Origin of the sequence: Streptomyces sp. H27-H5 (genome assembly GCF_026627505.1) — a bacterium.
In the GTDB taxonomy this organism is placed as follows: domain Bacteria; phylum Actinomycetota; class Actinomycetes; order Streptomycetales; family Streptomycetaceae; genus Streptomyces.
Genome location: NZ_JAPNLK010000017.1, coordinates 1 through 54,105, shown reverse-complemented (window position 1 = coordinate 54,105; position 54,105 = coordinate 1). Strand labels below are relative to the sequence as shown.

General features: G+C 70.0%; 64 protein-coding genes and 1 tRNA gene (1 of these 65 only partly in view). 16 read left to right on the top strand and 49 right to left on the bottom strand.

Annotation, left to right across the window (positions count from 1 at the left end):
* Positions 1-449 carry the 3' portion of a pirin family protein gene (locus OTB19_RS11090; protein ID WP_267797889.1) on the top strand. The gene continues 208 nt to the left of window position 1, outside the view, so the window shows 449 of its 657 coding nt (coding positions 209-657); the start codon falls outside the window, past its left edge; the stop codon is at positions 447-449.
* Between the two features lie 24 nt (positions 450-473).
* Here OTB19_RS11090 and OTB19_RS11085 read toward each other — a convergent pair whose 3' ends face one another.
* A complete protein-coding gene (locus tag OTB19_RS11085) occupies positions 474-1,289 on the bottom strand; it encodes a serine hydrolase domain-containing protein (protein ID WP_267797947.1) in 816 nt (271 codons plus the stop codon).
* A 63-nt stretch (positions 1,290-1,352) separates the two neighbouring features.
* On the opposite strand from OTB19_RS11085, the gene OTB19_RS11080 reads away from it, so the two are divergent.
* Both OTB19_RS11080 and OTB19_RS11075 read left to right on the top strand, forming a co-directional pair.
* The gene (locus OTB19_RS11080; protein ID WP_267797888.1) at positions 1,353-1,745 is read left to right on the top strand and encodes a MerR family transcriptional regulator; all 393 of its coding nucleotides are present in this window, start codon (positions 1,353-1,355) and stop codon (positions 1,743-1,745) included.
* Positions 1,742-2,806 carry an aldo/keto reductase gene (locus OTB19_RS11075; protein WP_267797887.1) on the top strand — a complete coding sequence of 355 codons (1,065 nt, stop codon included), beginning with the start codon at positions 1,742-1,744 and terminating at the stop codon, positions 2,804-2,806. Before OTB19_RS11080 ends, OTB19_RS11075 begins: the two co-directional genes overlap by 4 nt.
* A 32-nt stretch (positions 2,807-2,838) precedes the next feature.
* Here the strand turns inward: OTB19_RS11075 and OTB19_RS11070 are convergent, their stop codons facing one another.
* The 3 genes from OTB19_RS11070 to OTB19_RS11060 all read right to left on the bottom strand — a co-directional run bounded on the left by OTB19_RS11070 (position 2,839) and on the right by OTB19_RS11060 (position 5,822).
* Positions 2,839-3,669 carry a DUF4429 domain-containing protein gene (locus tag OTB19_RS11070; RefSeq protein ID WP_267797886.1) on the bottom strand — a complete coding sequence of 277 codons (831 nt, stop codon included), beginning with the start codon at positions 3,667-3,669 and terminating at the stop codon, positions 2,839-2,841.
* Positions 3,670-3,753: 84 nt separating this feature from the next.
* Entirely contained in the window at positions 3,754-4,902 is a 1,149-nt protein-coding gene (locus OTB19_RS11065; protein WP_267797946.1) for an alpha/beta hydrolase, read from the bottom strand.
* 257 nt (positions 4,903-5,159) lie between these two features.
* On the bottom strand, positions 5,160-5,822 hold the full coding sequence (locus tag OTB19_RS11060; RefSeq protein ID WP_267797885.1) for a TetR/AcrR family transcriptional regulator: 663 nt from the start codon (positions 5,820-5,822) through the stop codon (positions 5,160-5,162).
* A 238-nt stretch (positions 5,823-6,060) separates the two neighbouring features.
* Here OTB19_RS11060 and OTB19_RS11055 point away from each other — a divergent pair, with 238 nt between their 5' ends.
* Complete coding sequence (locus tag OTB19_RS11055; protein WP_420716828.1) at positions 6,061-7,548, top strand: MFS transporter; 1,488 nt, start codon at positions 6,061-6,063, stop codon at positions 7,546-7,548.
* Positions 7,549-7,744: 196 nt separating this feature from the next.
* Positions 7,745-8,140 (top strand): peptidase inhibitor family I36 protein, encoded by a 396-nt coding sequence (locus OTB19_RS11050; protein ID WP_267797883.1) that lies wholly within the window; start codon positions 7,745-7,747, stop codon positions 8,138-8,140.
* On the opposite strand, the gene OTB19_RS11045 is transcribed toward OTB19_RS11050, so the two are convergent.
* Together OTB19_RS11045 and aceE are read right to left on the bottom strand one after the other, a co-directional pair.
* Positions 8,121-8,951 (bottom strand): potassium channel family protein, encoded by an 831-nt coding sequence (locus OTB19_RS11045; RefSeq protein ID WP_267797882.1) that lies wholly within the window; start codon positions 8,949-8,951, stop codon positions 8,121-8,123. The genes OTB19_RS11050 and OTB19_RS11045 overlap by 20 nt on opposite strands.
* A 104-nt stretch (positions 8,952-9,055) precedes the next feature.
* Entirely contained in the window at positions 9,056-11,788 is a 2,733-nt protein-coding gene (gene aceE / locus OTB19_RS11040) for a pyruvate dehydrogenase (acetyl-transferring), homodimeric type (protein ID WP_267797881.1), read from the bottom strand.
* 461 nt (positions 11,789-12,249) lie between these two features.
* Between aceE and OTB19_RS11035 the strand changes: the two genes are divergently transcribed.
* From OTB19_RS11035 to OTB19_RS11010, 6 genes are all read left to right on the top strand, one after another.
* Positions 12,250-12,684, top strand: coding sequence for a DUF3052 domain-containing protein (locus OTB19_RS11035; protein WP_053677871.1), 435 nt, complete (start codon positions 12,250-12,252; stop codon positions 12,682-12,684).
* A gap of 140 nt (positions 12,685-12,824) precedes the next feature.
* Positions 12,825-13,283 carry a peroxiredoxin gene (locus OTB19_RS11030; RefSeq protein WP_053677873.1) on the top strand — a complete coding sequence of 153 codons (459 nt, stop codon included), beginning with the start codon at positions 12,825-12,827 and terminating at the stop codon, positions 13,281-13,283.
* Positions 13,284-13,447: 164 nt separating this feature from the next.
* On the top strand, positions 13,448-14,023 hold the full coding sequence (locus OTB19_RS11025; protein ID WP_053677874.1) for a TerD family protein: 576 nt from the start codon (positions 13,448-13,450) through the stop codon (positions 14,021-14,023).
* 125 nt (positions 14,024-14,148) lie between these two features.
* Positions 14,149-14,724, top strand: coding sequence for a TerD family protein (locus OTB19_RS11020; RefSeq protein WP_053677921.1), 576 nt, complete (start codon positions 14,149-14,151; stop codon positions 14,722-14,724).
* Positions 14,725-14,749: 25 nt separating this feature from the next.
* A complete protein-coding gene (locus tag OTB19_RS11015; protein WP_053677876.1) occupies positions 14,750-15,865 on the top strand; it encodes a DUF475 domain-containing protein in 1,116 nt (371 codons plus the stop codon).
* Between the two features lie 143 nt (positions 15,866-16,008).
* Positions 16,009-16,761 carry a TerD family protein gene (locus tag OTB19_RS11010; protein WP_267797880.1) on the top strand — a complete coding sequence of 251 codons (753 nt, stop codon included), beginning with the start codon at positions 16,009-16,011 and terminating at the stop codon, positions 16,759-16,761.
* Between the two features lie 106 nt (positions 16,762-16,867).
* On the opposite strand, the gene OTB19_RS11005 is transcribed toward OTB19_RS11010, so the two are convergent.
* Positions 16,868-17,632 (bottom strand): TerD family protein, encoded by a 765-nt coding sequence (locus OTB19_RS11005; protein ID WP_267797879.1) that lies wholly within the window; start codon positions 17,630-17,632, stop codon positions 16,868-16,870.
* Between the two features lie 194 nt (positions 17,633-17,826).
* On the opposite strand from OTB19_RS11005, the gene OTB19_RS11000 reads away from it, so the two are divergent.
* The 4 genes from OTB19_RS11000 to OTB19_RS10985 all read left to right on the top strand — a co-directional run bounded on the left by OTB19_RS11000 (position 17,827) and on the right by OTB19_RS10985 (position 23,167).
* Entirely contained in the window at positions 17,827-18,993 is a 1,167-nt protein-coding gene (locus tag OTB19_RS11000; RefSeq protein WP_267797878.1) for an HpcH/HpaI aldolase/citrate lyase family protein, read from the top strand.
* Between the two features lie 83 nt (positions 18,994-19,076).
* The gene (locus OTB19_RS10995) at positions 19,077-21,671 is read left to right on the top strand and encodes a phosphoribosyltransferase (protein ID WP_420716827.1); all 2,595 of its coding nucleotides are present in this window, start codon (positions 19,077-19,079) and stop codon (positions 21,669-21,671) included.
* Complete coding sequence (locus tag OTB19_RS10990; protein ID WP_267797877.1) at positions 21,668-22,489, top strand: HAD family hydrolase; 822 nt, start codon at positions 21,668-21,670, stop codon at positions 22,487-22,489. Before OTB19_RS10995 ends, OTB19_RS10990 begins: the two co-directional genes overlap by 4 nt.
* Before the next feature lie 18 nt (positions 22,490-22,507).
* Positions 22,508-23,167, top strand: coding sequence for an O-methyltransferase (locus OTB19_RS10985; protein WP_267797876.1), 660 nt, complete (start codon positions 22,508-22,510; stop codon positions 23,165-23,167).
* Positions 23,168-23,243: 76 nt separating this feature from the next.
* Here OTB19_RS10985 and OTB19_RS10980 read toward each other — a convergent pair whose 3' ends face one another.
* The 3 genes from OTB19_RS10980 to OTB19_RS10970 all read right to left on the bottom strand — a co-directional run bounded on the left by OTB19_RS10980 (position 23,244) and on the right by OTB19_RS10970 (position 25,616).
* Positions 23,244-23,465, bottom strand: coding sequence for an FmdB family zinc ribbon protein (locus OTB19_RS10980; RefSeq protein ID WP_267797875.1), 222 nt, complete (start codon positions 23,463-23,465; stop codon positions 23,244-23,246).
* Positions 23,466-23,577: 112 nt separating this feature from the next.
* Complete coding sequence (locus OTB19_RS10975; RefSeq protein WP_267797874.1) at positions 23,578-24,132, bottom strand: DUF4383 domain-containing protein; 555 nt, start codon at positions 24,130-24,132, stop codon at positions 23,578-23,580.
* A gap of 239 nt (positions 24,133-24,371) precedes the next feature.
* Positions 24,372-25,616 carry a hypothetical protein gene (locus OTB19_RS10970; protein WP_267797873.1) on the bottom strand — a complete coding sequence of 415 codons (1,245 nt, stop codon included), beginning with the start codon at positions 25,614-25,616 and terminating at the stop codon, positions 24,372-24,374.
* Between the two features lie 105 nt (positions 25,617-25,721).
* Here OTB19_RS10970 and OTB19_RS10965 point away from each other — a divergent pair.
* Positions 25,722-25,793 (top strand) — tRNA-Val (locus tag OTB19_RS10965).
* A gap of 291 nt (positions 25,794-26,084) precedes the next feature.
* On the opposite strand, the gene OTB19_RS10960 is transcribed toward OTB19_RS10965, so the two are convergent.
* From OTB19_RS10960 to OTB19_RS10770, 39 genes are all read right to left on the bottom strand, one after another.
* Positions 26,085-27,125, bottom strand: coding sequence for a YgjP-like metallopeptidase domain-containing protein (locus OTB19_RS10960; protein ID WP_267797872.1), 1,041 nt, complete (start codon positions 27,123-27,125; stop codon positions 26,085-26,087).
* Between the two features lie 80 nt (positions 27,126-27,205).
* A complete protein-coding gene (locus OTB19_RS10955) occupies positions 27,206-27,667 on the bottom strand; it encodes a hypothetical protein (protein ID WP_267797871.1) in 462 nt (153 codons plus the stop codon).
* A gap of 59 nt (positions 27,668-27,726) precedes the next feature.
* On the bottom strand, positions 27,727-29,274 hold the full coding sequence (locus OTB19_RS10950) for a ParB/RepB/Spo0J family partition protein (protein ID WP_267797870.1): 1,548 nt from the start codon (positions 29,272-29,274) through the stop codon (positions 27,727-27,729).
* Between the two features lie 61 nt (positions 29,275-29,335).
* Positions 29,336-29,893, bottom strand: coding sequence for a hypothetical protein (locus OTB19_RS10945; protein WP_267797869.1), 558 nt, complete (start codon positions 29,891-29,893; stop codon positions 29,336-29,338).
* A 37-nt stretch (positions 29,894-29,930) separates the two neighbouring features.
* A complete protein-coding gene (locus tag OTB19_RS10940; RefSeq protein ID WP_267797868.1) occupies positions 29,931-30,290 on the bottom strand; it encodes a hypothetical protein in 360 nt (119 codons plus the stop codon).
* 110 nt (positions 30,291-30,400) lie between these two features.
* Positions 30,401-31,189, bottom strand: a complete 789-nt coding sequence (locus tag OTB19_RS10935; protein ID WP_267797867.1) for a phosphoadenosine phosphosulfate reductase — start codon at positions 31,187-31,189, stop codon at positions 30,401-30,403.
* A complete protein-coding gene (locus OTB19_RS10930; protein ID WP_267797866.1) occupies positions 31,186-32,244 on the bottom strand; it encodes an N-6 DNA methylase in 1,059 nt (352 codons plus the stop codon). The genes OTB19_RS10935 and OTB19_RS10930 overlap by 4 nt, the downstream gene beginning before the upstream one ends.
* A gap of 158 nt (positions 32,245-32,402) precedes the next feature.
* Complete coding sequence (locus OTB19_RS10925; protein WP_267797865.1) at positions 32,403-32,984, bottom strand: hypothetical protein; 582 nt, start codon at positions 32,982-32,984, stop codon at positions 32,403-32,405.
* Complete coding sequence (locus OTB19_RS10920; protein ID WP_267797864.1) at positions 32,981-33,454, bottom strand: hypothetical protein; 474 nt, start codon at positions 33,452-33,454, stop codon at positions 32,981-32,983. Before OTB19_RS10920 ends, OTB19_RS10925 begins: the two co-directional genes overlap by 4 nt.
* The gene (locus OTB19_RS10915) at positions 33,451-34,584 is read right to left on the bottom strand and encodes a DUF3560 domain-containing protein (RefSeq protein ID WP_267797863.1); all 1,134 of its coding nucleotides are present in this window, start codon (positions 34,582-34,584) and stop codon (positions 33,451-33,453) included. Before OTB19_RS10915 ends, OTB19_RS10920 begins: the two co-directional genes overlap by 4 nt.
* Positions 34,585-34,600: 16 nt before the next feature.
* Positions 34,601-34,801 (bottom strand): hypothetical protein, encoded by a 201-nt coding sequence (locus OTB19_RS10910; protein ID WP_267797862.1) that lies wholly within the window; start codon positions 34,799-34,801, stop codon positions 34,601-34,603.
* Positions 34,798-35,211: a hypothetical protein gene (locus tag OTB19_RS10905; protein ID WP_267797861.1), complete on the bottom strand. Its 414-nt coding sequence runs from the start codon at positions 35,209-35,211 to the stop codon at positions 34,798-34,800. Before OTB19_RS10905 ends, OTB19_RS10910 begins: the two co-directional genes overlap by 4 nt.
* A 67-nt stretch (positions 35,212-35,278) precedes the next feature.
* Positions 35,279-35,701, bottom strand: coding sequence for a hypothetical protein (locus OTB19_RS10900; protein WP_267797860.1), 423 nt, complete (start codon positions 35,699-35,701; stop codon positions 35,279-35,281).
* A gap of 164 nt (positions 35,702-35,865) precedes the next feature.
* On the bottom strand, positions 35,866-36,159 hold the full coding sequence (locus OTB19_RS10895) for a hypothetical protein (protein ID WP_267797859.1): 294 nt from the start codon (positions 36,157-36,159) through the stop codon (positions 35,866-35,868).
* A gap of 62 nt (positions 36,160-36,221) precedes the next feature.
* Complete coding sequence (locus tag OTB19_RS10890; RefSeq protein ID WP_267797858.1) at positions 36,222-36,530, bottom strand: hypothetical protein; 309 nt, start codon at positions 36,528-36,530, stop codon at positions 36,222-36,224.
* Positions 36,531-36,606: 76 nt separating this feature from the next.
* Positions 36,607-36,984 carry a hypothetical protein gene (locus tag OTB19_RS10885; RefSeq protein ID WP_267797857.1) on the bottom strand — a complete coding sequence of 126 codons (378 nt, stop codon included), beginning with the start codon at positions 36,982-36,984 and terminating at the stop codon, positions 36,607-36,609.
* Between the two features lie 113 nt (positions 36,985-37,097).
* Positions 37,098-37,565, bottom strand: a complete 468-nt coding sequence (locus OTB19_RS10880; RefSeq protein WP_267797856.1) for a hypothetical protein — start codon at positions 37,563-37,565, stop codon at positions 37,098-37,100.
* Positions 37,566-37,591: 26 nt separating this feature from the next.
* Entirely contained in the window at positions 37,592-38,119 is a 528-nt protein-coding gene (locus OTB19_RS10875; RefSeq protein ID WP_267797855.1) for a hypothetical protein, read from the bottom strand.
* Positions 38,120-38,176: 57 nt separating this feature from the next.
* Positions 38,177-38,509 (bottom strand): hypothetical protein, encoded by a 333-nt coding sequence (locus tag OTB19_RS10870; protein WP_267797854.1) that lies wholly within the window; start codon positions 38,507-38,509, stop codon positions 38,177-38,179.
* 110 nt (positions 38,510-38,619) lie between these two features.
* Positions 38,620-39,501, bottom strand: coding sequence for a hypothetical protein (locus OTB19_RS10865; protein WP_267797853.1), 882 nt, complete (start codon positions 39,499-39,501; stop codon positions 38,620-38,622).
* An 83-nt stretch (positions 39,502-39,584) separates the two neighbouring features.
* A complete protein-coding gene (locus OTB19_RS10860) occupies positions 39,585-40,733 on the bottom strand; it encodes a hypothetical protein (RefSeq protein WP_267797852.1) in 1,149 nt (382 codons plus the stop codon).
* A 70-nt stretch (positions 40,734-40,803) separates the two neighbouring features.
* The gene (locus OTB19_RS10855; protein WP_267797851.1) at positions 40,804-41,892 is read right to left on the bottom strand and encodes an AAA family ATPase; all 1,089 of its coding nucleotides are present in this window, start codon (positions 41,890-41,892) and stop codon (positions 40,804-40,806) included.
* 39 nt (positions 41,893-41,931) lie between these two features.
* The gene (locus tag OTB19_RS10850) at positions 41,932-42,273 is read right to left on the bottom strand and encodes a hypothetical protein (RefSeq protein ID WP_267797850.1); all 342 of its coding nucleotides are present in this window, start codon (positions 42,271-42,273) and stop codon (positions 41,932-41,934) included.
* Between the two features lie 220 nt (positions 42,274-42,493).
* Entirely contained in the window at positions 42,494-43,084 is a 591-nt protein-coding gene (locus OTB19_RS10845) for a hypothetical protein (protein ID WP_267797849.1), read from the bottom strand.
* 247 nt (positions 43,085-43,331) lie between these two features.
* Entirely contained in the window at positions 43,332-43,703 is a 372-nt protein-coding gene (locus tag OTB19_RS10840; RefSeq protein ID WP_267797848.1) for a MazG-like family protein, read from the bottom strand.
* 29 nt (positions 43,704-43,732) lie between these two features.
* The gene (locus OTB19_RS10835; protein WP_267797847.1) at positions 43,733-44,053 is read right to left on the bottom strand and encodes a DUF6087 family protein; all 321 of its coding nucleotides are present in this window, start codon (positions 44,051-44,053) and stop codon (positions 43,733-43,735) included.
* Between the two features lie 15 nt (positions 44,054-44,068).
* Positions 44,069-45,970 carry an ATP-binding cassette domain-containing protein gene (locus OTB19_RS10830; protein WP_267797846.1) on the bottom strand — a complete coding sequence of 634 codons (1,902 nt, stop codon included), beginning with the start codon at positions 45,968-45,970 and terminating at the stop codon, positions 44,069-44,071.
* A gap of 103 nt (positions 45,971-46,073) precedes the next feature.
* Complete coding sequence (locus OTB19_RS10825; RefSeq protein ID WP_267797845.1) at positions 46,074-47,252, bottom strand: methyltransferase domain-containing protein; 1,179 nt, start codon at positions 47,250-47,252, stop codon at positions 46,074-46,076.
* Between the two features lie 8 nt (positions 47,253-47,260).
* Positions 47,261-47,392, bottom strand: a complete 132-nt coding sequence (locus tag OTB19_RS10820; protein WP_267797844.1) for a hypothetical protein — start codon at positions 47,390-47,392, stop codon at positions 47,261-47,263.
* A gap of 60 nt (positions 47,393-47,452) precedes the next feature.
* A complete protein-coding gene (locus OTB19_RS10815; protein ID WP_267797843.1) occupies positions 47,453-47,665 on the bottom strand; it encodes a hypothetical protein in 213 nt (70 codons plus the stop codon).
* A 99-nt stretch (positions 47,666-47,764) separates the two neighbouring features.
* Positions 47,765-48,568: a helix-turn-helix domain-containing protein gene (locus OTB19_RS10810; RefSeq protein WP_267797842.1), complete on the bottom strand. Its 804-nt coding sequence runs from the start codon at positions 48,566-48,568 to the stop codon at positions 47,765-47,767.
* A gap of 62 nt (positions 48,569-48,630) precedes the next feature.
* A complete protein-coding gene (locus OTB19_RS10805) occupies positions 48,631-49,149 on the bottom strand; it encodes a DUF6879 family protein (protein ID WP_267797841.1) in 519 nt (172 codons plus the stop codon).
* The gene (locus OTB19_RS10800; RefSeq protein ID WP_267797840.1) at positions 49,130-49,354 is read right to left on the bottom strand and encodes a hypothetical protein; all 225 of its coding nucleotides are present in this window, start codon (positions 49,352-49,354) and stop codon (positions 49,130-49,132) included. Before OTB19_RS10800 ends, OTB19_RS10805 begins: the two co-directional genes overlap by 20 nt.
* 178 nt (positions 49,355-49,532) lie before the next feature.
* Positions 49,533-50,921, bottom strand: coding sequence for a UDP-N-acetylmuramoyl-tripeptide--D-alanyl-D-alanine ligase (locus OTB19_RS10795; RefSeq protein WP_267797839.1), 1,389 nt, complete (start codon positions 50,919-50,921; stop codon positions 49,533-49,535).
* 7 nt (positions 50,922-50,928) lie between these two features.
* Positions 50,929-51,552, bottom strand: coding sequence for a C39 family peptidase (locus OTB19_RS10790; protein ID WP_267797838.1), 624 nt, complete (start codon positions 51,550-51,552; stop codon positions 50,929-50,931).
* Between the two features lie 26 nt (positions 51,553-51,578).
* On the bottom strand, positions 51,579-52,544 hold the full coding sequence (locus OTB19_RS10785) for a D-alanine--D-alanine ligase family protein (RefSeq protein ID WP_267797837.1): 966 nt from the start codon (positions 52,542-52,544) through the stop codon (positions 51,579-51,581).
* Between the two features lie 137 nt (positions 52,545-52,681).
* Entirely contained in the window at positions 52,682-53,140 is a 459-nt protein-coding gene (locus OTB19_RS10780) for a helix-turn-helix domain-containing protein (protein ID WP_267797836.1), read from the bottom strand.
* A complete protein-coding gene (locus tag OTB19_RS10775) occupies positions 53,137-53,358 on the bottom strand; it encodes a DUF5999 family protein (protein WP_267797835.1) in 222 nt (73 codons plus the stop codon). The genes OTB19_RS10780 and OTB19_RS10775 overlap by 4 nt, the downstream gene beginning before the upstream one ends.
* Before the next feature lie 153 nt (positions 53,359-53,511).
* Positions 53,512-53,889: a hypothetical protein gene (locus tag OTB19_RS10770; RefSeq protein ID WP_267797834.1), complete on the bottom strand. Its 378-nt coding sequence runs from the start codon at positions 53,887-53,889 to the stop codon at positions 53,512-53,514.
* Between the last annotated feature and the right edge of the window lie 216 nt (positions 53,890-54,105).

Here is a 54,105-nt window from a genome sequence, read left to right as displayed (position 1 = left end):
TGGTGGAGGGCGAACTCACCCACAAGGACAGCGCCGGCGGACACAGCGGGCAGGTCCGCCCCGGCGACGTGCAGCACTTCGGCGCCGGATCCGGTGCGCGGCACGTCGAGCGCAACGACGGGCCCGAACGGCTGCGGTTCGTACAGACCTGGCTCGCGCCGCTCGTCGCGGGCGGCGAACCCTCGTACACGCTCGTCCGGGACCTCGCCGACGACACCGCGTACGAGATCCCCGCGGCCGGCGCCGTCCTGCGCGTGCGGCGGCCCGGCGCGGGCGAGCGGATCCCCGTGCCGGCCGCCGAGCGGGTCTACCTGCACGTCGTGCGCGGGGACCTGCGGATCGACGGGGAGGAACTGGGCCCCGGCGACTCGGCGCGGATCACCCGCGAGAGCGGGCTGGAGATCACCGCCGGCTCCCCGGGCGAACTGCTGATCTGGGAGCTTTTGTAGCGGCTGCCCCTCTGCTCCGGCGGGTCAGGAACGCAGCTCGGCGAGGACCGCGTCCGTGAACGGGGTCCAGGCCTCCACGGCCCAGGGGCCGAAGGCGCGGTCGGTCAGCGCCACGCACGCGGCGCGCGCGTCCGGGTCCACCCACAGGAAGGTGCCCGACTGGCCGAAGTGCCCGAAGGTTCGGGGCGAGGACGTGTGACCCGTCCAGTGCGGGGACTTGCCGTCGCGGATCTCCAGGCCGAGCCCCCAGTCGTTGGGGGACTGGTGCCCGTAGCCCGGCAGGACGCCCTTGAGGCCCGGGTGCACGACGGCGGTGGCCTCGGCGACGGTGCGGACGTCGAGCAGCCGCGGTGCCTGGAGCTCGGCGGCGAACCGCGTCAGGTCCGAGACGGTGGACACGCCGTCCTTCGCGGGGGAGCCGTGCAGCACGCTCGACTCCATGCCCAGCGGTTCGAAGACGGCCTGGTGCAGGTACTCGGCGAAGGGGATCCCGGTGGCCTTCGCGATGTGGTCGCCGAGCACCTCGAAACCGGCGTTCGAGTACAGCCGGCGCTGCCCGGGAGGGCCCATCACCCGGTGCTCGTCGAAGGCCAGCCCACTGGTGTGCGCGAGCAGGTGACGGACCGTGGAACCCTCCGGTCCGGCCGGCTCGTCCAGTTCGATCGCCCCCTCCTCGTACGCGACGAGGGCGGCGTACGCGGCGAGCGGCTTGGTCACCGAGGCCAGCGGGAACGGGTGGTCGACGGGACCGTGGGAACCGGCCGTGGTCCCGTCGGCGCGGACGACGGCGGCGGCGGCCGTCGTCACCGGCCAGTTCTCGACGATGCGCAGGCTTTCCAGGCTGTTCTCCATGCGGCCGAGCCTACTTGCCTGGAGTGCACTCCAAGGTTTTAGCGTGGAGTCATGAGCCTGACGCAGCCGCGGTACACGATCAGCGAGGTCGAGGCCCGGACCGGTCTGACCCAGCACACACTGCGCTGGTACGAGCGGATCGGCCTGATGCCGCACGTGGACCGCTCCCACTCGGGCCAGCGACGGTTCACCGACAAGGACCTCGACTGGCTGGCCTTCGTGGGCAAGCTGCGCGCCACCGGGATGTCGGTGGCGGACATGGTCCGGTACGCGGAACTGGTGCGCGAGGGCGCGCACACCGTCGACCAGCGGCGCGAACTGCTGGAGCGGACCCGCCACGAGGTGCGTTCGCGGATCACGGAGCTGACCGACGCGCTCGGCGTACTGGACTACAAGATCGGGATGTACTCGATGGGCACGACGACGGGGAAGGCACGGCCATGACGGAGCACGACAAGGTCATCGAGCAGGTCGAGCTGGGCAAGGGCGGCCCGCTGGTGGGCGTCCAGGGCCTGGGCTGCATGGGCATGAGCGAGTTCTACGGGGACACCGACGAGACGGTCGCCCGGCAGACCCTGGAGGCGGCGCTGACGGCGGGCGTCACCCTCATCGACACCGCGGACGTCTACGGGCGCGGTGTCGATGAGGAGTTCATCGCGCCGTTCGTGGCCGCCCACCGGGACGAGATCACCCTGGCCACGAAGTTCGCCATCGAACGCAACGACGACCCCCACCACCGGGGCATCCGCAACGATCCCGCCTACGTCCGGCAGGCCGTCGAGGGCAGCCTGCGCCGGCTCGGGACCGACGTCATCGACCTCTACTACATGCACCGGCGCGACCCGGCCGTGCCGTTCGCCGAGTCGGTGGGAGCCATGGCGGAACTGGTCCGGGAGGGGAAGGTCCGGTACCTGGGGCTGAGCGAGGTCACCGGGGCCGAACTGCGCGAGGCGCACGCGGTGCACCCGATCACCGCGCTCCAGTCGGAGTGGTCGCTGTTCAGCCGGGACGTGGAACGCAGCGCGGTCGGCGCGGCGGCGGAACTGGGCGTGGCCTTCGTGCCCTACTCGCCGCTCGGGCGCGGCTTCCTCACCGGGGCGTTCGCGGACGCGGGCACGGACCTGTCGGCGGACGACTTCCGCAAGTACCAGCCGCGGTTCACCGGCGACAACGCCAGGACCAACGCGGCGCTGCTGGCCCCCGTCCGCGAGATCGCCGCCGCCCACGGGGCGACGCCGGCGCAGATCGCCCTGGCGTGGGTCCAGCAGCGGGCGAAGGTGCACGGCCTGCCGGTGGTCCCGATCCCGGGCACCCGCAAGCCGGGCCGACTCGCGGAGAACGCGGCCGCCACCCGCATCACCCTGACGGACGCCGAACTGGCGCTGCTCGAACCGATCGCCTCCCGGGTGGCGGGCGACCGGTACCCCGACATGAGCTCCACGTGGGGGGGGGGGGGGGGCTTGGTGCGGGGCGGGGCTTTGGGATCGGGCGCGGTGGTGGGGTAGGCCGTCCCCCCCCCCCCCCCCCGCCGCCGGGCTCAGGCGTCGGCCGCGAAGCGGTCGCGCAGGGCCGCGTACTCGGCGTCGGTGAGCAGGCCCGCGCCGTGCAGCTCGCTCAGGTGCCGCAGCCGCTCGTCGACCTGCGGTTGCGGGACGGATCCCACCGGGGTCCTGCCGCCGACGGCGGCGAGCACGGACGCCGCGAACGGCAGCGACTCGTGCACCGCGCCGTATCCGATCCCGAACACCGCGGCCGCCAGGTCGTGGTCGGGCCGTGCGTCGCCGGCGGCGACCCCGTCCCGGGGCAGGAGCCGGAGGTGGCCGTCCGGGCCGTCGGGGGAGCGCCACTCGACCCCGCCGATCGCGGCCAGCGGGTACCGCTGGTCGCCCGCCTTCCACTTCGTGCTGCTGGCGCCCGTGCGCGACCACTGGAAGGTGACCGCCGAACCGTCGAAGCCCACCCGCGCGTCGTACGCCTTCAGGTGGATCGGCGGTTCCGGGGCGCGGACGAGGAAGCGGTCGGCCGGTTCGGCGGGTCCCAGCCGTCCCCGCAGGGCGTCGACCAGCGACGCCGCCTGGGGTGCCCGGTCGCCGGGCAGGACCAGCCGGTACGGATCGCAGGCTTCCTTCAGCTGCCCCGCGGCGGCCTCCATCAACGGATCCGCCCCCGGGCGCGGGACGGCGCGCAGAACCGCCGTGTCCCGTTTCCCCCCGGTCACGGTCACTTCGGACAGCGCCTCCAGGGGGATGTGTCGTTCCCCCAGGGCCTGCCAGAGCCTCGGTGTGCGCAGCCCCCTCGTGAAGCGGATGATCACCGAGTCCGAGTCGAGTTCCCAGACGGCATGGTTTCCGGCCAATACATCCCCCATGCGGCACATCGTAGAGGGAGGGGCGCCCGCGCGTCCCCTGGCCGCAGGAACGGTTTTCCCGCCCGCCACGTCCGGTGGTGGCCGTCAGCCCTCGTCAGTCACGGTCTGTGGCGAAATTCCGCTGCCACAGCCGTCGGCACCGTTCGCGCACACGACGGAAGCGAAGGTGCCGGTTCCGATCTTGGCGAAGTTGTCCAACGAGGCCGTTCCTGGCTCGAAGTAGCCGTTGTGGCTCCCGGCCCCTGCCGAGGACAGTCGCCGCGCGCCGAAGGCCCGGGAGACCGGATCCGCCCCGTGGCCCACCCCGCCGACCTCCAGGTGCGGCACGTCGGCGATCCAGTCGCCGGGGTCCCGCGTCGCCCACACCCGTGCGCGGGTGTGCAGGTCGGCGGCGCTCGACGCGCGCATGCCCGGGCTGCCCGCCACCACCACGTCGGTCACCCGGGCCGGCAGGTGGTGCGCGGCGACCCCGCACACCACCGACCCGTAGCTGTGGCAGAACAGGGCGATGCTGGCGTTCCCGGGCAGGGCCGTGGCGAGCGACTCCAGCCGGGCGGCCCCGTCCACGGCCAGCCGGCCCGTCGCGGCGTCCACGCCCACGCCTATGGGCGCGGTGTACCCGGCCCAGGCGATGACGGCGGTCCGGCCGTCGGGCGCGGCCGCGCGCTCGGCCTCGTAGAGGGACTGCGCCATGCCGACGGGAGAGGTGAGCCGGCGCCGGCTGCGCTCGAAGGTGACCACGTCGGTGTCGACCCCGGGCACGATCACCGAGACGCGGCGCGCCTGGTCGAGGTCGCCGAAGACCTCGGCGACGAGTCCGTCGCCGGTGGGGTCGAAGGCGAGGATCTGCCGGTCGGGATCCGCGAGGGACTCGTAGCGGTGCACGCGACGGGTGGCCTCGGCCCGGTCGGTCGGGGTCACTCCGACGTCCCGACTGCGGGCCTCCTCGACGCGTCGGGCCTGCTCCAGGCCGCGCAGGTTGGCCCGGTAGCGGGTGGTGGCCGGGACGCCGTCGAGGTTTCCGACGACGAGCGGGTAGCCGTCCGCGAGCCGGGCGCGCTGGGCGCCGTCGAGGCTGCCGAAGAACCGGGCCACCGTGCGGACGGGTGCGTGGGCCGGCGGCAGCGGGCGACCGTCGATGCGGGCCACGGCCCACGCCGAGAGCGCGACGGCACGCGGCGAGACGCCCGACTCGGGGCGGTGGACGGCGGTCCAGCCCGTCGTCACCAGCATGACGAGGACGACCGCCAGCACGAACAGGGTGCGCAGGGCGGCGGGGCGCTCGGAGGCGCCGGCGAGGTGGTGGACGGGGCCGGGCAGGTTCACTGGAGCCAGCCTAGGAGACCGTTCGAGCCAGTGGCGCGCCAGGTGACAGGCGTCACCGCCGACCGTGTCACAACCGCGTGATCCGGCGCGTGATCCACCGCGCGCGCCGGCGCCTCGTACGCAATCCGCCGGCTCGCCCCGCACCCCGCCGTGCGCACGCCCCGCTAGGCGGGCCGCCGCCAGTCCGCGGCCAGCGCCGGACCGATCTGGTCCAGGTACGCCTCGGTCATCCGCCGGATCGCGGCCACGCTGGCGTCCTGGCCCTGCCCCCACAGCCGGCCGGTGACCCGCATCACGCCGGAGAACGCGGCGACGAGCACCCGCGGACGCGGGTCGACGTCCAGGTCCAGGCCCTCGCGGGCGGCGATCAGTCGGGAGATCTCCTCCTCCAACTCCGTGGAGCGCCGCAGGTGGACGGCGAGCAGGGCCGGAGTGGACTCGATGAGCTGGTAGCCGCGCATGTACAGGTCGACCGGGACCACCTCGGAGATGGCCTCCTCGACGGTGTCCCAACCGGCGAGCACCGCGTTGCGCATGGCCTCCATCGGACCCTCGGACGCCGGACGGGCCCGCAGTTCGGCGAGGAAGTGGGACTCGACGATGTCCTGGACGGTGAAGGCGACCTCTTCCTTGTTCGCGAAGTAGCGGAAGAAGGTGCGCTGGGAGACGTCCACCGCGTCGGTGATCTCGTCGACGGTCGTCTGCTCATAGCCCTGCGCGATGAAGAGCAGGAGGGCGGCGCGCAGCAGCGCGTCCCGGGTGCGTCGCTTCTTGCGTTCGCGCAGTCCGGCCGCCGGGGAAGCCGGGGCGGGCCGCAGGTCGGTCATCACCGTGGGTTCCCTTTCTGACGCTCAGTGAGCGGTCAGGGTACCTGTGACCGACCTGACAGTTACTGTCTCGTTAAGCCGTTTGTGAAGTGTCAGTCGCTGTCACTAGCCTGTTCGCATGACTAGTCAGATCACCGTCAAGGACCGGGGACCCGCCGGGGGACAAGGCCCGGCTTCGGCCCGCACCGGACTGCGCGGCCACCCCTGGTTGACCCTCTTCGCCGTGGCGATCGGCGTCATGATGGTCACCCTCGACGGCACGATCGTCGCCGTCGCCAACCCCGCGATCCAGAAGGACCTCGGCGCCTCGCTCGCCGACGTGCAGTGGATCACCAACGGCTACCTGCTCGCCCTCGCGGTCTCCCTGATCACCGCCGGCAAGCTCGGCGACCGCTTCGGACACCGACAGACCTTCCTCATCGGCATCGCCGGCTTCGCGGTCTCCTCGGCCGCCATCGGCCTGTCCACCGGCGTGGAACTCGTCATCGGCTTCCGCGTCGCCCAGGGCCTCTTCGGCGCCCTGCTGATGCCCGCCGCGCTCGGCCTGCTGCGCGCCACCTTCCCCGCCGAGAAGCTCAACATGGCCATCGGCATCTGGGGCATGGTCATCGGCGCCTCGACCGCCGCCGGCCCCATCGTCGGCGGCCTGCTCGTCGAACACGTCAACTGGCAGTCCGTCTTCTTCATCAACGTGCCCGTCGGCATCATCGCGCTCGCCTTCGGCCTGTTCATCCTGCTCGACCACCGGGCCGAGAACGCCCCGCGCTCCTTCGACCTCCCGGGCATCCTGCTGCTGTCCGGCGCGATGTTCTCGCTGATCTGGGCCCTCATCAAGGCCTCCGAGTGGGGCTGGGGGGACGCGAAGACCCTGCTCTTCCTCGCCGCCTCCGTGATCCTGTTCGTGCTGTTCGCCGTCTGGGAGACCAAGGTCTCCGAGCCGCTGATCCCGCTCGGCATGTTCCGCTCCGTGCCCCTGTCGGCCGGCACCGTCCTCATGGTGCTGATGGCCTTCGCCTTCATGGGCGGCCTGTTCTTCGTCACCTTCTACCTGCAGAACGTGCACGGCATGAGCCCGGTCGACAGCGGCCTGCACCTGCTGCCGCTCACCGGCATGATGATCATCGGCTCGCCGCTCGCCGGCGCCGCCATCACCAAGGTCGGCCCGCGCCTCCCGCTCGTCTCCGGCATGGTCGCCACCGCCGTCGCCTGCTTCGGGATGGCCCGGCTCACCCCGGACACCGCCACCCTCACCATGTCGATCTGGTTCGCCCTCCTCGGCCTCGGCCTCGCCCCCGTCATGGTCGGCGCCACCGAGGTCATCGTCGGCAACGCCCCGCTGGAACTGTCCGGCGTGGCCGGCGGACTCCAGCAGGCCGCCATGCAGGTCGGCGGCAGCCTCGGCACCGCCGTCCTCGGCGCGGTCATGGCGGGCACCGTCAGTGACTCGTTCGGGGACAACTGGATCAAGGCGCAGCTCCCGCCGCTCACCCCCGAACAGCTCGACCTCGCCGAGAAGGGCGTCCAGGTCGGCATCGCCCCCGTCCCCGAGGGCGTCCCCGCCGAGGTGGCCCAGGCGATCACCACGGTCGCGCACGACACGTTCGTGTCCGGCATGAACACCGCCTTCACCGTCGCGGGCGTGGTCGCGGTCCTCGCCGCGGTCGTGGCCTGCTTCACCAAGCGCGGCGACAACGCCCCCGCGGGAGCCGGCGCGGCCCACATCTGAGCCGGCCCGAAACTCCCGCGACGGCGTCAACCCCGTACGCCCGACAGCCCCGCCGGACGGTTCCGGCGGGGCTGTCGCCTATCCGGGTGGACCCGCCCGCGCCCCCTTCCGCCCGAGCGTCCGCGCAGGTCAGCGTGGTGCCATCGGAAACCCGGAAACGGTCCGGGACCCCGTGTCCACAAGGAGTTGACCCGTCATGCGTACGAGTTTCCCCACCCGCCCCAGCACGTTCCTGGCCGCCGCCGTCCTCGCCGCCACCGCCCTGATCCCCGGTACGGCCACCGGCGCGCACGCCGCCGGGCCACCGCCCCTCGCGGCCTGCGCCCCCGGTCAGCTGTGCCTGTGGGCGAAGCCGGACTTCAAGGGCGCCAAGCAGGTCCACGAGCTGAGCACCGTCAGCATCAACAGCTGCACAGCCCTGCCGCCCGGGACCAGCGCCCAGTCGCTCGCCAACCGGGTCGGCCGCCCGGTGACCACGTACCAGTCGGCCGAATGCGCGGAGACCGGGGAGTTCCAGACCTACCCCGGCGACGGGGTCTGGCTGCCCTCCTCGCCCTACCAGGTCAGGGCGTTCAAGGTGTGGGAGCGGTAGCCCCGCGCGGCGCCGGGGACCCCGGGCGGACGCCCGCGGCCGCGGCCACGGGCCCGGCGGCCCCCTGATCCCCGAGCGGGCCGGTCCCCGGGCCGCCGAGCCGGGCGACCTCGGCGCGCAGGGCCCGCACCTCGGCGGTCAGCTCGGCGATCGCCGCGGTCTGGGCCCGCTCCACCTGGTCGTCCCGCTCGAAACGGGAGATGAACCAGGCCGCGATGTTCGCCGTCACCACACCGAGCAGGGCGATCCCGGACAGCATCAACCCGACCGCCAGCAGCCGGCCGAGCCCGGTCGTCGGGGAGTGATCGCCGTACCCGACCGTCGTCATGGTGGTCACCGACCACCACAGGGCGTCCCCGAGGTTCTTGATGTTGCCGTCGGGGGCGTCCCGCTCCACGCTCAGCACCGCGAGCGAGCCGAACATCAGCAGCCCGACCACCGCGCCCGCCACGTACGTCGTCAGCCGGATCTGCGGCGCCATCCGGGCCCGCCGCCCCACCAGCATCAGCGTCGACACCAGCCGCAGCAGCCGCAGCGGCTGGATCATCGGCAGCAGCACCGCCGCCAGGTCCAGCCAATGGGTCCGCACGAAGGCCCCGCGGGCCGGCGACAGGAACAGCCGCACCAGGTAGTCGGCGGCGAACGCCCCCCACACCACCCACTCCGCATGGGTGCAGGCCCGGTGCACGGCCGGGCCCGCGTCGGGCGCGACGATCGGCACGGCATAGGCGACGGCGAACGTCAGGGCGAGGACGAGCAGCGGAGTCTGCGTCCGCCGCTCCCACCGCGACTGCCGGGAGGCTTCCTTCATGCCCAGCATCGTAAGGAATGCGTAAACCCCCGGAGAACGCAGAAGGGAGCGGGGCCGGGGCATCCGCCCCGACCCCGCTCCCGACGATCAGCCCGTCACGGGCGTCAGGCGTCGCCGCCCGCCGCGCCCGGGTCGGCCGCCGTGACGTCCAGCAGCTGGTACCGGTCGATCGCCTGCTTCAGCAGCGAACGGTCGACCTTCCCCGCCTTCGCCAGCTCGGTCAGCACCGCCAGCACCACCGACTGCGCGTCGATGTGGAAGAACCGGCGCGCCGCGCCCCGCGTGTCCGCGAAGCCGAAGCCGTCCGCGCCCAGCGAGGTGTACGCACCCGGCACCCACCGCGAGATCTGGTCCGGCACCGACCGCATCCAGTCCGAGACCGCCACGAACGGCCCCTCGGCACCCGACAGCTTGCGGGTCACGTACGGGACGCGCTGCTCCTCCTCCGGGTGGAGCAGGTTGTGCTCCTCCACCGAGACGGCCTCGCGGCGCAGCTCGTTCCAGGAGGTCGCCGACCACACGTCCGCCTTGACGTCCCAGTCCTCGGCCAGGATCCGCTGGGCCTCCAACGCCCATGGCACGGCCACGCCGGAGGCCATGATCTGCGCCCCGGTGCCGCCCGCCGTACCGGCCGAGACCCGGTGGATGCCCTGGAGGATGCCGTCCACGTCCACGTCCGCCGGCTCGGCGGGGTGCCGGATCGGCTCGTTGTAGACCGTCAGGTAGTAGAAGACGTCCTCCGCGTCGGGCCCGTACATCCGCCGCAGACCGTCCTTGACGATGTGCGCGATCTCGTACCCGTACGCCGGGTCGTACGCCACACAGCCCGGGTTGGTCGACGCCAGCAACTGGGAGTGACCGTCGGCGTGCTGGAGGCCCTCACCCGTGAGGGTGGTTCGACCCGCCGTCGCACCGAGGACGAAACCGCGCGCCAACTGGTCGGCCATCTGCCAGAACTGGTCACCGGTGCGCTGGAAACCGAACATCGAGTAGAAGACGTAGACCGGGATCAGCGGCTCGCCGTGCGTCGCGTACGCGGAACCCGCCGCGATCAGCGAAGCCGTGCACCCCGCCTCCGAGATGCCGTCGTGCAGCATCTGGCCCGTCGGCGACTCCTTGTACGCGAGCAGCAGCTCGCGGTCGACCGCCTCGTACTGCTGGCCCAGCGGGTTGTAGATCTTGGCGCTCGGGAAGAACGCGTCCATGCCGAAGGTGCGGTACTCGTCGGGCGCGATCAGCACGAACCGCCTGCCGATCTCCTTGTCCCGCATGAGGTCCTTCAGGATGCGGACGAAAGCCATCGTGGTGGCGATCGACTGCTGACCGGAACCCTTCCTGGCCGCCGCGTAGGTCTTCTCGTCCGGCAGCTGCAGCGGCTTCGCGCGCACCACACGGGTCGGCACGTAACCGCCGTGGGCGCTGCGCTGGTCGTGCATGTACTGGATCTCGGGGGAGTTGCGGCCCGGGTGGTAGTACGGCGGCGCGCCGCCCTCCAGCTGGGCGTCCGTGATCGGGATGTGCAGGCGGTCGCGGAAGCGCTTGAGGTCGTCGACCGTCAGCTTCTTCATCTGGTGCGTCGCGTTGCGGCCCTCGAAGTTCGGGCCCAGCGTCCAGCCCTTGACCGTCTGCGCCAGGATCACCGTCGGCTGACCCTTGTGGGCCTTGGCCGCCGCGTACGCCGCGTAGACCTTCTTGTGGTCGTGACCGCCGCGACCCAGGTGCTGGATCTGGTAGTCGGTCATGTTCTCGACCATCGCGCGCAGCCGCTGGTCGCCACCGAAGAAGTGCTCGCGGATGTACGCGCCGGACTCGGTGGCGTACGTCTGGAACTGCCCGTCCGGCGTCGAGTTCATCTTGTTGACCAGGATGCCGTCGCGGTCCTGGGCCAACAGCGGGTCCCAGGAACGGTCCCAGATCAGCTTGATGACGTTCCAGCCGGCGCCGCGGAACTGCGACTCCAACTCCTGGATGATCTTGCCGTTGCCGCGCACCGGGCCGTCGAGCCGCTGGAGGTTGCAGTTGACGACGAACGTCAGGTTGTCCAGGCCCTCGCGAGCGGCGATGGACAACTGGCCCAGCGACTCCGGCTCGTCCATCTCGCCGTCGCCGAGATACGCCCAGACGTGGGACTTGGAGGTGTCCGCGATCCCGCGCGCCTCCATGTACCGGTTCATCCGCGCCTGGTAGATGGCGCCGAGCGGACCGAGACCCATCGAGACGGTCGGGAACTCCCAGAAGTCCGGCATCAGCCGCGGGTGCGGATAGCTGGACAGACCGTACGGCGCCTTCGACTTCTCCTGCCGGAACGCGTCGAGCTGCTGCTCGGAGAGCCGGTCGAGGAGGTAGGCGCGGGCGTAGATGCCGGGGGAGGCGTGACCCTGGAAGAAGATCTGGTCGCCGCCGTCACCCTCGTCCTTGCCCCGGAAGAAGTGGTTGAAGCCCACGTCGTAGAGGGAGGCCGAGGAGGCGAAGGTCGCGATGTGACCGCCGACGCCGATCCCGGGACGCTGGGCGCGCGAGACCATGACGGCCGCGTTCCACCGGGTCGCGTTCAGGACCTTGCGCTCGATCTCCTCGTTGCCGGGGAAGAACGGCTCGTCCTTGGTGGCGATCGTGTTGACGTAGTCCGTGCTGCGCATCTCGGGCACGGCCACGCGCTTCTCGCGGGCCCGCTCGATCAGCCGCAGCATCAGGTAGCGGGCGCGTTCACGGCCCCGCTCGTCGACGGCGGCGTCCAGAGAGTCGAGCCACTCCTGCGTCTCCTCCGGATCGAAGTCCGGGACCTGACTCGGCAGGCCGCCAATGATGATCGGATTGCGATCGGATGCGGAAGCCACGCTGTTCCTTCGCTGTCGGGGGAGTCGTGCCTTGGGGTCGCCGCCTCCCATGGTCTTACGCTCGGCCGAAATCTTCACCTCTACCACTGGGTAACCCCTGGAAACTCCGGGCATCGCGACTGGAGCGGGGAGAACGGGCGGTGAGCGGGTGTCGAGCGGGTACGGCCAAATCGCAACCTTACGCCCAATACGATCAGCCGGTTCGTAAGGCCGTTCGTCCCTCAAACAGGCGGGAAAGTCCTCAAGCCGCCTCGAATGACCCGCAATGGTGTGGGATGAATCACCCGGGGTACGCGAGGGAAGGCTGAAAGTTGCGGCGAGACGGCCGCAATCGTCACCGTTTCGACGGTCTCGGCGGCCGGGTACTTGCGCGATCCGCCGCGCCCGTGTGGACTACGCCCAATGCTGCGCGTACGCGCGCCGCCGAAAGACATTCACCGAACATGAGCAGGAGGCACCCCGTGAGCGCGACCGCGGACCACGCGGAGACCAGTCTGGTTTCCAGGCTGGGTTTCGAGTCCGAACAGGTGGTCCAGGAGATCGGCTACGACGACGACGTCGATCAGGAATTCCGTGACGCCGTCGAGAGTCACATCGGCAACGATCTCGTCGACGAGGAGTACGACGACGTCGCCGATGCGGTGCTGCTCTGGTTCCGGGACGAAGACGGCGACCTGACGGACACGTTGGTCGATTCCATCAACTTGGTGGAGGACGGCGCACTGATCCTGCTGCTGACCCCCAAGACCGGTCGTCCCGGTTACGTCGAGGCCAGCGACATCAGCGAGGCCGCCGAAACGGCCGGCCTGTCGCAGACCAGGAGCGTCAGCGTCGGCAAGGAGTGGGCCGCCACCAAGTTGGTGACCCCCAAGACCGCAGCCAAGTCCAAGCGCTGAGCCGCGCCCCGCAGCCAAGCGGACAACGCACCCCGGACCCGTCGTCGACGTGGCGCCCGGCGCCGGCGTCACCACAGGGCCTAGGCTGCACTCACCCGAACAGCTCAACGCACGCATGCGGGAACGAAGGGATGCGACAGATGGCGATCGAGGTCGGCGACAAGGCCCCGGACTTCGAACTCAAGGACAACCACGGTGCCACCGTGCGGCTCTCCGACTTCCGGGGGGAGAAGGCCGTGGTGCTGCTCTTCTACCCGTTCGCCTTCACCGGCGTCTGCACCGGCGAGCTGTGCGAGCTGCGCGACCGGCTGCCCCGGTTCCAGAACGACGACGTGCAGCTGCTGGCGGTCTCCAACGACTCCGTGCCGACCCTTCGGGTCTTCGGCGAGCAGGAGAACCTGGACTACCCGCTGCTGTCGGACTTCTGGCCGCACGGCGAGACCTCCCGCGCCTACGGCGTCCTCGACGAGGAGAAGGGCTGCGCGGTCCGCGGCACCTTCATCATCGACAAGGACGGCATCGTGCGCTGGACTGTCGTCAACGGCCTGCCCGACGCACGTGACCTGAACGAGTACATCAAGGCCCTCGACAGCCTCTGAGGGACCCGGAAGGCCCACGAGACGCGCTCGCGGGCATTGTTTCCGGGCATTGTTCCGCACGAAAATCAGTTACAGGCGGGAACCCGTCACTAGGATCGGAACGTTGATCCGGTAGCAACCGCACGACGGGGCCCCGCCCCACACAAAAACCTTATGGAGGACCTGTGGGAGTCAGCCTCAGCAAGGGCGGCAACGTCTCGCTGACCAAGGCCGCGCCCAACCTGACGGCGGTCATCGTCGGTCTCGGCTGGGACGCTCGCACCACCACCGGTGTCGACTTCGACCTCGACGCGAGCGCGATCCTGACCAACGACCAGGGCAAGGTCGCCAACGACTCGAACTTCGTGTTCTTCAACAACCTGAAGAGCCCGGACGGCTCGGTCGAGCACACCGGCGACAACACCACCGGTGAGGGCGAAGGCGACGACGAGGCGATCAAGGTCAACCTCGCCGGTGTCCCGGCCGACGTCTCCAAGATCGTCTTCCCCGTCTCGATCTACGAGGCCGAGAGCCGTCAGCAGAGCTTCGGCCAGGTCCGCAACGCGTACATCCGCGTCGTGAACCAGGCCGACAACACCGAGCTCGCCCGCTACGACCTCTCCGAGGACGCCTCGACGGAGACCGCCATGGTCTTCGGCGAGCTGTACCGCAACGGGGCGGAGTGGAAGTTCCGCGCCATCGGCCAGGGCTACGCCTCGGGCCTGCGCGGCATCGCGCAGGACTTCGGCGTCAACGTCTGAGCCTCAAGCTCCACGGGCCGCTCCTGCGGCCGCACCCGTCCGGCGCCGTGCACTGTGTGTACGGCGCCGGACCGGCTTGTACCACCGGCACCACCATCACCACGTCGTCCGGGGAGGACCACAACATGGGCGTCACACTCGCCAAGGGGGGCAATGTCTCCCTGTCCAAGGCCGCACCGAACCTCACCCGGGTTCTGATCGGACTCGGCTGGGACGCACGCTCGACCACGGGGGCGGACTTCGACCTCGATGCCAGCGCGCTCCTGTGCAACAGCGGCCGGGTGCTCGGGGACGATTACTTCGTCTTCTACAACAACCTGACGAGCCCCGACGGCTCCGTCGAACACACGGGGGACAATCTCACCGGCGAGGGTGACGGCGACGACGAGTCGATCATCATCGATCTGAGCAAGGTGCCCGCCCAGGTCGACAAGATCGTCTTCCCGGTCTCGATCCACGAGGCGGAGGCCCGCCGGCAGAGCTTCGGCCAGGTCAGCAATGCTTTCATCCGCGTGGTCAACCAGGCCGACGGCCAGGAACTCGCCCGCTACGACCTCACCGAGGACGCCTCCAGCGAGACCGCGATGATCTTCGGCGAGGTCTACCGGTACGGCGGCGAATGGAAGTTCAGGGCCGTGGGGCAGGGGTACGCGTCGGGGCTCCGGGGCATCGCTCTAGACTTCGGGGTCAACGTTTCGTAAAGCCGTACAACACGATGGGGTGCCAGTGGTTCTCAAAACCTTCGGCTGGTCGTTCGCAGTCACTGCGCTCGGTCTGGTCGCAGCGGTGTTCTACGGGGGGTGGACCGCTTTTGGAATCGTGGCGATCCTTTCGATCCTCGAGATCTCGCTGTCCTTCGACAACGCGGTGGTCAACGCCGGAATCCTGAAGAAGATGAGTGCCTTCTGGCAGAAGATCTTCCTCACGATCGGCGTGCTCATCGCGGTCTTCGGCATGCGACTGGTCTTCCCCGTCGTGATCGTCGCGATCAGTGCCAAGATCGGTCCTATCGAGGCCGTCGATCTCGCCCTCAATGACAAGGACATGTACCAGCAGCTGGTGACGGACGCTCACCCGTCCATCGCCGCCTTCGGTGGCATGTTCCTGCTGATGATCTTCCTCGACTTCATCTTCGAGGACCGGGACATCAAGTGGCTCGCGTGGCTGGAGCGCCCGCTGGCCAAGCTCGGCAAGGTCGACATGCTGTCCGCGTGCATCGCGCTGATCGTCCTGCTCATCACCTCGATGACCTTCGCCGCCAACGCCCACCAGCACGGCGGGGCACACGTCGACAAGGCACAGACCGTCCTGATCTCCGGCATCGCCGGTCTGATCACCTACATGGTCGTCGGCGGCCTCTCCGGCTACTTCGAGAACAAGCTCGAAGAGGAGGAGGAAGCAGAGCACGAGGCCGAGGAGGAGGCCAAGAAGACCGGCAAGCCGGTCTCCGCGGTCGTCATGTCCGGCAAGGCCGCGTTCTTCATGTTCCTCTACCTCGAAGTCCTCGACGCCTCCTTCTCCTTCGACGGGGTCATCGGCGCCTTCGCCATCACCAACGACATCGTGCTCATGGCCCTCGGCCTCGGCATCGGTGCCATGTACGTCCGGTCGCTGACGGTCTACCTGGTCCGCCAGGGCACCCTCGACGACTACGTGTACCTGGAGCACGGCGCGCACTACGCGATCGGCGCGCTCGCCGTGATCCTGCTCGTCACGATCCAGTACGAGATCCACGAGGTCATCACCGGCCTCGTCGGTGTCGTCCTGATCGCCTGGTCCTTCTGGTCCTCCGTGCGCCGCAACAAGCGCCTGGAGCTGGAGGAATCACCCGCGGAGGCATGACCGCGGCGTTAATGCGGAACGCTCCATTTGCGGGGCGGCCCAAGGGTCCCTCCCGGACGACGTCCGGGGGGCCACGGACCCGGCGGGCCGCCCCGCTTCCGTACGTACAGGGGATACCGGGGATACAGGGGCAAGGGGGGAAGATGAGTTTCTTCGAGGGGTTCTTCGACGGCATCAGGGGCGCACGGGCCATGCGGTTCGACTCGGGGCAGGCCTCGTCCAACGCGATCGAGCTGACCAAACGACATCCGACGGTGTCGCTCACCAAACAGCAGGCGGTGCACGGCAATCTGCGGGTGAACCTGTCCTGGCGGATGCGCACCTCCGACATCGGAGGCCGGTCCGGCCACAGCGGCCGGCTTTTGCGCCACCCCTTCAAACTGTTCAAGCCGGACATGGTGCAGGCGCACACCCAGGGCATGGTCAACGTCGACCTCGACATCGGCTGCCTCTACGAACTCGCCGACGGCACCCGGGGCGTGGTCCAGCCGCTGGGGAACCTGCACGGCGACATCAACAGCCCGCCGTTCGTGAAGCTCAGCGGCGACGACCGGTTCGGGGCACCGTCCGGCGAGACCATCTTCGTCAACCTCGACCACGCCGAGGCGATCAAACGGCTGCTCGTCTTCGTCTACATCTACGACCAGACCCCGGCCTTCGACCGCACGCACGCCCTGGTCACCCTCTACCCGATCACCGGGCCGCGGATCGAGATCCCGTTGGAGGAGCGACACCCGCAGGCCCGCTCCTGCGCGGTGGTCTCCCTGGAGAACGTCAAGGGGGAACTGATCGTCCGCCGCGAGGTGAAGTTCGTGTACGGCTTCCAGGCCGAACTGGACCGCCTGTACGGATGGGGGCTCCAGTGGGGGCGGGGCTACAAGAGCACCAAGGCCTGACCGCACCGCGCGCGGCCGCCCCGCAGCCGTTGTCGGGGCCTTTCTCGGGACCGTCTCCGCGGGGGCCGTTGTCGGGACCATCCCCGGCGGGCGGCCCCGATACGGATCAGCGGCGGATGAACTGGGGGCCCTGCACCGGCAGCCGGAACGTCGGATCGCCGCCCGGACCCGGCACCGGGGCCGGCGACACCGGCTGCGGGTACCCGTACGCGGGCTCGACGGCCGGCGGGGCCTGGGTCGGCGGCGCGGGCGGCGGCGTCGGGGGCCGCATCGCGGCCGTCCGGTCCTCGCTCGGGCCGGCGGCGGGGCTCGCGGCGGCCTCGGCGTTCTCGTCGACCGAGATCCCGTGATCGGTGGCCAGCCCGACCAGGCCGTCCGAGTAGCCCTCGCCGAGCGCCCGGAACTTCCACCCGTCCCCGCGGCGGTACAGCTCACCGCAGATGAGGGCCGTCTCGGCGCCCGTCTCGGGGTGCACCTCGAAGTAGGCCAGAGGTTCGGCGCCGCCGTTCGGGGTGGCGTCGTACAGCAGGATCCGCAGGTCCCGGACCCGCTGGAAGGGCACGTCCTCGGCGGAGGCCACCACCAGGATCCGGTCCACGGTCGGGGTCACGGTGCGCAGATCGGCCTGCACGGCGTCCGTGATCGCGTCGCCGATCTGCTTCTTGCCCAGTCGCCACACGGCCCCCGAGGGGTGCCGGGGCTGGTTGTAGAACACGAAGTCCTCGTCCGAGCGCACCCGCCCGTCCGCGCCCACGAGCAGCGCGGAGGCGTCCACGTCGGGCACCTCGGGCCCGGTGGTCCACCGCAACACCGCCCGGACCGCCACGGCGGCCACCGGGATGTTCGAGCCCTTCTGCATCGCGTGCGTCATGCCCGTCATCCTGCCCTCCCGGACATGACCTGGACAATGCGGCCCCCCGTAGGCCCTTGTACCGAACGCAAGAGCTGGGCATGGTGCAAGAGGGTTACCTGAACTTCATGTGCTTGAGGAACTCTTGACTCAGGTTCGTACGTACTATTACCGGCCACGCAAGTTGGGCCGCCAAAGCAGTACGGGGGAAGCACATGCGTCACTTCGGGCACATTTCGCCCACGGTCCGCAAGGACCTCTTCCACCAGGAGCCGGTCGAGTTCACCGCCGCCTCCCCCTCCCGCCTGCTCTCCGCCGCACTCGGCGCCACCCTCTACAGCCCCGCCACCCGGCCCCACCTCGCCGCCGACATCCGCAAACAGGCCGCCCGCGGAGTCCTCTCCATGGTCCTCTGCCTGGAGGATTCCATCAGCGACGCCGAGGTCGGATCCGGCGAGATCAACCTGATCCGACAGTTCGAGGCACTCGACGCACAGGACGACGAGCTCCCCCTGCTCTTCATCCGCGTCCGCACGCCCGAGCAGATTCCCGACCTGGTGCGCCGGCTCGGCGGCACGGCCCGGCACCTGGCCGGATTCGTACTTCCGAAGTTCACCGAATCCCGGGGTACGGCCTTCCTCGACGCCGTGGTCGAAGCCGAGAGCCGCCACGGCATGTCCCGCCTGTATGCCATGCCCGTCCTGGAAACCCCCGACCTGCTGCACCTGGAAACCCGCGTCGAGGCCCTCGCCGGCATCTCCCGCACGGTCAACCGCCACCGCGAGCACGTCCTGGCCCTGCGCCTGGGCGTCACCGACTTCTGCTCCGCGTACGGACTGCGCCGCACCCCGGACATGACCGCCTACGACGTGCAGATCGTCGCGGGGGTCATCGCCGACGTGGTCAACGTGCTCAGCAGGGCCGACGGCACCGGCTTCACCGTCACCGGACCCGTCTGGGAGTACTTCCGCAGCCAGCAGCGCCTCTTCAAGCCGCAGCTTCGGCGCAGCCCCTTCCTGGAGGAGGGCGTCGAGGAACTGCGCACCGCCCTGATCGAACACGACCTGGACGGCCTGCTGCGCGAGATCGAGCTCGACCGGGCCAACGGGCTGCTGGGCAAGACCTGCATCCACCCCGCGCACGTCACGCCCGTCCACGCCCTGTCCGTCGTCTCCCACGAGGAATTCAGCGACGCCCAGGACATCCTGCGCCCCGAGCGCGGCGGCGGCGGCGTGATGCGTTCCGCCTACACGAACAAGATGAACGAGGTGAAGCCCCACCGGGCCTGGGCCGAGCGCACCATGCTGCGCGCGGAGGTCTTCGGTGTGGCGCGCGAAGAGGTCGGCTTCGTCGACCTGCTCACGGCCGGGCTCCAGGTGTGAGACCGCCCGTGACCGCCGACAATCTTCAAGACGTTCGAGATGTTCGAGACGTCCGAGGCGTTAAGGACGAGAGAGGAAAGACGATCGAAGAGGTGTGGTCGGGAACCTGGGTCGCGGACCGGCTGGGCGTCAGCCTGGAACAGGGCGAGGACGGCGGAGCGTCGGGCTCCGCGGGTTCTGCGGGCGGCTCTGCGGGTTCCGCGGGAGCGTCCGGGTCGTCCGGGGAGCCGCCGCTGGAGGAGCTGCTCGGGCTCGCGCTGCGGCGCAACCCCAAGCGGGCCCACCTGCTGGTCTCCCGGGTCCTGGGCAAGCACGTGCCGCAGTCCCCGGCGGTCGTGCACGGCGCCGGGTTCGGCCTCGGGCAACGGGTGAGGGAACTCCTCGGTGACGACGCCGCCGCCGACGCGGTCGTCCTCGGGTACGCCGAGACCGCCACCGGGCTCGGCCACAGCGTCGCCGACGGCCTCGGGCTCGCCCCGTACCTGCACTCCACCCGCCGCCCCGTGGCCGGCGTGGCGCAGGCCGGCGGCTTCGAGGAGGCCCACTCGCACGCCTCCTCGCACCTGCTGCTGCCCGAGGATCCGCGGCTGCTGGCCGGCAGCGGTCCGCTGGTCCTCGTCGACGACGAGTTCTCCACCGGCAACACGGTCCTGAACACCATCCGCGACCTGCACGCCCGCCACCCGCGCGGGCACTACGTCGTGGTCGCCCTCGTGGACATGCGTTCCGCGGCCGACCGCGGCCGGCTCGACGCGTTCGCCGCCGAGCTGGGAGCCCGGGTCGACCTCGTCGCCCTGGCCTCCGGGACCGTGCGACTTCCCGACGGGGTGCTGGCCAAGGGGCAGGCGCTGGTCGAGGAGCACGAGACGACCGAGGACGCCGCCGCTTCGGGCGTCGACGGGTCCGCCGCCCCCGTCCGGCGGGTCGCACTGGACTGGCCCGCCGGGGTGCCCGACGGCGGCCGGCACGGTTTCACCCCCGCGCACCGCGCCCGGCTGGAGGCCGCCCTGCCCGCCCTCGCCGAGCGGCTCGCCGAGGCCCTGGACGAGGCCCCGGACGCGGTTTCGGGCTCGGGCTCGGAGTCGGGGCCGCGCTCGGCGCCCGTACGGGTCCTCGTCCTCGGCAACGAGGAGCTGATGTACGCGCCGCTGCGGCTCGCGCTGGCCCTGGAGGAGTCCTGGGCCACCCGTCCCGCGCCCGGCACCGGGGCCCCCCGCGAGGTCCGCTTCTCCACGACCACCCGCTCGCCCGTGCTCGCCGTCGACGACGCCGGCTACGCCATCCGCAGCCGCCTGGTCTTCCCGGCGCACGACGCCCCGGCCGACGGGCCGGGCGACCGCTACGCCTACAACGTCCTCGACACCGCGGGCGGTGGCTTCGACGCCGTCGTCGCCGTCGTCGACTCCCACGGCGACACCGCCGCCCTGCACGCCCCCGACGGGCTCCTGGCCCGGCTCGCCCCGCACACCGGGCGGGTCCTGCTGGCCGTCGTACCGTCGTACATCCCCGCCACCCCGTCCGAGCGGCAGGAGCCGATCATGACCGAGCCCCTGCGCGGGCCCGCCTTCTCCTCCTACGCGGCCGAGGACGTCGGCTGGTTGCTCCAGGACTTCTCCGACGTGGAACTGGAGGCCCCGACCGAGGAACGCGAGGAGGCCATCCAGGCGGGCGGCGCGCACTACGCCGAGTCCCTGCCCGTGGAGTACCAGCCGTCCCCCGCGTACCAGGAGCTGTACCAGAGCGCGCTGACCGCCTCCGCGGCCCGCATCGCCCGCGCCGTCGGCACCGTCACCGAAACCGTCCTCGCGGAGCGCTCCCCGTCCCCGGTCCTGGTCTCCCTGGCCCGCGCGGGCACCCCCGTCGGCGTCCTGATGCGCCGCTGGGCCCAGACCCGGCACGGCCTCGACCTGCCGCACTACGCCGTGTCCATCGTCCGCGGCCGCGGCATCGACGCCAACGCGCTGCGCTGGCTGGCCGCCCACCACGACCCCGCCGACATCGTCTTCGTCGACGGCTGGACGGGCAAGGGCGCCATCACACGCGAACTCGCCGCAGCTCTCGCGGAGTTCGACGGCTTCAACCCGGAGATCGTGGTCCTCGCCGACCCCGGCTCCTGCGTGCCCACGTACGGCACCCGCGAGGACTTCCTCATACCCTCCGCCTGCCTCAACTCCACCGTCTCCGGCCTCATCTCCCGCACGGTGCTCCGCTCCGACCTGGTCGGCCCCACCGACTTCCACGGCGCGAAGTTCTACCGCGAACTCGCCGGAGCCGACGTCTCCGTCGACTTCGTCGACACCGTCGCCGCGCACTTCGACGCGGTGGCCGACTCCGTCGACGACGAGGTCAAGGAACTGCTCGCCGCCGACCGGACCCCCACCTGGGTGGGCTGGGCGGCCGTGGAACGCATCAGCGAGGAGTACGGCATCCACGACGTGAACCTGGTCAAGCCCGGCGTGGGCGAGACCACGCGGGTGCTCCTGCGCCGGGTTCCGTGGAAGATCCTGGCGCAGCGCGGCGCCGGGGCAGACCTCGACCACGTACGCCTGCTCGCGGAGCAGCGGGGGGTGCCGGTCGAGGAAGTCGACGGGCTGCCCTACACGTGCGTGGGTCTCATCCACCCTCGTTTCACGCGCGGCGCCACCGGCGCCGACGGAAAGGCTGTGTCCGCCAAGTGACCGTCCTCGTAGCCAGTGACCTCGACCGTACGCTCATCTACTCCACGGCCGCGCTCGCGCTGACCATGCCCGACCCGGTGGCCCCCCGGCTGCTGTGCGTGGAAGTGCACGAGCACAAGCCGCTGTCGTACATGACGGAGACGGCGGCGGGGCTGCTGACGGAGCTGTCCGCGGACCCGGGCGTCGTCTTCGTGCCGACCACGACGCGCACGCGCAAGCAGTACCAGCGGATTCGCTTCCCCGGCCGCCCGGCGAAGTACGCGATCTGCGCCAACGGCGGACAACTGCTCGTCGACGGGATCCCGGACCGGGACTGGCGCCGGGACGTCGCGACGCGGCTGGCCGAGGAGTGCGCCCCCCTGGACGAGGTCCACGCCCACCTGCTGGCCACCGCGGACCCGGCGTGGCTGCGCAAGGCGCGCATCGCCGAGGACCTGTTCGCGTACCTGGTCGTCGAGCGGGACCTGGTACCGCCGGAGTGGCTCAAGGCGCTGGCGGAGTGGGCCGACGCCCGCGGCTGGACGGTGTCCCTCCAGGGCCGCAAGATCTACGCGGTTCCGCGCCCGCTGACCAAGAGCGCGGCCATGCGGGAGGTGGCCCGGCGAACGGGCGCGACCACGACGCTGGCCGCCGGCGACTCGCTGCTGGACGCCGACCTGCTGCTCGCCGCAGACCGCGGGTGGCGACCGGGACACGGCGAACTCGCCGACGCCGGCTGGAACGCGCCGTCCGTCACCGCCCTGACCGTGGCGGGCGTCCTCGCCGGCGAGGAAATCGTCCGGGTTTTCGGGCGAGCGACCGGTACGGCGGGCCGCTGACTCGGCAGACTGGTGCCCATGACCAAGGGCAACAGCACCAAGATCACCGATGAGCTGTACCGCTACGTGCTCGCGCACAACCCCCCGCTGGACGCGGTCCAGCGGGGGCTCGTCGCGACCACCTACGAGAAGTTCCCGGACAGTGCCGGGATGCAGTCGGCCGAGGAACAGGGGCCGCTGCTGGCCTTCCTGGTCCGACTGACCGGCGCCCGACACATCGTCGAGGTGGGTACCTTCACCGGCTTCTCCTCCCTGTCGATGGCACAGGCGCTGCCGGCGGACGGCAAGCTGATCGCCTGCGACGTCTCGGAGGAGTGGACGGCGTACGGGCGCGAGGCCTGGGAGGCCGCGGGCGTCGCCGACCGGGTCGAACTGCGGATCGGCAAGGCACTGGACACCCTGTCGGCCATGCCGAGGGAACCCCACATCGACATGGCCTACGTGGACGCCGACAAGGAGAGCCAGATCGCCTACTGGGAGGAACTCGTGCCGAGGCTGCGGCCCGGCGGGCTGATCGTCACCGACAACACGCTGTTCCACGGGTCCGTGCTCGACGCATCCGCCACGGGCTCGGCGGCGGGCGTCCGCGCGTTCAACGAACACGTACGGGCGGACACCCGGATGGAATCCGTGCTGCTGGCCATCTCGGACGGACTGACGCTGTCGCGCAAGGCCTGACGCTGTCGCGGAGGCGTGACGATACTGCGCAGGGCGCGGCCTGAGCGGCGTAGGGCTTTGGCGTAGGGCGGCGGTGTCAGCCGCAGCCACCTCCGCCGCAGCAGCCGCCTCCGCCTCCACCCATGGGGGCGGGGGCGGGCGCGCCGCCCGAGGAACCGCCGACGGCGACGGCGGAGAGCAGCTTCACGGTGTCGGCGTGCCCGGCGGGGCAGTCGGCGGGGGCGGACGACTCGGCCATCGGACGACTCACCTCGAAGGTGTCGTCGCAGGTCCGGCAGCGGTATTCGTAACGAGGCATGCGGACAGGCTACGCAGTGCGCGGGCCGTCCGGTATCCCACCACGGGCGTACGCACCGCCGGTTTGCCCACAGGCTTCCCCACCAGGGGGCCCTCCGCTTTCCCCACCGGGGCTATCCGCGGAATCCGCTCCTCGAACGCGCCCGCTCCTCGCGGGCCGCCTCCTCGGGGTGGCGCGCACGCCAGTACGGATTGTCGTGCGGCAACGCGCTGCCCACCCGCCCGTACATCCCGAACCACATCAGCATCACGCCGACCACGAAGCTGAACAGCACGTTCGGGATGTGGAAGGCCAGGAAGTTCATCCCGGTGTCCAACAGCGCGAGGTTCACGAACCCGCTCGCGATGAACAGCACGCCCAGCACGATGTTCAGCGTCGAGGCGAAGTTCCCGCCCACGACCATCCCGCCGATCAGCAGCAACCCCACGAGGATCGACAGGACGCTCAACGCCCCGTTCGTGTTCAGCGTGAGAACCGTGTCGCCGCCCGTGTCGAAGAAACCGATCCGGTCGATCAACCCCAGGATCCCGAAGACGATCAACAGCACCCCGGTCAGACCCGCGCCCACCCGGTACACCTTGCTCAACCGGTGATCCACGGGAAGGTGCTCGTCCAGCCGGGTACGGACCGGCCGACGCACGCGCGGCCCCGTATGGGTGGTGGCCATGATCGGGCCTCCTCTGCCTCGGATGCCCCGGACCGCACGCCCGGAGACCGCAGCCGCAGGTACTACCCCCACCCACCAGCATCCGCCGCCCGGCCGCCCCCGACAACCTCGGCGCGTCGCGCATGCGCGCCGCGCACGGGGCGAGACGGCTCAGGGCGAGTGCTGCTCAGGGGCGGGTGACCAGGGGCGAGTGCTGCTCAGGGGAGAGTGCTCAGGGGCGACCGATCAGGGGTGGCGGCTCATCCGTGGCCGCGCTGTTCCCGGATGTCGGCGACCACCCGGTTCACGGACGCACGCACCCCCTCCATCTCCTGAAGGAAATGCCAGTAGTCCGGATGCCGCCCCTCCAACCCCGCGAGCGCCCGGTCCATCCGCGCCACCGACTCGTCCAACGGCCCCGCGTGCCGCGGATCGGGCACACTGCGGCCCTCCATCGCCAGCCGCTGCGCATCCCGGATCGCGAACCGCGTCCGCCGCACCTCGTCCTGCGGATCCCGCGCCACCGCCTCCAACACCGTCAACCGGTCCTGCGCAGCCGACACCGCCTCGTCGGTCACGTCCAACGAACTTCGCACCGCCTCGATCAACGCCGCCACGTCCGACCACCGCTGCTCGTCCCGCGCCCGGCCCGCCTCGACGAGCCGCTCCTCCGCCTGCGCGACCTCCCGCACCGCCTGGTCGGGCACGTGCTGGAGGTCCTGCCAACACGCCGCCGAGAACCGCCGCCGCAACTCGCTGAGCACCGGATCCACCCGGTCCGCCCGATTGCGCAACGCCTGCGCCCGGGTCCGCAGACTCACCAGCCGCCGATCGATCTCGGCCGCCCGCTCCGGCAACCGCGCCGCCTCGGCCCGTATCCCCTCCGCGTCCCGAAGGATCCGGTCCGCCCGCCGCACCGTCTCCTGCACCCCGTGCAGGGCGGCGCCCTGGTTCAACTTGGTCAGCTCCGGACCCAGCGCCGCCAACCGCGCCGCCAGATCGTCCGCCCGCATCCCCTTGCCGCGCACCTCGTCCAACGCGTTGCTCGCCGCCAGCAGCGCGGCCTTCGCCCGCTCCCGCGCCGGCGCCACCCGCGCCAACTGCGTCTCCGCCTTGTCCAACAGCGGCCGCAACCCCTGCTCGAACCGCTCCAGCTCACCCTTGACCCGGATCAGCTCGTCCCGGGCCCGCGTCAGCTCCTGCGTCGCCCTCGCCGCGACCGAGGCCTCCAGCTCGACCCGGTCCAGGTCGTGAGCGTCCACCGCCTCGATGTACACATGGCTGACCTCGTCGATCCGCCGCCCGAGCGCGGCGAACCCCTCCGTCGCCCGCAACGCGTCCGGCGAACCGTCCGCCGCCGCGATCGTCTCGATCGAGATCCGAAGATCCCGCTGCGCCGTGTCCAGGTCGTAGAACGCCGCCGCGGCGGCATCCTTCGCCGCCTGCGCGTCCGCCCGCCGACTCTCGTCCCGCCCGCCGAACCACCGCCGGGATGCCGTCGTCACAATCCCTCTCCCGTGCCGCGTCCGCCATGCCCCGCTCCATTCTCCCCCACGACAACGGGTTTGCGTGGGGGGTGCGCCCGCCATGTAGGCTGTCCACTCATCCACGGGTGCGTAGCTCAGGGGTAGAGCGCTGCTCTTACAAAGCAGATGTCGGCGGTTCGAAACCGTCCGCGCCCACCGTGCCTGACCAGGCATTTCTTTATGAACGGGCCTCCGGAGAACTCTCCAGGGGTCCGTTTTGTGTCTCCCGGGGGACAAACGGGGGACAGACCGGATTGCCGGGGATCTCTGCGGTCTCTGTCGGTGATGTGGAGCCCTTGTGCTTGGCCGCTGTCGAATGCATCTCCCAGCGGACGAGCCTTCTGCGTCCCCCCTCCATCGCCGCCGTTCGGCTGCGGGCATGGGGCGGGCCTGCGACCAGCAGCAACGGGAAGTCCTGACTACCGCTCAGAATTCGCAGTGCCTTTCTCAACCGGGCAGGACCATGCGTTGCTGGGCGGGGTCCCAGACGCACTCGGCGTACAGCCGGTTGAGGTCGGGCTCGGCTCCTTCGTCGTCAGCGTTGCACGGGTCTGGGCGTCCGCTGGCGGGTTGGTAGTAGAAGCCGTACTCCCGGCATTCGTCGTCGCCGGGCCAGCGGCCGGTCCAGAGGGTGAGGCAGATGGTGCTGGGGTGATGGCAGGAGCTGCGCGGGGTGCCGGTGAAGGCGCAGCGGGCGAGGCCGCACCAGTTGGTGTGGAGGTTGTCGGGGCGTGCGTGGCACTTGGGGCAGGTGTCGGTGGTGGTGGGGTCGGTGGGGGGCTCGGGGTCGGGGGTGAGTTGGATTCTGCCGAGCCAGAGGTTTTGGAGGTGGTGGTCGAGTTCTTTGCCATCGGCGATGGTGTGGAGGTCGAGGGTGCGGTGGAGGAGTTCGCGCAGGTGGATGGTGGGGAGTTGAGAGAGTGCCCAGTGGAGGGTGAGGGTGCCGTCCTTCGTTCGGGTGATCCATTGGGTTCGTGCTCGTTGGGAGACGGCGAGGGGGGTGTCTGGTTTGGTGGTGAGTCGCGTGATTCGGTGACCGTGGTTTTCCAGCCATTTTCTCGTCGTGTTGGCGTAAAGAGTTATGAGGGTTCGTCGCGCTTCGTCCGGATTTTGGGCTGCGCTCCGGTTGAGGTCGATGACGGGGCCGAGGTCGGGGTGGGTGTAGGCGGTGGCGGGGGTGGCGTCGTGGGTCCGGCGGGTGATCCGGAGGGTGTGGGGCCGGCCGAAGACGTTGAACTGCTCGCCGTTCTCGATCGTCTTCTCGGGGTTCTCGGGTGCGGTCTCGCAGAGGTGGGTGAGCTGCCTGTAGATCCATCTGCGTCGGCGGGTGACGAGGCTGCGGGCTTCCTCGTCGGTGGTGGTGTGGGGGCCTCGGACGATGATGTTGCCGGTGAGGACGACGTCGAGGTCGAGGGTGGTTCGGTGGCTGGTCTTGATGGTGATGGTGACGCCGTTGACGGTGATGTTTCGTTCGCGGATATAGGTCACTGCGTATGGGGCCTTTCCCTTGAGCTTATATCTAGATTCTACTATGAATGAGGTGGGGGTCAACTGGGCGGGACTGCCCCCTACCTCCCTCTCGACGTTGCCTCGGCAGAGGCCAGGCGGGAGCGGGCCACCTTCAGGGCGGCCCGGGTCGCGGTCGGCTTGGCCACCTGCCTCATCTCCAGGTCGCGAAGCCGCGCCACCTGCCTCTCGCAGTGCTCCAGTCGCTCCGCGTCGATGACGGCGCCCGGCCGGTGCGGTGAGGGCTTCCTCTTGCGGGTGACCTCCGTGCGCCTCTTCTGCGCGAAGGCCATGAACTCCGCTTCGCACACGTACTTGGTCCGGCGGGACTCCGGGCCGGTTTCCAGGACGAGCTTGGGGAAGTCGGGGTGCCGGATGGCCCAGTTGCTGACCGCCGACCGCGTCACCCCGGCGAGGTCGGCGCCGGCCGCGAGGTGGATCAGCTCCTCCTCCCTGCCCTGGAACTCGGGCCGGTGCCAGGTGGCCGGAGTGATGGTCTTCGTGGTGCTCGGGTGCTCGTGCACGGTCTGCCTTCGATGCGCCCGGCGGCGGCCTCTGTGAGGCCGCCGCCGGGGAGGGGGGATTACTTGCGGGACTTCTTCTTGGCGGGCTGGTGCTTCTTGATTCCCTCGGCGAGGATCTCGGCTTCGACCTCGCTCAGCTTGTAGCCCTGCTCCTTCAGGTAGCCGAGCCAGGTGACCGTGTCCTTGTCGACGTGGCGCCACGCCCCGTCGTGCATGACCTCGCTCTCGAACATCGCGGCCACCTGGGCCAGGAGCAGGCGCCAGCGGCGTGCCTTGGCCGTGGTCGCGATCAACGGCCCGTACGGGTCAGAAGCGCGGTCCCAGTGGCTGCGGTCCTCGTTGGGGTCCTTGACGCCGAGGAAGGCGCTGATGAGGTCCGTCTTGGGTCGGGACGCGGCCCGCCCGTACGCGGTCGAGGTCCCGGTGATCGTGGAGAGGATCAGGATCCAAGTCGCGTCGTTGGCCTCGCCGCCGGCCGCGCACAGCTGGCGGACGTACTCGTGGCGGACGTCGCGGGCAGTCCTCCAGGCCTTGTTGTAGCGCCGCACCTGCCGTACGGCCTCCAGCTGCTCGGGAGTCGACTTGGGGGCCTTGGCCGCGGCGGCCTTCTGGTCGGTCAGCTCGTGCTCGTATCGCTTCCAGTCGGTGCACAGCCACTCGACCTCGGTGTCACCGGGGACCATGGCGACGGCATGCCCCGGGCACTTCTGGTGCAGGTCTGCGGTCATCGGGTTGCCGATGTCGGTGACAAGGTCAGCGAGGGCCCGAGAGGTGCCGTGCTCGCGATGTGCGTTCCAGGCGACCACCGGGATGCCCTTGCTCTTGAACTCCTCGATGAGCCGGGTGCGTTCCTGCTCGTCCTTCTGCTTCTGTCGCAGTTCGGCGAGGGCGTGCGCCCAGTGGCCGCGTGAGGAGTCGCCTGCTTCCGTGTCCTTCTTCTTGGCCTGCTTGAGTGCGGTCAGGGCCCCGCCGAGGTTCTCGACCGAGTGGTAGTCGGCCATGTCCACGAGGTCGAAGGCGGCGGTGTTCGCCTCCCGCAGGGCGCGGGGACTGAGTTTGGCGGCCTGGGGGGCGGCGGCGACTTCCTCGGGCTTGATGCCGAGCGCGCGGGCGGCGCGCTGCTTGCGCATCTTGCCGACAGGCATGAGGGCCAGCTGCTCGGCTGCGTCGAGAACGTCGAGGGCTGTGGCCTGCTTGCGGTGGATGTTCTCGACCACCGACAGGGAGAGGGCTTCGTCATCGACGTCTCGCAGGTCGTCTCGGACGATGGCGGGGACGAGGCGGATGGGCTGGCCGGCGGCGAGGGCGTGTTCGGCGGCGATCACAGCGGCCTTCATGCGGCGCTGGCCGAAGACGACGCCGAGCAGCCCGTCCTGGGCGCCGGTCTGGGGGCGGAGCAGCAGGGGGGTGGTGACGCCGAACTCGATGACGGACTCGATGAGGGAGGCGTCGGGCTCGGTGCCGTTGTCGTCGTCTCCTCGGGCCTTGCGGTGGTTGAAGGCATCGACGACGAGCTCGCGGGGATCGACCCAGATGAAACGGCCTTCGAAGGCGTTCACCGTCGCGGTCGGGGCGAGGATGGTGGGTTCAATGGTGGTGGCAGTCATGGCTGTTGTCCTTCGGTCGGGGGTGCGGGCGGTGGGGCCGCCCGCACCGTGGGGGTGGTGATCAGACGGTGGCGGCGGTTGCCTTGGGCTTGCGGGCGGCCCGCTTGGGCGCGGTGGTGGCCGGTCGCCGCGGGGGTGCCTTCTTCGTCCGCGGGGCTGCCTTCTCCGGCTCGGGCGTAGCGGGTGGGGCGGTCTGGGGGGCCGGAGGCGCGGGCGGCTGCGGGACGCTCTCGGGGGCCGGTTCGGCTGCGGGCGCCTCTTGGGGCGGCGGGATGGGGGCGCCGTTGCTGCCGAGCTTGGGGCGGTGGCCGGCGAGGGAGGGGAGCAGGCGCTGTTCGATGGCGTTGATGAGGGTGTCGCTGGCGCCTTCGGTGTCGCTGAAGACGACTCCGGCGTTGTAGCGGGGGTGGTTGGGGCTGGTCAGGAAGGTCTGCGCGCCGATGCCGTCCCACAGGCGGCGGATGCCGATGGTGTGGCCTTCGGTGTGGTGGAACTCCACGGCCTGGTGGTCGGTGTTGTCGTCGGACTTGGTCCAGGCGTCGCCGAGGCGTTCGGATATGAGGTCGCCGAGGCGGAAGAGGTCGATGAGGGAGAGGCGGGCGGCGGTGTCGGTGGTCATGGGGCTGGTCTCCAAGAGGTGTGCTGGTGTGGGGTGTTCAGGGGGTGCGGCAGGCGGCGCGGATGATCGCGACGGCGTCGGCGGGCAGGCCGGTGAGGTGGCCGGCGGTGGTGTATCCGGCGAGGACGACTTCGCCCTGAATGGGGTGGGGCAGGGGGGTGGCGAGTTCGTGGACGGCGCGGGCGGCCGGGTGGTTGGGGGCCTGGTGGGAGCGGTGGGCGCGGGCGAGGATGACGATGTCGGGGCCGGTGGGGCGGCGGATGAAGTCGACGGCCTGGATGTTGTCGAGGAGGGCGCGGCCGATGGTCCGGATCTGCTGGTTGCGGTCGGGGCCGATGTCGAGTTCGCGGAGGTTTCCGGCGAGGTCGATTCGGATGGCGATTTCCGGGTCGGTCACGGGGTCGTTCCTTTCGTGTCGGCTGGTGGTTTTCCCCTCAGCTCTTACCTAAATTCTACTATGCATGGAGGGGGTGTCAATCGCATCACCGCAGGTCAGGGTGGGGGTGGCTACGTCATGCACCAGCCGGAATCGCAGCCCACGTCAAGCGGTAGCTCCTCCTGCGCTGCCCCCACGGCCTCCGTCAACGGGCGCCCGGCCCGCGTCAGGTAGACCGGATCCCGCCCGAGAGCCGCCCGCCGGGCGTTCAGGGTCTCCTCCAGTTCACAGGCCCGCTCAAAGAGCACCGGCCTGTCGCGCAGCAGTTCCGACCAGCCGGCCCGCGACTTCAGAGGGCAGAACCAGCACGCCGACTTCGCGGGTGCCTCCAGGCCCTCGTCTGCGATGACCGACAAGCAGTCGGCGCGCCGCATCCGCAGGTCCAGCAGCGGATAGGTGATGCGCTCGTACGACTCCACGCGCCGGTTCGACGCCCTGGAGATCTCGTCCAGGGATATCCCGATGCCCACCTCCGCCGGTGCCTGCGGGCTCGCGCCGTGCTCGCGCAGCCAGCGGCCCGTGACCGCGATCTTGAAATCCTTCGTGCACGAGCGAGTCCCCGGCGCCCCGTTCGACATCCTCACCGGGATCGGCAGGGACCGCGAGCCCGGCCGCATCAGGCGCCCCCACAGCGTCTCGCGGCGGCCGGTGCGCGTGACCCGGTCCAGGATGTGCAGGTCCAGACCGTTGGCTCGGGCGTACGGGGCGGCCACCCGGTCCACGTAGTCGAGGGTGCGCGGGTCCTCGGAGTCGTGACCCACGTTCGCGAAGAGGAAGCGCCGGTGAGGGATTTCGCGGCGGGCGGCCAGCACCATCAGTCCCATGCTCTGGGCGCCCCCGCCGAAACTGATCGTCTTCATGCGGCGATCTGTTCCACGAGGGCCTGCGTCCGGTTGAGGGCCGCGATGATCCTTGCCTTGCCGAGTACCTCGTCGCGGTGGGCGATGACCGCCTGGGCGTGTGTCATGGCGTCCTCGACGGCCCGCGCGTTGGACAGGGGGTTGTCGCAGGCGACCGTCACGCGCCTGCCCATGCCCCAGACGATCATGTTGACGGCTCCGCAGGCGGCGGCGATCTGGTCGATGTCGACCATCGACCACTGGAAGTCGGCCGGGTCGAAGCCGCGGTGGCGAAGCATCTGCGCGGCCGCGCGAAGCAGTCCGCCGCTCCCGCCGGCCGGGTCGTGGATGTGCTGGCCCGCCCTCGGGTCTTCCAGCGCCCACTGCGTCGTCAGGGATATCTCGGCCAGCACGTCCGCGACGGGCGGGGGCGTGTGGAACTCACCCAAACCCTGCCGGGCGCTGTTGCTGCGCAGCAACATCATCACGTGTGACAGGACATCGGTCTGCGCGCGCTCGTACGGGTCGGGGTGCCCGGTCAGGTCGAGGATGCCGCCCTTCAGTGCGGCCCGGGTGACGCACTTGACGGCATAGACCCGGTCCTTGGTGGGGGCCTTCGTGTCGTTGAGCCACTCGTGCAGCACGCGGGCACGGTCGATCAGGTCGGGCCGGTGGGCCCAGTGCTGGGCCCAGATCTGTCGGTACATCTCGATCAGCTCGACTCCGTCGAGGCCGAGGATCTGCGCCTGGAGGCTGGGGCCGGCGGCGTCCCTCTGCCGGATGAGGGCGAGGGCGGCGACGAGTCCGATCGGCACGGCGATGTCCGACCCGCCGTGAGCGCGGTGCCAGGCGTCGGTGACGGCCTCGCCGAGGGCGAAGGCCTTCGAGTGCAGGTCGTGGGAGCGGGCAGGCCTGGGCCTGTGGTCGCTCTCGCGCGGCGGCGTGATGATCCTGGCCGCTTCGGGGCGGGTGGCCCGAGGCGCGGCGGCGGTGAACGTCGCGGGTGCGGGTGCGGGTGCGGGTGCGGGTGCAGGCTCGGGGTCGGCGCTGGCGAAGAGGTCGAGTTGCAGGGACACGGTTTCTCCATGGGTGAGGGGGTGCTGAAACGGGGCGACCCGCCCCGCCGGGGAGGCGGAGCGGGTCGGGAGCCGGAGGGTTCCCCCTCCAACTCATATCTGAATTCTACTATGAATGAGGGGTGGGTCAACTCCGCCGAAGACGGGATTCGGGCCGCTCAGCCTTCGTCGACCCACAACATTCCGTACGGCGTCTGCCGGGCCGTCGACATCGCCGCGCTGTGGATGTCCGCCCGCACCGACTCCCAGTTGACCGCCCCGAAGCGGTCGCGGTACGCCTCGACGTCCCACTGCTGCGGTGAGCCCGCCAGGGCGCCCATGATGTCCGGCAGCCCGTCGCCGTAGCCGATCAGGCGCTCTCGATACGAACTGCGGGTCTCGATCAGGAGTTTCCTCCACTCCTCATCCCTCGGCCGCTTCACCGGGAAGCCCGGTATGGAGCCCCGGAAGGGCGGGAGCGCCTCGACGTCGCACAGGGCCGCCCAGGCGATCGCCCTTTCCCGGGAGCGCAGCCGCGGCAGGTAGGTCAGCTCGTACAGCTCGGCCTGCGGCCAGTGATCGCCGCCCGCCGACAGCGTGCTCGTCGCATCGTGAAAGGCGGAAGCGGCCGCCCTTGCCCAGCCCCTCGTGCCCATCCGAGGGGCGGGTACCACGGTGTGCCACTCCAGCGCGGCGTGGGGGGTGCGGAATCGTGCTCGCCACGCGCCCTCGGACGGCGGGATCCAGGCGGGGCCGGTCATCGGGCCGCCTCCGTCGCGGCGGCCCGGTCGGCGGCGACCCGTCGGGCGCAGGCCGCCGGATCGCTTTCGTGCAGGGCTGCGATGTACGCCACCACGTGGGCGGCGTGGACGGCGCGCTCTCGGGCGGTCAATGCGATCTGGAGTGTCTCGCCGTGCCTGCCGTCCGGCCAGGTCGGGGTGGTGGACCCCGGCAGCGCCATGGAGTCGTGCCAGTTCAGGTTGGCCTCCAGGCGTCCGGGGGTTTGGGCAGTGAGCGGGTCGGCTTCCATCAGGTCGATGAAGTCCGGGTGGGAGTGGACCCGCAGAAGGGGGCCGGCCGCGCAGTCGGCGGGCATCTCCACCCATACGCGCTGGCCGTACGCCGGATCCGACTCGACGTCCACGACGTACCGGTTGTAGGCGAGGCAAGTGGCCTGCGCGACGGAAAGGTACAGGACGCTCACGCGGTCGCCCGATCTGAACAAGGTCATGTGCTGCTCTCGGTGGGTTCGGGGTGAGGGGGTGGGTTGGAGGCCGACCCCCTCACCTGATATCTAAATTCTACTATGAATGAGGGTGGGGTCAAGTTGCCTCGACCCACAGACACCCCCCTAGCGGCGGACTGCTCCAAGTGCTGCGCCATCTCCGATTCGGACTTCCGTCCGCTGACCTCGTCGTACGGCACCTTCCACGTCCAGTCGAGCCGGTTGTCCTCGGCCCGTACGACCTTCTGGCCGATCCCGTTGTGGATGTGCGGGATCGTCACCGACTTCGCGTTGACCCGCAGCACCTCGAACCAGCGACCCCGGCTGAGGACGAAGTCACCCTTCGAGAAGTCGGCCTTCGACCACACCTTGTAGCCCTTCTGCTCCGCCTCCTCGATGACCTTCTGCCAGAACTTGATCTGCTCCGTGAGGTCCTGCTGCATGCGCGGGAGTTCGGGGTCATCGGGGTTTCGGGCGCACCCCTTCGCGGACTCGCCGCGCTGCCACTTTTCGACCGCTCGAAGGTCGGCCTCCAGAGTGGCGATGCGCCGCAAAGTGCGGCCGGGGTTCTTGCGGAAGGTCTCGTACGCCTCGGCGGCCCTGGTCCGGTCGGACCAGTACGAAGCCTTGTCGCCCTCCCGTATGGACCTGTCCATGCCGGAGTGGATGCGCTCGCGGTCGCGTTCGGTGCGCCGCGTGGAGTGGTGTTCTCGCTGGGTCGGCTGCCCGAAGGGGATGCGATCCGCGATTCGGTGGGCGCCTTCGTAGGCCGCCTGCGACCGCGAGGCCGCGTTGTCCGCGTAGCCGTCGAACCGTTCGGCGCGGTCGGCGGCACGCTCGATGCGGTCCTCCTCCTGCTCGGTGAAGGTCCGCCGGTCGTCCTCATCTATCGTCAGCGTCACCTCAAGGCCCTTGCCGCGCAACAGGGCGGCGAGCTGTTCGAGGTTGGGCTTGTACGTCGCCTTGTCCCGGGAGAACGGCAGATACCAGCAGCCCAGGGTTCGCGACCACTTCGCGCCCTGCCGCAGGGTTGCGCCCCACTGGCGGAGTTTGAGGACGTCCGCAGATCCGTCCCCGCGTACCGCGCCCCTGATGAGGGTTCCCTCGCGGCGGCTGTGGGTGATCTTGATGGTCATGGTGGTGGTCTTCCTTTCAGATCCGGGTGAGTCGGCCGGCGGGGTGCCAGCCTGCGTAGAGGATGTGGACGAACAGGTCGTCGGCGGCGAGCTCGCAGAGGACCCCTGTGGGGTGGGACTCGACCTTGAGCACGGTGAAGGCCACTGCCTGACCCGCTCGGTCGAGGACGCTGCTCCCGTTCTCCTGGCGGAGCCAGACACGGGCTCCGGCGTTCACGCCTGCCAGCCGGCGGGGATGCGGACGGCGAGGGTCAGCACAGCAATCAGCGAGATGTCCAGGTCCAGGACGTCGAAGGCCAGCGACTGGGCAAGCAGGAAGTGAGGATCCATGCGGTCGGTGAACTCCTCCCGCCGAGTGGCTCCGCGCTGGTGGGCGGCGTTCGCCGCCTCAGCCAGATAGGCGGCGTAGCGGTGGGCGTCGTCGTCGGCGTCAGCGAGGAAGGCGGTACGGGCCTCCCACGCGGCCTGGAGGAGCAGCATGCGGCGGGTCTCCGGCGCGGCGTGGCGCCACAGCTCCGTCAGGCCCGCGTCCGTGGCGAGCTGGAGCGGAGAGCGGCGCTCGCTCGGCACGCGCAGCAGGTTGGCAGCCATGAGCACGGCGGTGCGTGTTACGTACAGGTCGAGCATGTGGGGTTCCAATCAGGGGTGCGGGTCGTGCCTCTGCGCCAGGACGGCGCCGAGAGCAGCGGAGATGTCACAGGTCGACGGGAACCAGGGCGGTCATCGCGAGGGACAGCTGGTGGGAGGTCTCCAGGTCCGGGCCGCTGGCCAGAAGGTGGGCGAGGAACGCGGCCTCGTGCTTGGTCTCGCAGAACTCGGCGGGTCCCAAGGTGGGGTGGGTGGCCGCCCAGGTCCGGGCTGTGAACGTCAGCGCGTCGGCGAACAGGGATTCCGCCGTGCCGTCGTAGGCGACCCGTACGGACTGCGCGGCCCAGGAGATGAGCAGCAGGACCGTGCGACGCTCCACGGACGTCATGCCCCACCACAGGCTCCGCGTTTGGGGGAGCGCGGCAAGGACGCGGTGGGCGTTCGGCAGGGGGCTTGCCGCCAGGTTCCGGGCGGCCTGACGTATCTGAGAGAGGAAGAGATCGGGCGTGAGAGTGTCGGTGGGGTTCATGTGCCGGTTCCGTTCCTGGGAGTGGGGAGATGTGCTGTTCGTGTAGCCGCGGTGCCCTGCTGCCGCCGGTGAAGGGCCTGCCGCGCAGGGGCTGTGAGCCTCCAGCCCGGGGTGGGGGTGGAAGTCGTGGCGACTGGGGCCGGCGGCGTTGAGCGGAGGCGCGGTCACCGGCTGGTGCCGTGGACGATGCGGGACGCCTTCATCAGCCGGGATGCCTCACGGGTGCGGCCGAGTTCGAGGAGGGCCGCCACTTCGAACATGGTCAGCCAGCTGCAGGCCGGTACGGCTGCGGCGAACTCCGGGTAGCCCTGGGCGCGTTTGTGGGCGGGGCGTCTGGTCCATGCCTGGCGGACGACCTTGGCGGCGAGGTCGGCGGCGCGTGCGCTCTGTTCGCCGGTCAGGTTGAGCGTGGCGATGATCTCGCCTGCGCCGAGGATCGGCAGGTACTTGAAGGACATGTGTGTCTTCCGGGTCCAAGAGGTGCGGGGGCGCGCCCCGGGCGGGCGCGCCGAGGAGTGGGTCAGTCATTGGCCCAGCCGAAGAACAGCCATCCGTTCTGGGCTGTGGGTGTGGTGAGGGGGAGTGCTCCCGCCGGGCCCCACTTGTTGTCGATGCGGGGGTCGTTGGCGGCGATCAGTTCCATCGCGCAGCCGATGGCGGAGTCCTGGGAGCGGCGCACGTCATCGATGACGACGTAGTCGTCCTTCTCGGCGATGGAACCGGAGCAGCCGCCGCGTCCGTGCTCGTGCAGGGCCTCGTCGCGGATCTGGTTGAAAGCCTTGGCGACGTCGTCACCGATGACGATGTCGAAGAAGGTGATGGCGCCCATCGGGTCTCCAGGTGGTGTGGCGGGTGGCGGCATGGCGAGGCCGCCCCGGTGGCGGGGCGGCCGGGGGCGGGGCGGTTCAGCGGATGTGGACGCGGCGCCGGTTGGTGCGCATGGGGCTCGCGGGTCGGCACAGGGCGGGGGCCCGGCGGACCTCGGCCAGCAGGCGGCCGACGGGGTCGGGGACCGGCTGGAGAACGGGCGCCGGTGCGGCGGTGACGTTGGCGATCGCGTCGTCCAGCACGTCTCGGCGGATGTGAGGGAACTGCTGGCTCCAGCGGTCCATGGCCTCGCCGTCGGCTTCGTCGAGTCCGGCGGCCATGGCGAACTCGCCCCACTGCACGCTCATGTTCACCGAGGCCCAGGTGAGGGCGACTTCGGCCTGCTGCTCGGTGACGGCGTAGTTACGGGCGACGTGCAGGACGGCGATCGGGTCGGGGATCGGGATGGCGTTCACGGTGTTCCTTCCGGCTGGTTCAGGTGGGGCTTCCCCCCTCCCTTATATCTGAATTCTACTATCTCTGGAGGGGGTGTCAATGTAAACCCGCAGGTCAGAGGCCCGGCAGTGGGCTAGGCGGCAGCCTGCACGGCCCGGCGGGCGCTCAGTGCGCCCCGCTTGCGGATCGTCGCCGCGCCGGCGGCCCGCGACTGTGCACGCTGGGCCGTCACCCGGCACTGGCCGCACAGCGGCTCCCTGTTGCGGCGATGTCCCTTCACCCCGCTGCTCTCCCCGCACACGCCCGCCCGCGACGGCAGGCCCTTGGGCAGGGCGGGGGCGACCGTCGCCGAGGCGACCGACCGGCCGTTGATCCACACCCGCGCCGAGCACACCCCGTCGAACCCCGACCCCTGCGGGCGGACCCGCTCGAAGCACTCCGCGAGCACGGGGCACTCCAGGCAGGTGCGCACGAGTGGCTCGCTGATCGCGCGGAGCTCTGCCGCCGGCCTGCGGGTCAGGGAGACGTCGAAGACGAACCCCTCGACGCCGGCGCACGGCGCGAGTTCCATCCAGGACGTCGGGGCGGTCGAATTGATCACGGCGGGTGCCTCCTCGGCGGGTTGAATCAGAACAGGAACGGCTGGGGGAGAACCGCGGGCAGGATCGCGTCCTTCGCTGCGCCGCTGCGAAGCGACAGCCGCGCGGCCTCGGCTGTCCAGGGCCGGTAGGCGTGCGTGTGCCACATGTCCGCATCGCGGAACGGGGCAGGTCCGGGGTGGTAGGCGAGGTGGTGCGCGGCCTCGGCGTCGACGGCCTGTCGCAGTGCCCCGTACCTCACCGGCGTCAGGCACCGGCCGATCACCTCGGCCACGGCGCCCCACGAAACCGCTGTCGACCGGCAGCCCGTGGCGGTCTGCACGGTGTAGGTGAAGCCGCGTGGGGCGCGGGTCCAGGTGCACAGGCATCCCGCGTCGGGCTCACCCGGCAGGCGGCGTGTCGGGCGGCGCCCCGGGTTCTGTAGCTGCCGCTCGCCCCACTCGGCGCGCTCGTAGCTGTACTCCAGGTCCGCGAACGCGGCGAGTTGGGCAGGGGTGAAGAAGTCCCGCACCGCCATGCGGGCGTCGTCGGTGAGCGGCGGATCGAGGGCCTTCAAGGCATGTCTCCAAATGTGCGGTGGCCTATTTCTAGGCCACCGCAGGCGGTTGAAGGGTCAGCTGTACTGAAGCGTGCGGTCGTCGATGAGCTCCCCGTCGCGCACGCCTTCCAGGAAGGCGTCCAGGGTCGCGCCGACCTGTCGGGGCATCGTCGCGAGCGACAGGCCCAGCCGGATCCGGTGATCTGTGAACTCGTGCACCGAGACGAGCAGCCAGTCCGGACCGAACTCGGTCCTCTGTGCCGTGATCTGGAATTCGTCCACGTAGACGTGGAAGGTGGGCTTGGGGGCGAGGGCCTTGACGTGGATCTCCCACGCTCGCGCCAAGGGGTCGATCAGGTATGCGGGTTCCACGCTGGCGCGGCCCTGGCTGATCTGCGGGCGGTTCATGTGTGCTCTCCAAGAGGTATCGCGGGCCTCTCCCGCTCGTATCTAAATTCTACTTTGCGGGGAGGGGGTGTCAACGTGCGACGTCGTCAGGATACAGAAAACATCGCGGCCTATTTCCCGCTACTGGGCTTCGCGCCCGTCGTACGCTCCTTCGCCTCCCGCGACCGCACCCGGATCTCGGCAATCGCGTCCTTGGCCACCGACGACAACGTGGCTTCCGGCTTCGCGCCGGCATTCAACACCTCCGCGTCCCGCGCCCGCTGCCTGACCTGCGCCTCCCTCTTGCGCAAACTCTCCTCCTCCGCCCTCTGCTGACGGGGACTCGTCCCACAGCCCCGGCAGGAACGCCCCCCGCCCTCGGGGTGCGCGGAGCACCGGCCCGGCCCGGACGGCGCAGCCGCTGCCTGTCCTGCTGCGGCAGCAAGCTCCCCGGCAGCGCCAGCTGCGGGGGTTGGGGGGTTTATCTCTGAGTACTTGCTCTGGTTACTACCTATAAGCCCCGGCGAACCATCGCCCGAAGATCCTTCGCCCGGGGAACCGGACTCCGGAGAGCCGAGCCCCGAAAACCCGGTTTCGGTGACCCCGCCCATGCGGGCTCCTTCCTCTCGCTGTCCCGCGCCCGAACTCCCCGCCGGCTTCCGGCGCCGCGCCGCCCGCCGCTCCTCCGCCTCCCTGAACTCCTGGGCCGCCCAGTCCTGCGCCTGGTCGTACACCTCGGTGATCTTGAAGAACGTCCCGTCCTCCCGCCGCTCCGTCACCACCCGGTAGTACCCGGCGTCCCGCAGCTCCCGCAGCGCCGTACGGACCGCCTCCACGCCCTCCTTGCCCGCCTTGGAGATCCGATCGGCCGCAACCTTCCACGTGTCCGGCTTCGCCAGCAGATACGCGAGGATCCCCCGAGCCCGAAACGACAGACGGGCATCTTCCAGGGTGGCCGTCGGCAGCACGGTGTACCCGGTGCTGAGGTGGCGGCGAAGGATGGTCACGAGCAAGCCTCCAAGGGCGTATGAGCGGCAAAACGACAAACGTTGACGTTGCAGGCCGCCCCGCAGGTGCGGGGCGGCCAGAGGGGGCGTCAGGCGGCGGGGCGGGCCGTTGAGACCTTGATCGAACGGGCGGACTTCTTCCCGGCCTTGCGCATCGGCACGGTCATCCCCGCGCGGCGCATGATCCGGACCATCGCCTCCTGGTCGGGCACCATCGGCACCGGAAGGTCGGCGTCCTCGAATGCCCCGACCATGGCCTCCACATCGGCTTCGTCCTTCTCGTTGCCGCCCTCCCACCCCAGGTGATTCGCGCCGTAGTTTCCCTCCGGTGACGCGTCGACCATCGCCCGGACCAGCTTCTTGACCTGCTCCGCCTCCCGTCCGCGCTCACGCGCGCGCACGTAGCGGTCCAAGGCCCTCGCCCGGTCCTCGTCATCGCTGATCAGAAGGGTCTGGGCGGGCACCCCCGGCGGGGCATCCGGCCAGCACGCGGAGAGGAACGCGCAGTTGTCACAGATCGCGGACAAGCCGGGGCCGTCGTGATCGCGACGCAGCTCCTCGGGGGTCTGCGCCTCGATGGCGCGCTCCACCCACCAGCGGGCCTCGGCCGCAAGCCACGGGTCGAACGGGAACTCCTCCACGAACTCCTCGCCGGTGTCCCGGTTCACGAACCGGAAGCGGATCCGCGCGACCGCTACCGGCCCGAGCCGGTGCAGATACCGCTGCCCGGGGATGTCCGCGAACCCCACCGTGGACAGCACGCTCGCGTACAGCAGGACCTGGCGCATCTCGGCCGCCGTAGGACCGAACCGGACCACCCGGTCCCAGATCCGGCCCGACTTCGTCTTGATGTCCTCCACCGTCAACACCTCGGCGGCGACCCGGGGCCGATGCCGCTTCGGAAGACGCCCGGCGGTCGCCGCGTCCAACTGCACCACGTCGATGTGCCCGCGAATCGTCTCGTCCTGCACCGTCCGCTCCACCAGCCACCCGTACTCGCGGCGCGCGTCCTCCAGCAGCCCGGTGTGGATGTACGTGCCGAGGATCGCCGCCTTCTTGTCCGGCTGATTGGTCGCTACGGTGCCCGCCAGGATGTACCCGGCCCGGCGCATGCAGATCGTGTCCGAAGCCCCGAGCTGCGTTTGCAGCGACCGGGGCCGGCGGGCGTCGGCGGCGTGCGCCGCCTCCCAGATGGACACCGACCCGCCGGGCAGCGGCCTTGTTGCCGTGGTGGTCATGAACAACTCCAAGAGGTGTAAGCCCGGTCGGGCCCGCCGCAGCGGGCCCGACCGGAAAGAGAGGGGAGGATCAGGCGGTCGCGTACTCGTCGAACGCGGCGTCGGGCGGGGTCTCCCCGACCTCCTCGGCCGCGGCGGCGCGCAGCCGGGCGGCGTCACTCGTCGGATCCACGAGCGGCTTCGGGTTCTGCAACTCGACGGCCTTCTGCTCGATGGAGGCCCGGATCACCAAGACCTCATCGCGGCTGAGGCTCTCGTTCTTCTCGATCTGCTTCCACAGCTTCTTCAGCTCGGCCACGCCGGCCGCGGCGGCCTCGTTGACCTTCGGGAGCCATGCCTGCGCCAGGTCACCGGTCAACTCGGGTGTCGCCCTCGGCTGGGTGTGGATCGCGCATCCCATCCACCCGAACACCAGCTGCTCGATGGTCAGGCCCGGGGCGGTCTTCGGCTCCCCACTGCGCGGCACCTCGAACCGCAAGGAGCGGGCGCCGATGATCTGCGGGTCCTCCTTGCGCCGCAGCCGGACCCACACCGTCGCGTCGAAGGCCAGGGACTTGTGGCCCTCGACCCGCCAGTCCTTCGTGCGGGGGATCGGGTCGCCGTTGCCGTCGACGGCCGCGACCTCCTTGCCGCGCGCGAGCAGGATCACGATGCCCGGCATGGTCCGCACCAGGTACATGACCTTGTTCCACCTCTCGGCGGCGTCGTTCCACAGGTTCATCGACGGCTTGACCTCGGCGTCCGGGTCCTTGCGCAGCTTGTTCTGCCCCGAGTTCGAGCGCCGGGCCCGGTCGTTGGTCCAGTTCACCAGCATCCGCCACAGCATCGACACCGAGTCGATGACGAGGACCACCGGCTTCTCCTTCGCGGCCGCCGCCCTCTTCGCCTCCGCGTGTACCGCCTCGATCTGGCCGAGGATGTCGCGGTAGCTGCCGTTGTGGTCGATGAGCAGGTAGTCCGCGCCGGGCACGGCCGCGTACTCGTCGGCGGTGTCCTCGCCGAGTTCCAGCCAGTAGGCCTGACCGGTCTTCTCGGAGCCGGTGAACTCGGCAGCCTTGTGGCTCTTGCCTGCCTTCTCCTCTCCTTCGAGGAGGATCACCGGCCACGGGGTGACACCGGTCGGCTTTCGGGTGCGGAGCTTGGGGGTGGGGTTGGGCATGGCTACTCCAAGAGGTGGTGGAATGCGTAGTGGCCTAATTCACGCGCTGCGCAGGCCTCGGGTCTCGAAGACCGAAGACCACTCGGGGTGCAGTTCAACCAGGCGCCTGGCGTACCGCGATCGGAAGTCGTTGTTCAGCTTCCAGACGTCGCCGTGCGTGGCCCGGCCGTATTCGTAGCGCAGGACCTCGAACAGCATGCCGATTCCGACGCGCTTGAGGCCCCGTTCGACGCAGTCCGCCGTCATGGCCTCCAGCTTCCCGAGGATCCACGGATTGAGCTGGTGGAATGCCTCGAAGCGATCCTGGATACTCAACGGTTCGCCAGCCCGGTCCGGGTGGCGCAGGGGTGCCAGCGGCAGTTCGAGCTGCATGGGAGCCATGAGTTCCTCCGTTTTTGGGTAGCGGCCTATTTCTACGTCACGCAAGCGCGGTGGTTCAACTGCATCTCCCTGCGTATACCCAAATTCTACTATGAAAGGTAGGGGAGTCAACCGCCGACAACAGCCGCCGGCCCGGGACGAATGCACCCCGGGCCAACGGCCACGCGCCCCCGATCCGTCAACCAGCTAGACCAGTTGAGCCCAGCAAGGGGGCCCCGATCTACAGCTCAGGCCCGTCCGCGACCGCCTTCTTGCCCCGCGGCATAAACGCCGAGCCCGGACCCCGATACACGCCCTTCCGCAGCTCCTCCGCGATCACCTCGTTGAGCTGCCACGCCCCCGGATTGCGCCTCGCCTCACGCGACACGATCACCGTGTGCTCCGCTCCGGCCAGCACGGTCTCGAGAAGCCACAACGGAGACCCCGACAACGAGTAGTCCGGCGCCGGCAGCTGCTGCCGCGCACTCTTCATCGCCTGCGATGCCTTGATCGGGTCCACGCCGAACAGCGCCGCGTACTCCTGCAACCCAACCAACGGAGGAAGCTCCCCCGCCTTCATCGGTCGCGCGGTCGCACCCTGCTCCCGCTCCAACTCCTCCAGCAAGCCCACATCCAGCTGCCGGCCCCGACTGCCCGGCGGCAACGCCAACTCGACCACCAGGCCGCCGGGCCAGTACGCCTTACCAGACACGATCGCCGCGTCCTCGTAGGAGATCACCCCACCAGGGACCCAACGGTCGCTGACGGCCGTCTCCGCAATCCGGTAGACCCGCGCAATCTCCTTGCGGCCCATCACCAGCGGCTTCGCCACGACAGTCCCCTTTCTCTCCTATATCTGCCATAGCAGAATACGGGTACGAAGGAGACGGCTCCACGGCAGCACGGCAACCGTCACGCCCACCCCGATAGACTGGCGCCACACTTTCCAAGAGGTGTACGCGAAACCCCCGCCATCCGGCCGATGCTCGGGGGTTTCGCTGTATCCGCAGCACGGTCGGCAGGTTCCGACGCTGGCGAGTATTGAACGTTTCCTCCTCTGCCCATTTCGGCCCGCAGGCTCAGAGCACCTCCGCCGCCTCCTCTACCTTGTCGAAGGAAGGCTGGGCGGGGACGAGGAATCGACTCGACTTGTCGGCCAGCACACCGGCAAGGAAGTCCGCAGCGTCGTCGGGCCGCATTCGGGCCAGCGTGACCAGAGCGGTGATCGCGGTGTCCGCGACTTCGGCCTGCACGTCGTCCCAGGAGTGAGAGGTGCCCTTGCGCGGGTTGGTGCCGTGCACGCCGATCACCGCCTGGGCGGCCTCTCCGAACTCCTCCCCGATCTTGAGGACCTGAAGAGTCCACTGCTGCTCGATCGGTACCTTCCGCTCGTCATCCCGCTGCCTGAAGGCGCGCGCCAGCTCGTCGATGGTCTTCCACACTTCGTCCATGGATTCCTGCCTCGTCTCGGGTGGGTGCTTCAGGTGCGGCGATGACGGCCGCGCCCCTCGCGCAGTGGGGCCGGACTGTAGCCGGGCACCGGGACTGTCTCGGCCGGGGCGGTCGGATCGATGATGCGCCGGGCGGCGGCGTAGTCGGGGGCGATGGTGACCGGTTCCCACGCGAAGCCGTCCCAGCGGACGATGGCCCGGGGGAGTTCCGGCTGAACGTGCCCGCCTCGCGCCGGGCCCGGGCCGAGCGGGACCGCCCGTAGTTCACCCACCGCGCGCCTGCGACCTTCCCGGCGGGCCGCCCATGCCTCCAGCGGTTCGTCGGCCGGATCGTCGGGTGTGAAGGCCATGGGGGTACTCCTTGCTCAGTTCTGGGTTCGAGGGGTGGGGATCACGCCGGGGCGGTCGCTTTGCAGCCCCATGAGCTCGCGGAACAGGCCCGGATCGGAGCAGAGTTCGCCGTAGGTGCCGTGCTGGACGACGCGGCCCTGGTCGAGGACCACGATGCGGTCCGCGATGGCCACGTTGGCGAGCCGGTGGGTGATCAGCACGATCGGGCGTTCGTAGGCGATGGCACGCAGCCCGGTGAAGATGCGGTGCTCGGCGCGCGGGTCCAGCGCGCTGGTGGGCTCGTCCAGGATCAGCAGGCCTCCGCGGTGGAAGGCGCGGGCGATGGCGATGCGCTGCCACTGGCCGCCGGAGAGTTCCTCACCGCCGAAATACTGGCGGGCCAGCAGGGTGTCCAGGCCGGACCGCAGGCGGTCGATGACCTCCACGGCGCCGGACTGCTCGGCCGCCCGGAGTACGTTCTCGTCCGAGCCGCTGGTGGGCTGGCCGAGGGTGATGTTGTCGCGGGCCGTCAGGGGCCCGTGGGCGAAGTTCTGTGGGACGACAGCCGTGTGCTCCCACAGGCTGTGGGCGTCGTGGTCCTTGATGTCGGTGCCGTCCCAGGTGACCGTCCCTTCGTCGGCGAGGTAGAGGCCGGAGAAGAGTTTCGACAGGGTCGTCTTGCCGGAGCCGTTCTCTCCCACGAGCGCGAGAATCTCACCCCGCCGGACCTCCAGAGTGACCTTCTCCAGGGCGGCCCGCTCGGCGTCCGGGTAGGTGAAGGACACGTTCTCGACCCGGACGACGGTGGGGGAGACGGCCTTGGTCGTGCCCCGATCGATGCGGTGGCCGCCCGCCTGCTCGGTGAACTCCACCCAGTCGTCGAAGTACAGGCCGGTACGGAACAACTGGGCGCCGTAGCCGACCATGCCCCGCAGCGAACTGCCCACCGAACGCAGCGCGAACACCGCCGTCCCGCCGGCGGCCACGCTCATGTGTCCGGTCGCCAGCAGTCCCAGGAGCGCACCCCACATCAGGGCGGCGGCCAGCCCCGCCGCCCCGGCACCGAGGAGGGCGTATCGGGCGCCGCGGTGGATCGCCTCGTCGGTCGTGGCGTCCACGCGGGCCCCGATGGCCCGGTAGCGGGAGAGCAGGAACCCGGCCATGGTGCCCGAGCGGACCTGGTCGGCGGTCTCCTTGTCCGCGATGTACCAGCGCAGATGGCCCAGGGTGCGGCGCTCGGCGGCCAGGGACCGGCCCGCCTCGTAATGGACGCGGGCGGCCCGCAAGCTCGCGATGCCCTGCGGCAGGACGGCCAAGACGAGCAGGGGGAGAAGGACGGGGTGGAGGACGAGGACCACGCCGGCGGAGGCAATCAGAGAGCCGAGGCAGGACATCAGCTGCTGGGACTCGGTGATCAGGTCACGTGCCACGTCCGCGCCGCGGTCGGCGTTCTCCCAGGCGTCGTTGAACCCAGGATGGTCATAGGCCACGAGCTCGGCGTTCACAGCGGCGTTCAGCATCTTGAGTTCGGCTTCGCGGGAGATGCGCGGGGAAGGCCGGTTGGAGATGTTAACGATCGCGATGCCGAGAAGAGCCCGCAGCCCCGCAGCAGCTGCCAGCAACGCAATGGAGGGCAGCGCACCGTGGAGACGGGCGCCCATGTCGCCGGACGAGATGAGCGCGGTGATCGTCCTCGTCGTCGCCAGGAGACCGGCGGCTTCCAGGGCCGCCGAGACGGCCTGGCAGGCCAAGAGCAGGACGACGGCCTTCCTGTCCACGCTCCACCCGAGCTGGAGGCCGCGCCGCACCAGCTGGGGTAACCGGCGCGTCATCGCCCACGTGGTCATGGGCCTTCCCTCCAGCACGGCCATCGTCCCCGACTTGAACCGGTACTCCTCCGCGCTGCACCCGGGCTTCTCCGTCGCCTGGTCCGTCACGTCGTCTCCCGTCGCCTGCTGCTGCATGTCAAAGTGCCGAAGCCGCCCCCACGCGGGAGCGGCTTCGAGAGCGATCCACTCGATCGGGGACAGCCCCCCGGGGTCAGCCGGTCTGTGGGACGAACCGGTCAGGAGTGTCGAGCCACACCGTGTGCTTGCCGTCCGGGCTGATGGTCATCCCGAACCGCTCCGGACCGGGCCAGCCAGCCGCGTCCCACCAGCGGTAGGCGGCCGTCACCTCGCTCCACAGGCGCCGAGGCCCGTACTCCCACACGGTGTACCGCTCGTCACTCGTGCCGTCCCAGTCGACGGCCGCCCACGAGGTCGCATCCGTGGTGGCCAGCCACAACCGGGTGACGACACCTTCCACGTCCGGGTTGTGGTGCCAGGTGTGCCACACATCGCCGAGCTGCAGGCCGACCGCGAACTGCGCGGCCACGTCGTCCCCGGCCACCGCCTGCGGCGGCAGACGGGTGGACGACTCGTCCGGGACGTGGTCCTCGCGCACCACGTCCCGGTAGATCCGCAGATCCGTGCGCTGTCCGCGCATCAGCATGAACGCCGAGTACGGGAAGAAGGATCCGCAGGCCGTCCCGTGGCCGTCGACGGTCAGTCGCACGAGGCCGTAGCAGAGCCACGGCGATTCCCACGCGGTCAGGATCAGACCGCCCGGCTTCGTCTGGGCGAGCCAGGCCGGCGGGACCGTGCGAACCGAGCACGTCGACTGCACCCGGTCGTACGGGCCCCCGTCCTCGTGGCCGAGGGCGCCGTCGCCGCAGACCACCCGCGGCGTCACCCCGGCCTCCTTCAGCCGGTTCGCAGCCAGTGCGGCCAAGACCGGGTCGACCTCGATGCTGGTCACCGACCCCGAGCGGACGCGGTGAGCCAGCAGGCCGGCGTTCCAGCCGGTGCCGGTACCGATCTCCAGCACGTTGTGCTCGGCGGACACGTCCAGCATGTCGAGCATGCGGAACACGATGGACGGCGCGGACGCCGAGCAGGATGCCCAACGCTCCCCGGCGGCCGGGTCCTGGCCGTCGTTGACCTGGGTGACGACCGCATCGTCCTCGTAGGCGTGCCGCAGCCACTCCTTCGGGGAGTTCTGCCGCGAGCACTCCTCCAGGTCATCACCCACCCACACCGTGTCGGGCAGGAACGCGTGCCGGGGCAGCGCCCAGAATGCTTCCTCCCACACTGGCGCGATCGGTGCCCCGAGGTCCTCGTTCACCGCGGCGAGCAGGCCGCGCATCGCGGACCGCCCGTCGACTTGGTTCGTCGGCATGCCGGCGCCTACTTCCCCTTGTGCTTCGGCTCGGGCTTCGGCTGCTTGGTGTCCGAAGACGGCTTCGCGGTCCCCGGGTCCTTGTTTCCCGAGTGCTTCCCGTCGCCGCCGCTGCCGCCCTTACCGGTACCCCAAGCCATGGAAACCTCCAGTGGTCGATGCCGCATTGATGAGCGATGTGCCGTACCCCCTGGGCCGCGTCAGGCGTGGTCGCGGATCCAGTGCGCCAGCGCGTAGGCCGCATCTGCCGGGCAGCCGCCCAGGTTCACGAATCCGACGCCGTTCACGTTCGCTTCCGCGCGCAACGACGGCAGCGCGATGCCGATGGCCTCCAGCGCATCACCGAGTTCTCGCGCCGCGTTCAGCGCGATGATGTCGGCGGCCGAGGCGGTTTCGGTGTTCGTGACGGACATGAGCATCACCGCGTTCTCGTTGCTGTGCGTGCGGGGGTGGTGACAGCATCAGGAAGGGCGGGGGTGTGGGGCAAGAAACTTGCACCTGCTTGCACCCGGTCATTCAAGTGCGTTGATCGCGTCGGCGATCAGGGCGCGGGCGGCTTTGCCATGGACGGCGATCCGGGCGAGTTCCGCGTGGATCCGTTCATAGGTGGCGACTTCGCTCGGCTGGGTGAGGGTCACCTCGGCGGAGGCCAGTTCGATGAGGACTCGCTCTCTGTCGTAGATCCAGAAGCCTTCGTTGGGCCACATGATCCGCTCGGCACCCATCGGGATCACTCCGAGGCTGACCTGCTGCCACAGCGAGACGGTCATCAGGTGCCCGAGCTGCCCGGCCATGGTCTCGGTGTCCCCGAAGCGGGCCCGCAGCGCGGTCTCCTCCACGACGACGCCGAACTGGCGGCCGGCGTCCCGCAGGACGGCCGCCTTGCGCACCGCGCGCACCTCGGCGGCCTGCTCGGCGTCATCGGGGATGCCCCAGAAGTCGATGATCCGACCCATCAACGCCGCGGCGTAGGCGGGCGTCTGGAGCAGCCCGGGGATGACGCCCGGCTCGTAGATTCGAAAGTGCCGAGTGCGCTCGTACCGGGGCAACGCGGCCTCCTGCACCGGCGTGAGGCCGTTGGCGAAGACACGCTTCCACTCCACGTACATCTCTTGGATGCTGCTCGCGGCCGCCAACAGGTCCTCATAGTCGTGCTGGGCGCCACTGTGCTCTACATAGGCGCGCAGGTCATCCTCACTCGGCGAGGTGATCCCGTGCTCGATCCGGGAGACCTTCGACTCGCTCCAGCCGGCACGGGCCGCGAAGGCCCGTGCCGTCTTGAAACCTCCCGCTCGCCGCAGGTCACGCAGGCGCACCCCAAGGCTGCGACGGGCCTCTTCGACAGCGGGGAACGGCGACGCGGCCACGGCTGATCGCGCTAGGTCGGCTTGTAGTCGCCGTGCGGGACGGCCCGCTCCCACACCGCCTCGAACGCGCTACGGCACAACTCCAGGACGACAGGGTCCGTGGTCAGCTCCCGCCACTGCGCACGGATTGTTCCGTCGCCGGCGAAGTGCTGGACGAGGACCTGTGTGTCGTCGAAGATCCAGAAGTCGTTGCCGGGGAAGGCGATGCCTGTCGTATCGCGGCGTGAGAGCCACCGGATGTCCTCGCCCGCCGCTACGTTGGCGTCGGAGATGAAGTGCTCCCAGCGGATGTAGTCGCTCTCCGGGACGGAGAACACCCGAGCCCGGCGCACCGCCACCCCGCGAGCTGTGGTCTCGCGGACCCACTCCAGCCAGGTCTGGAAGTCCTCGTCCTCGGTGAGATGGTCCTCCCGCGAGCCGCCCAGCCAGGCGTCGAATGCGGGGTCGGGCATGTACGCGTCCCGCATCTCCAGATGCACGGCAGAACTTCGGGCGGACGCCAGCAGCTCCTTAAACGTCGGCGGTGCCACGGTCCTCCTTCTCGAAGAACGCCACCATCCTGCGGGGCAGCTCGATCACGTCCTCGTGGCCGGGCAGGTCGAGCTGCGCCCGCCTTTCGGCGTCCAAGATCTTCCATCCCTGCACCACGTATGTGTCGCGTTCCTCGTCCAGATAGATCGTGGGGCTGTCGCCCGTCTTGCTCTCGGGGTCCTTGCCAAGCATGCGTAGAGCCATGCTGCCCTCCTCGCTCGGATGCTGCCGGATCGCTGACGAAATCCTTGCATCGAACTGGCTTCGACTGCACGGAACTTGCACGAGTTTGCAGACCTCGGCATCAGGTGGATCCAGACACGTCCGGGCCCCGTTGCCCGGAGAGAGCGAACGGGGCCCGCCGATCCGCTTCGCCTGCGCCCTACGAGGTCGGCACGGCGGCCAGCTCGCGGGCGACCGCCTCCAGCCCAAGGGAGTTCGCCCCCTTGATCAGGACCACGTCACCCGGCCGCAGCACACGCCGGATCTCCTCGATCAGCGGCACCTCCGGGTCGACATTCGACCTCGACGCCTTCAGCCCGGCGTCCGTCATGACCGTCAGCATCCGCTCCATGTGGATGCTGCCGATACCGAGCACCTCGGCCGGACGCAGACGAACCACATGCTCGGCCACCTGATCGTGCCAGTCGGCCGCTTCATCACCGAGCTCGGCCATCTCCCCGAGTACCGCGATCTTCCGGCGGGTCGGGCCCGCGATGTCGCCGAGAGCGGTCAGCGCGGCGAGCACGGATTCGGGGCTCGCGTTGAAGGCGTCGTTGATAACGGTGACCCCGTCCGGGCGCGTGGTGACTTCCATCCGGCCGCCACTGGAGATCTCCGCCTGCCGCAACCCCTGTGCGATGCGGTCCGCGGGGATGCCCGCGGCGGTGGCCGTGGCCGCCGCCGCGAGGGCGTTCAGGACGTTGTGCCGGCCGTGGACCCGTAGCTCGATGCGCCTACGGTCCTTGCCGTTCACGAGAACGAAGTGGGGGCGCCCGTCGTGCTGCACGCCCACCTGCTCGGCGCGGATGTCGCAGTGCTCGCCGAAGCCGAAGGTGACCACAGCCGCGTCCGTGGCCCCGGCCATCGCGGCTACCAGCGGGTCATCGCCGTTGAGGACGGCGGTGCCGTGGGCGGGCAGGGCCCGGACGACCTCGGCCTTCGCCTGGGCGGTGACCTCCCGGGAACCGAACTCCCCGATGTGCGCGGACCCCACCCCCAGGACTGTGGAGATCGTGGGACGGGCGATGTCGCACAGGCTGTCGATGTGGCCCAGGCCCCGCGCCCCCATCTCCAGCAGCAGGTAGCGGCTACCTGTCTCGACCCGGGAGACGGTGACGGGGAAACCGATCTCGTTGTTGAACGACCGGGGCGTGGCCACGGTCGGCCCGTCCAGTTCCAGGATGGACGTCAGCAGGTCCTTGGTGCTGGTCTTGCCCGCCGACCCGGTCAGCCCGATCACCGTGCCGGTGAACTCGGAGGCGACACGGGCCGCGATTAGCCCCATCGCTCCCAGGACGTCGGGGACCATGATCGCGGGCGCGTCCACAGGGCGGCGCGCGATTACCGCGATGGCTCCGGTTGCCACCGCCTGGACGGCGAAGTCGTGTCCGTCGACGGACTTGCCGGGAAGGCAGCAGAACAGACTGCCGGGGGTGATGTCGCGCGAGTCGAAGACCAGCGGCCCGGTGATCAAGCTGTCGGGATCGGCGCCACCGGCGAGCCGGCCTTCGGTGGCGAGTGCGGCGGCGGCGAGGGAGAAGGGGATCACGTTGCTCCTACTGTGCGTGGCCCAGCACGACCCCCCGGCCGGCGAAGAACCGGGCGAGGTCCGCCCTGGAAACCTGATGGAACTGCTGCGACTGCTCCGGGAACCCGGAGGGGTTGTGAATGGTGACGTGATCCGGGCCGGAGCCCACGGCGAGGACCAGGTGCCCGCCGCGCCGCTCAGGGCGGGGATCGAGGGTGCGGATCGTCTTATGGACCGACAGCAGCACCAGCCGCCCCCGCAAGATCTCGGCATCGACCTCCTCAACGGAGAGCTGCGGACGGGCCTCGGCGAACAGGCCCCACCGGGATGCCACCCACGTGGCGAACGGCGCGTAGATCAGCCCTTGCACCTGGTCGCCGTCGCGCACGTACGCCCCGGCAGCCAGAGCCTGCCGGACCAGCGGCACCGACGGGGGCACAGGCTGCCCGAAGAACCCCAGCGCCATCCGCAGGCACGCCATGCCGCACATGCGCGGCGCCCAGAAGGCGTACTCCTCCGCGCTGTCGGCACCGGAGGACTCCCACAGCGGATCAGCGGACGCGGCCGTGATGCCCGCAACGAACTCGGGCACCAGGCCGGCGGACTCCCACTGCGAGAAGTAGGGAACATGATGGGTCGTGGCAACGGTCATGCCCCTACTCTGCCGCCGCCCAGGCGTCAGGGCACGTACGAGTCCTTCGTGAACGCCGTGTCCAGAACCCGCTTGATCAGCTCGACGTACGACACCCCTGCCGCGGCCGCCATCGTCGCCAGGTTGCCGTGCTCCGACAGACCCGGCACCGTGTTCACCTCCAGCACGGGACTCCGACCGTCCGCACAGATCAGGAAGTCCACCCGGCTCACGCCGTGCGCCCCGATTCGCCGATGCACCTTCAAAGCGGTCTCCACCACCCGCTGCTCCACCTCCTCCGGCAGGGTGGCGGGGCAGCTCTCACGACGAAGGCCCCTGTCGTGCTTGGCCTCGTAGTCGTAGAACGCGCGGTCCGTCTCGCAGGTCAACAGAGGCAACACGACGGGCCGGCCCTGGTCCAGGATGCCCACGGTGCACGGGACGCCGTCGATGTACTCCTCGACCATGTACTCGGCGTACTGCTCCTTGCGACGGGCCCGCAGCAGTGCCGCCAGTTCCCCGGCGTCGCGGGCGATGCCGGCGCCGAGGCTGCCGCCGCCGCCCGCGGGCTTGACGAACACCGGGTAGCCGAGGTTCAGCTCGACCGTCGTCAGCGTGCTCTCCACGGTGTGCTCCGCCAGCACGGTGATCGACCGGGGGGTGTCGACGTTCAGGGCGGCGAGCAGGGTCTTGAACGTCGGCTTGTGCATGCCGAGCGCGGACGCGAGAACCCCCGAGCCGGTGTAGGGGATCTTGAGCTGCTCCAGCAGTCCCTGAACCTTCCCGTCCTCGCCGCCCGGCCCGTGGCAGGCCAGGAGAGCGACGTCGATACGCTTTCGCAAACCCGCCCCCAGCCCGGCCAGGTCGGCCAGGTCGATCATCTCCGCCTGCATTCCGGCGCCCGACAGAGCCTTGAAGGCGGCCTCGGCGCTCGCGACAGACCCCGGCCGCTCGGGGGAGTCGCCGCCGTACAGGACGCCGATACGACCCGTGTAGTACGGAGAACTGGACATGTACGCTCCTCGTGGTTGGAGTGCTGCTCCGATCGAAGGCGTCCCGGCCCGGTGCCGTGCCCGCGTACGCGGTCGAAGGCAGAGCGGGCCGCATACCCGCGCCGGGACGCCGTACTGAGCCCGTGAGGGCGCAGGTGTCAGGTGGTCTGCTGGTCGTGGCCCAGGTGCCCCATGGCCCAGGCGCGCTTGATCGCGAATGCCGGTCTGTCGGTGGCGTCCAAGGCGGCCAAGAGGTCGCCGTAGACGTTCCGTAGCCGCCACTCGGACCAGGTGACGAGCGGTCGTATCTCGATGACCGTCAGCCCGTCGGCAAGGTGGCGGAGCACCCGCAGCTGCTCCTCGGAGAGTTCCACCGGCGGCTCGGCGTCCGGCGGGGGCAGCTGTTTCGACGCGTACGCGCTGTGGACCAGGGCCGTGGTTCGCGCGGAACCGCATTTCTGCCGGGCGAACTTCAGCCGTGACTGCACCGCACCGTCCGAAAGCTTCAGACGGCGAGCGATCGCGTTGACCTTCAGACCTTCGGCGGCCAAGGCCACGGTCTCAAGCTCGCGGTCGGTAAGATGGAAGTGCTCGCGGGGCTTCGCTCGGCCGCTCACGCTGCGGCCTTCGTTCCATCGGTCGGCCGGTGAGGGGGGACCGTGCTGCCGTCGGGCAGCAGTTGCCCCGTGTCCTCAAACTCCAGGACACCGTTACAGAGCAAATTCCACCCCTGCTCAGGGTGCGAGGCCACGACCGCGGCCGAGCCCCGAGTGAGGTCTTCGGCGGACGGGCATGGCGGCGAATGTGGGCAGGTCGGGGGCTGGGACTGTTCCACAGGAATCCGTTTCTCGCTGAGGCCGCCCCGACCGGAGCGGACGTGTACTTGGAATCCGCCCACGCAGGACCGGGCACGGTCACGGCCTGCGCGGGCGGAAGCTTCAACGGGTTGTCGAGCCTCGGATCGCCTTGGCGGGTACTGGCCCGCCTTCTAGGTGTAGAGCGGCGGCAGCGGCGGCCACCCTGCCCGGCCGCCGCCGGCGGTCACCAGCGCCGACCGGAGCAGACCCGCGCCCACGAGCCGGTGACGGTTCCACGGCCTCACCCAGAAGGGCCCCGGGGGACTGGACCGGTCGAGCGGCGGCATGAGCACACGGCCCCGAGCCACGCAGCGGCCGAATCCGTTCTCCCACTGGGCCGCCGTACCGGGAGGAACGAGCCAGTACCGGAACGGGCGGCCCGGATCGTCAACGACAGGTCCGCACCCTCCCGGCTGCCAGGTGTCCATCAGCGCCAGGGCTTCGTCCGAACGGCGGCCCCTGGCGGTAATGACGACCTCGAAGGTTCGCTCCCCGAGCCGGAGTTCCATCTCACCGCGTGTCTCCTGATGCAGGAGGTGCCGAACTGCGATGGTCAAGTCGAGCATGTCGGGCGCAGGTTCGCATGGCGGTACGGCTAAGTGGTCTGCGTCGTAAATCCTTCGGGGGTTGACGTCGGGCTTGGCGTGCGCTTGCCCGTGTCAGGTGTCGAGACCGGTGAGGTGGAGGTGGCAGGCGGTGTCGAGTGCGTCCTCGGGGGTGCCGCT

Excerpts from the sequence above, each read along its gene's own strand:
- OTB19_RS10975 (WP_267797874.1), bottom strand. The coding sequence starts at position 24,132 with ATGGCCACCACCCATACGGGGCCGCGCGTGCGTCGGCCGGTCCGTACC.
- OTB19_RS11010 (WP_267797880.1), top strand. The coding sequence starts at position 16,009 with ATGAGTTTCTTCGAGGGGTTCTTCGACGGCATCAGGGGCGCACGGGCC.
- OTB19_RS10785 (WP_267797837.1), bottom strand. The coding sequence starts at position 52,544 with ATGTCCAGTTCTCCGTACTACACGGGTCGTATCGGCGTCCTGTACGGC.
- OTB19_RS10820 (WP_267797844.1), bottom strand. The coding sequence starts at position 47,392 with ATGGCTTGGGGTACCGGTAAGGGCGGCAGCGGCGGCGACGGGAAGCAC.
- OTB19_RS10980 (WP_267797875.1), bottom strand. The coding sequence starts at position 23,465 with ATGCCTCGTTACGAATACCGCTGCCGGACCTGCGACGACACCTTCGAG.
- OTB19_RS10935 (WP_267797867.1), bottom strand. The coding sequence starts at position 31,189 with ATGAAGACGATCAGTTTCGGCGGGGGCGCCCAGAGCATGGGACTGATG.
- OTB19_RS10850 (WP_267797850.1), bottom strand. The coding sequence starts at position 42,273 with ATGGCTCCCATGCAGCTCGAACTGCCGCTGGCACCCCTGCGCCACCCG.
- OTB19_RS10790 (WP_267797838.1), bottom strand. The coding sequence starts at position 51,552 with ATGACCGTTGCCACGACCCATCATGTTCCCTACTTCTCGCAGTGGGAG.
- OTB19_RS10905 (WP_267797861.1), bottom strand. The coding sequence starts at position 35,211 with ATGCTCGACCTGTACGTAACACGCACCGCCGTGCTCATGGCTGCCAAC.
- OTB19_RS10825 (WP_267797845.1), bottom strand. The coding sequence starts at position 47,252 with ATGCCGACGAACCAAGTCGACGGGCGGTCCGCGATGCGCGGCCTGCTC.
- OTB19_RS10895 (WP_267797859.1), bottom strand. The coding sequence starts at position 36,159 with ATGTCCTTCAAGTACCTGCCGATCCTCGGCGCAGGCGAGATCATCGCC.
- OTB19_RS11005 (WP_267797879.1), bottom strand. The coding sequence starts at position 17,632 with ATGACGCACGCGATGCAGAAGGGCTCGAACATCCCGGTGGCCGCCGTG.
- OTB19_RS11030 (WP_053677873.1), top strand. The coding sequence starts at position 12,825 with ATGGCGATCGAGGTCGGCGACAAGGCCCCGGACTTCGAACTCAAGGAC.
- OTB19_RS11055 (WP_420716828.1), top strand. The coding sequence starts at position 6,061 with ATGATGGTCACCCTCGACGGCACGATCGTCGCCGTCGCCAACCCCGCG.
- OTB19_RS10815 (WP_267797843.1), bottom strand. The coding sequence starts at position 47,665 with ATGTCCGTCACGAACACCGAAACCGCCTCGGCCGCCGACATCATCGCG.
- OTB19_RS10915 (WP_267797863.1), bottom strand. The coding sequence starts at position 34,584 with ATGACCATCAAGATCACCCACAGCCGCCGCGAGGGAACCCTCATCAGG.
- OTB19_RS10870 (WP_267797854.1), bottom strand. The coding sequence starts at position 38,509 with ATGAACCGCCCGCAGATCAGCCAGGGCCGCGCCAGCGTGGAACCCGCA.
- OTB19_RS10800 (WP_267797840.1), bottom strand. The coding sequence starts at position 49,354 with ATGGCTCTACGCATGCTTGGCAAGGACCCCGAGAGCAAGACGGGCGAC.
- OTB19_RS11075 (WP_267797887.1), top strand. The coding sequence starts at position 1,742 with ATGACGGAGCACGACAAGGTCATCGAGCAGGTCGAGCTGGGCAAGGGC.
- OTB19_RS11070 (WP_267797886.1), bottom strand. The coding sequence starts at position 3,669 with ATGGGGGATGTATTGGCCGGAAACCATGCCGTCTGGGAACTCGACTCG.
- OTB19_RS10945 (WP_267797869.1), bottom strand. The coding sequence starts at position 29,893 with ATGACCACCGACACCGCCGCCCGCCTCTCCCTCATCGACCTCTTCCGC.
- OTB19_RS10890 (WP_267797858.1), bottom strand. The coding sequence starts at position 36,530 with ATGGGCGCCATCACCTTCTTCGACATCGTCATCGGTGACGACGTCGCC.
- OTB19_RS10925 (WP_267797865.1), bottom strand. The coding sequence starts at position 32,984 with ATGACCGGCCCCGCCTGGATCCCGCCGTCCGAGGGCGCGTGGCGAGCA.
- OTB19_RS11065 (WP_267797946.1), bottom strand. The coding sequence starts at position 4,902 with ATGCTGGTGACGACGGGCTGGACCGCCGTCCACCGCCCCGAGTCGGGC.
- OTB19_RS10920 (WP_267797864.1), bottom strand. The coding sequence starts at position 33,454 with ATGACCTTGTTCAGATCGGGCGACCGCGTGAGCGTCCTGTACCTTTCC.
- OTB19_RS10900 (WP_267797860.1), bottom strand. The coding sequence starts at position 35,701 with ATGAACCCCACCGACACTCTCACGCCCGATCTCTTCCTCTCTCAGATA.
- OTB19_RS11000 (WP_267797878.1), top strand. The coding sequence starts at position 17,827 with ATGCGTCACTTCGGGCACATTTCGCCCACGGTCCGCAAGGACCTCTTC.
- OTB19_RS10860 (WP_267797852.1), bottom strand. The coding sequence starts at position 40,733 with ATGACCACCACGGCAACAAGGCCGCTGCCCGGCGGGTCGGTGTCCATC.
- OTB19_RS10770 (WP_267797834.1), bottom strand. The coding sequence starts at position 53,889 with ATGGAACTCCGGCTCGGGGAGCGAACCTTCGAGGTCGTCATTACCGCC.
- OTB19_RS11080 (WP_267797888.1), top strand. The coding sequence starts at position 1,353 with ATGAGCCTGACGCAGCCGCGGTACACGATCAGCGAGGTCGAGGCCCGG.
- OTB19_RS11045 (WP_267797882.1), bottom strand. The coding sequence starts at position 8,951 with ATGAAGGAAGCCTCCCGGCAGTCGCGGTGGGAGCGGCGGACGCAGACT.
- OTB19_RS11060 (WP_267797885.1), bottom strand. The coding sequence starts at position 5,822 with ATGACCGACCTGCGGCCCGCCCCGGCTTCCCCGGCGGCCGGACTGCGC.
- OTB19_RS10985 (WP_267797876.1), top strand. The coding sequence starts at position 22,508 with ATGACCAAGGGCAACAGCACCAAGATCACCGATGAGCTGTACCGCTAC.
- OTB19_RS11050 (WP_267797883.1), top strand. The coding sequence starts at position 7,745 with ATGCGTACGAGTTTCCCCACCCGCCCCAGCACGTTCCTGGCCGCCGCC.
- OTB19_RS10840 (WP_267797848.1), bottom strand. The coding sequence starts at position 43,703 with ATGGACGAAGTGTGGAAGACCATCGACGAGCTGGCGCGCGCCTTCAGG.
- OTB19_RS10855 (WP_267797851.1), bottom strand. The coding sequence starts at position 41,892 with ATGCCCAACCCCACCCCCAAGCTCCGCACCCGAAAGCCGACCGGTGTC.
- OTB19_RS10950 (WP_267797870.1), bottom strand. The coding sequence starts at position 29,274 with ATGACTGCCACCACCATTGAACCCACCATCCTCGCCCCGACCGCGACG.
- OTB19_RS11020 (WP_053677921.1), top strand. The coding sequence starts at position 14,149 with ATGGGCGTCACACTCGCCAAGGGGGGCAATGTCTCCCTGTCCAAGGCC.
- OTB19_RS10835 (WP_267797847.1), bottom strand. The coding sequence starts at position 44,053 with ATGGCCTTCACACCCGACGATCCGGCCGACGAACCGCTGGAGGCATGG.